Source organism: Gemmiger sp. An50, assembly GCF_002161595.1.
Lineage (GTDB): Bacteria > Bacillota > Clostridia > Oscillospirales > Ruminococcaceae > Allofournierella.
This window is the reverse complement of record NZ_NFID01000006.1, coordinates 1-55,430: the sequence shown is the minus strand read 5'-3', so window position 1 is coordinate 55,430 and position 55,430 is coordinate 1. Positions and strand designations below refer to the sequence as shown.

The following is a 55,430-nucleotide window of genomic DNA, read 5'->3' as shown; positions in this document are numbered from 1 at the left end:
GGTGGGAGCGCCGCAAAATGGGCAGTGTCTTGCATTCCCAGGCAGATGGACTTTTTTGCTTTCAGAACAGGGACCGGATCTCTGGGGGGAATACGTGTCATCATATTCACCCAAACAGGTGTTTTCGGTCGGAGCATTGCAGATGACGCAATGCCCGCCGGCAGGGAACGGTTCCTCGTTACCACAGCGAGGGCATACAATAACACGTCCGTTTTCGTCCATTTCGATTTTTGAATATTTCATGTAACCAGCTCCATATTTTGGGGAATTAAAAGCGGTCGAGGGGTGACGCATCGTTTTGCCACATACATGGCAAAACGCCTGCGAAGGAGAAATAACGGCAGTACAATGAACGCAGTAATGTTTTTTGTGCAGTACCTTGATTTGCCGTTTCTTCTGTTCAGTTGCAGAAAGCAGGGGAAGCTGTTCGCAAGGAGTACCTGCCAGATAGCAGGCGATTTCATAGTTCAAATTGTCGATACGGAATGCGATCACGCCAGGCAGTACACCAAATTCATCGGCCAGTTCGTCTACTACTTTGGATTCGCGATCGAACCGGTGTTTGCGGCATAATTCCACATAGCGCGGAATGAAAAACCTGTATGGAACGAGCAGTTCCGCAGCACCTTCATTGGCCTGCCATTCTTCAAAACTGTTTTGAGTATTCCGGACACTTTCGTAGCATTGAAAGGTTTTTTTCGGATTGTTGCGATGCAGGGTAAGATGAATCAGTTCATGGGCGCAGTTGAAATTATTTTCTTTGGCACTGCTTGACTCTTTCAAGAGGATAATGTCCTGTTCAGAGGAATTGTGTCCCATAAAGGCCATGCCACGTAAACCAGGAGTTTTCATGGGCATGGGACCAACCCAAATTCCGTTGGTACGGCAAAGGCGGATAGATTCTATCGGATAATGTCGGATATGCAAGCGGTTGCGCAATAAACTGATTTGATGATACAATTCAGCCTTTGTCATTTACTCGCCTCGATTCCGCTTTTTTTCCTGTTCACGGATACGCCTGACCAGGTTAAGCGCATATTCTATATCAGCGGGATCGAGTCCCTCATCCTGAGCTGTTTTTGCAAAACTGAGATATACACCACTCAGCTCGCTGCCCTGTGGGGCAGCGGGCTTTTTTTTGTATCCATCCAAACTGTTGATCTCATCGGCGATCCGCTGATTGTCCAAATGAAAGTAAGGATCGTTCACGTTGCCCAGAAGATAATCGATTGACACTCCAAAATAACCAGATAGCTTTGAAAGTGTCTCGGTCGAAAGTGTTTGCTTCCGGCCCATTTTTAAGTCACTCATTAAGCTTCGTCTGATTCCGATTTCTCCGCATAATTTGCCGACCGTTATGTTTCTTTCCTGACAAAGCGATTCAATTCGTTCGTACAAAATGTTCATTTTGACGTACTCCTTTTTGTGCATTCAAACAAAGTACGCTAAAAAGTGCATTTTCTATTGACTTGTACGTCAAAAAGAACTAAAATGCAGTCATGAGCTGTACGTTGTCAAGTGCTTTTTATTGCTTCAACTATATATTAGTACTTGAATGCGTACCTGTCAATAGATATTGGAGGTGAAAAGGTGAAATGGCGAAACTTTGCGACTTTGGCAAAGAAATTAAGAAGCGCCTTGTGGATCTTGACCAATCTCAGGAGTGGCTGATCGAAGAGGTGCGCCGGGATACTGGTTTGTATTTCGACAACGGATATTTGTATAAGATCCTGACTGGTACACGATCGGCCCCCAGAATCGTACAAAGCATTCGGACCATTTTGAAAATGGAAAATTGATCTTGAACAGCAAAAAAGCCCGCACAGGGCAGGAAGGAACAAATATGAAACTCAACATCAACATTGAAGGCGAGGCAAAAGAAATTGCCGCCCTCGCACTGGAACTGCAGGGGCGGCAAGGAAAGGCTGTGAATCAGTTAGTACTGGACGCCGTTCACAATACAACCGCTGTGGAGAACGGCATTGCTGGGAATGCCACTTGAACATGTTACGATTCCGTAAATATTGAGAACCCCAGCAGAGAGAATTGACTTGGCATTTAAAACGCCACGGATTTCGGCAAACGCGCCTTCGTCAACTACGAGATCTCCATTCATTATCCCTTGTACATGCAAAATGGCCGGCGCTTTTACAACTATTGAGCCATTTAATATTCCAGTGATAAGGAGATTTCCGGAACTTCCTGATAAAACAATATTTTGGGTTTTCACATCTGCAATTTGGTGGTTATAGTTTATATTCATCTTCATTTCACCTCCCTTCCCGCTCATTGTAGCACGAAAGGGGTGAGCAAGAAAGAACCAGTTTGTTGGAATCGACAGAATGGCCAAAGAAAGGAAAATACATGAACAATTTACAGATTATCAGCGGCGTAAGCTGCTACGAAGAGAACGGCACTGCATACCTGCGGCTGGAGGATGTGGCCCGCGGGCTAGGGTTTACGGAAACTGCCGCAAGCGGTAACGAGTGCATTAAATGGAGCCGAGTAAAAAAGTACCTCTCGACGCTCGGCGTCGACACAAGTGTCGACGGTACCATTCCTGACTACATCCCCGAGAACATCTTCTATCGTCTGGCCATGAAGGCCAAGAACGAGACCGCTGAGAAGTTCCAGGCACTGGTGGCCGATGAGATCATCCCCAGCATCCGTCGCACTGGCGGCTACATCGCAGGCCAGAAAGAGCTTTCCCCGGATGAGCTGATGGCGAAGGCGCTGATGGTGGCCCAAAAAACCCTGGCTGATCGAGAGGCGCAGATTTCCAGTTTGACCGTTCAGAATCAGATCATGGCCCCCAAGGCCGATTATTTCGATGAAATTGTAGACCGAAATCTGCTGACCAACTTCCGGGAGACCGCAAAACAGCTCGGCATTGGTGAGAAATCGTTTATCGCATTTCTTCTGGAAAAGAAGTACATCTACCGGGATAAGCGCGGAAAACTGATGCCTTATGCGGAAAAAAACACCGGCCTTTTCGAGATGAAGGAGTGTTTTAACGAAAAGACCCAGTGGGCAGGCACTCAGACACTCATCACCCCCAAGGGGCGGGAAACCTTCCGGCTGCTTGTGAAATAAAAGGGCGGTGATCCCAATGACAGACTGGCCGACCATGACGCTGCACGACTGCTGCGAAGCATTTCGTGCCAACCAGATCCCGATCAGCGAACGAGTTCTCGGGCAGATGATCCAGGAAGGGAAGATGCCCTTCGCGATCGGGACGCAGCTGGACGCGTCGGAGCGCTCCAAGTTTCTGATCTTCCGGCCGGCGTTTTACCGCTGGCTGGATGGGATGCTGGACGCGGACGCAATCCGAATCTGAAGGAGAAACAAATGGAATGCAAAAAAGAAAGCGCCCGGCTGTTGCAGCAGCCGGACGCCGGAACCCCATTGTGGGGTGCCCCTATGAGAAGCACCCCCATTGTAACATTTTTCCGCCAGGGTTTAAAGACCCTGATGGGCTGCATCCAGGTGGCCGCCTTTTTCGCGGCGGTGTGGCTTGGATGCGGCGGCATGGAATGGCTCTACCACAAAGCCCCCGCGCTGACGGTCTTTGCGCTGTTTGCAGCGCTGGCGGCACTGGTGAGCCGTGAACTGATTCATCGGTGGAGGGACAGGGAATGGGATTGACAAACGAGCAGAAGGGCGAGATCCGCGCGGCCTACCGTGACGCGGCGAACAACCGTGAACATACAGGGAGGAATACAAGATGAATGTGATCAAGATCGAACCCGGCTGCACCCCGCAGCTGGCCAGCGTGGAGGAGATCAGTGTCCGGGCGCTGAGCGAGGCGCTGGGCGGCGGCATCGAGGTCTGGAACATGGACTCCTGCGGCCGTTTCATGGCGGTCTGCCGGGCAAACGGAGCGGAGCAGGGCCTGCCGGTGAACTGCCGCATCCCCTATCTGGGGTGCGTTCTGTACGGAACGATCTGTGTGCTCCGCCGGGATTATAACCAGCTGGGCGCAGGTGTGCAGGAAAGCGATCTGTCCCGCATCGAAGGGCTGTACCAGCCCCTGAAGGAGGAGATGAGCGCATGACGCAAGAAAGGATTTTTGAGGAGCTGAACCGGATCGGCATCCCCACGAACGTGCGGGGCCGGGATTACATCGAGACGGCACTGGACCAGCTGCTGCAGCATCCGGGCCGCCGGTATGCCATCACCAGGGAGCTGTACCCCATGGTGGCAGAGGTTCACGGCGCCACCGCCGCCCGGGTGGAGCGGGCCATCCGGCACGCGATCGCGAGTGCCTTCACCCGGGGCAATGTGGAATATCTGAACCGCTACTTCGGCTATACGGTGGATTCCCGGAAGGATAAGCCCACCAATTCGGAATTTCTCACCATGGTGGCGCGCCGCCTGCAGATGAAAGGAGAGAATCAGCATGATCCGGATCAACAGTCTTGAGGCAGAGAACGTCAAGCGCATCCGCGCCGTGAAGATCGAGCCCACCGCCACCGGCCTCACCGTGGTGGGCGGGCGGAACAACCAGGGCAAGACCAGTGTGCTGGATGCCATCGCCTGGGCACTGGGCGGCGAGCGATACCGCCCCAGCGCGGCCCAGCGAGAGGGCAGCGCCATCCCGCCCCGGCTGAAGGTCACCCTCTCCAACGGCATCGTGGTGGAGCGCAGCGGCAAGAATTCCAGCCTGAAGGTAACCGACCCCATGGGCAACAAGGCGGGCCAGAAGCTGCTGGACGCCTTTGTGGAGGAGCTTGCCCTGGACCTGCCCAAGTTCATGGAAGCTAGCGGCAAGGAGAAGGCCCGTACTCTGCTGCAGATCATCGGGGTGGGCGACCAGCTCATGGCGCTGGAGCGCAAGGAGACTGAGATGTACAACCGGCGCCATGCCATCGGGCAGATCGCCGACCAGAAGAAGAAATACGCCCAGGAGCTGCCCAACTATGAGGGGGTGCCCGCCGAGCCGGTCAGCGCCTCCGAGCTGATCGCCCAGCAGCAGGAGATCCTTGCCCGGAACGGGGAAAACCAGCGCAAGCGCCAGAAGGCTGCGGAGCTGGAACGCCAGGCCGAAGCGCAGGCCGAGCGGGTGAGAGACCTGATGCGCACGCTGGAAGCCGAGGAGCACCGGCTCGCAAAACTCCAGGATGACCTGCAGATCGCGCAGCAGTCCGCGCAGGATCTGCAGGACGAATCCACCGCCGAGCTGGAGGAGAACATCCGCAGCATCGAGCTGGTGAACATGAAGGTGCGGGCGAATCTGGACCGGGAGCGGGCGGAGGAGGAATCCGCGGAATATGCCCGCCAGTATGCGGCGCTCACCGCCCAGATCGACGAGACCCGGGCCGAGAAGCTGGCCCTGCTGGAAGGGGCGGACCTGCCGCTGCCGGGCCTTTCGGTGCAGGACGGCGAGCTGACCTACAAGGGCCAGCAGTGGGACAATATGTCCGGCTCCGAGCAGCTGATGGTGGCCACGGCGATCGTGCGGCGGCTGAATCCGGAGTGCGGCTTCGTGCTGTTGGACAAGCTGGAGCAGATGGATCTGGACACCATGCGCAGCTTCGGCGCCTGGCTGGAGCAGGAGGGCCTGCAGGCCATCGCCACCCGGGTCTCCACCGGCAGCGAATGCCAGATCATCATTGAGGACGGGTATGCGAGCGCGGGCCCCACAGCGGCGCAAGACGCTGAGGGAAGCGAGCATTTTGGCTGCCAGCGGCAGGCAAAACCGTCTGTCCGGTCTGCGCAGCAGACGCCGGGCCGAATCCTGCCCGGCGAGGACGGGTATGCGAGCGCGGGAAGCGCAGCGGCCCAGGCAGACCCCCAACCCGCAAGCACTCCCACACAGGAATCCCCCAAACAATGGAAAGCAGGTGAATTTTAATGGCATTTCCCATCACGAGCGGTGTGCAGAAAAAGGCCCAGAAGGCGGTCATCTACGGCCCTGAGGGCATCGGCAAAAGCACCATGGCAGCCCGGTTCCCCGGCGCGCTCTTCATCGATACCGAGGGCAGCACCGCCGGCATGAACGTGGATCGTCTCCCGGCCCCGGCCAGCTGGTCCATGCTCATGGACGAGGTCCGGTATGTGCGGGATACCCCCTCACTCTGCCGCACTCTGGTGCTGGACACCGCCGACTGGGCGGCCCAGCTCTGCACCCGGCATATCTGCGAAAAGGCGGATAAAAAGGGCATCGAGGACTTCGGCTACGGCAAGGGCTATGTGTATGTGGCCGAGGAGTTCGGCCGCCTGTTGAATCTGCTGCAGGAGGTGGCGGACCGGGGCGTTCATGTGGTGCTCACCGCCCACGCCAAGATCCGCAAGTTCGAGCAGCCGGACGAGATGGGCGCCTACGACCGCTGGGAGCTGAAGCTGGCAGGCAAGGAGGAAAAAAGCCTCTCCGCCCTGGTCAAGGAATGGGCGGATCTGGTCCTCTTCGCCAATTATAAGACCTACTCGGTGGCGGTGGACGACAAGGGCCAGAAGCGCAAAGCCCAGGGCGGCGCCCGGGTGATGTATACCACCCACCACCCCTGCTGGGATGCCAAGAACCGGCACGGCCTGGCCGATGAGCTGCCCTTTGACTATTCCGCCATCGCCCATATCTTCGATGGGGCGGTGCCCTTTGCCACCGCAGCCGCCGCAGGGGTCACTCCGGCAGTGCAGCCGGCCGGGGCAGCGAATACACAGCCCGCCCCGCAGCCGGACTCCGCCCCCAGCCAGCTGGAATTGACTCCGCCCGCCGCCCAGCCGCCGGTCATGGTGGAGGACGACTTGCCCCGGCATACCCCGCCCCAGAGCCAGGCCGACGGCCTGCGCAAGGACGCAGACTGGCAGCAGCAGCGGCAGGCCCAGCTGGAAGGGGAGGGCATCCCCAAGGCGCTGGCCCAGCTGATGGCCCAGAACCAGGTGGACCCGGACGAGATCCAGGCAGTGGTGGGTGCCAAGGGCTATTATCCGGCGGATACCCCCATCCATGTGTATGATCCGGGTTTTATCCAGGGGGTGCTGGTGGGCGCCTGGTCCAGCGTGTTCGACGCGGTGGTGAAGAACCGGGATGTGCCGTTTTAAGCAAGGCGCTTGCTTAAAGTCAATCCTCAAGTCAATCCAAAAGTCAACCGTTATAACAACTGTTATAACAACCAAAAGCATCGCGGCACCCGTTGCAACAAGCGATCAAACAAGCGATAAGCGATAAAACAAGCGATAAAACAAGCAATCAAGGAGGAAACCACAATGGCAAATGAACGTGAATTCGGCTGGGAAGATGTTATCGAGAACGACGGCGGCGCGTGGGAGCTGCTGCCCGAGGGGGACTATTCCTTCACGGTGGTCAATTTTACCCGGGGCCGCCACCCCGGCTCGGCCAAGCTGCCGCCCTGCAATAAGGCGGTGGTCACACTGGCGGTGCAGGGCCCCAGCGGCGTGGTCAACATGGACCACAACCTCTTTCTCCACTCCAAGTGCGAGGGCCTGCTGTGTGCCTTTTTCACGGCGCTGGGCATGCGCAAGCACGGCGAGCAGCTGCGCATGAACTGGCCCGGCATCCTGGGCAAGACCGGCCGCTGCCACATCGCGGTGCGCACCTATAAGAAGGACGACGGCACCGAGGGCCAGTCCAACGACATCAAAAAGTTCCTGGAGCCGGAGCAGCCGGTGAGCGCCGCCACCGCAGGCCAGGGTTGGACCGCGGGAGCGTTCTGAGATGGAACTGCGGCCATACCAGAGCGAAGCGAGGCAGGCCGTGCAGAGAGAGTGGGCCGAGGGCCGGCAGCGCACGCTGCTGGTCCTGCCCACCGGCTGCGGCAAGACCATCGTGTTCGCCAAGATCACAGAGGACCGGGTCAAGCTGGGGGAGCGGGTGCTGATCCTGGCCCACCGGGGGGAGCTGCTGGACCAGGCCGCCGATAAGATCAAGTCGGCCACCGGCCTGGGCTGCTCGGTGGAAAAGGCGGAGCAGTCCAGTCTGGGCAGCTGGTTCCGGGTCACCGTGGGCAGCGTCCAGACCCTCATGCGGCAAAAGCGCCTGTCCCGCTTTGCGCCCGATCATTTCGATACCATCATCATCGACGAGGCCCACCACGCGGTGTCCGGCAGCTATACCGCCATCCTGGACTATTTCAGCGCTGCCCGGGTGCTGGGGGTCACCGCCACACCGGACCGGGGCGATATGCGCAACCTGGGCCAGATCTTCGATTCGCTGGCCTATGAATACACCCTGCCCCAGGCCATCCGGGAGGGCTATCTCTGCCCCATCAAGGCGCTCACCGTGCCCCTGCGGCTGGATCTGTCCGGCGTGGGCATGAGCGGCGGCGACTTCAAGGCCGCGGATGTGGACAGTGCCCTGGACCCCTATCTGGAGCAGATCGCCGCCGAGATGGAGACCCAGTGCTCCCACCGCAAAACCGTGGTCTTTTTGCCGCTGGTCAAAACCAGCCAGAAATTCCGCGATATCCTCACCGCCCACGGCTTTTCGGCCGCCGAGGTGAACGGGGAAAGCGCCGACCGGGCCCAGATCCTGGAGGACTTTTCCGCCGGGAAATACAACGTGCTGTGCAACTCCATGCTGCTCACCGAAGGCTGGGACTGCCCCGCCGTGGACTGCGTGATCGTGCTGCGTCCCACCCGGGTGCGCAGCCTGTACTGCCAGATGGTGGGGCGCGGCACCCGCCTTGCCCCGGGCAAGGAGCATCTTCTGCTGCTGGATTTCCTCTGGCACACCGAGCGGCAGGAGCTCTGCCGCCCCGCGGACCTGATCTGCGAGAGCCGAGAGGTGGCTCAGAAGATGACCGAAAACCTGGAAGAGGAGGCGGGCGGCGCGCCGGTGGACATCCAGCAGGCGGAGGAAAAGGCCGCCAGTGACGTGGTGGCCCAGCGGGAAGAGGCGCTGGCCAAGCAGCTGGAGGAGATGCGCCGGCGCAAGCGCAAGCTGGTGGACCCGCTGCAGTACGAAATGAGCATCCAGGCCGAGGACCTGACCGGCTATGTGCCCAGCTTCGGCTGGGAGATGGCCCCGCCCAGCGCCGGGCAGGTGAAAACGCTGGAAAAGCTGGGTATCCTGCCGGACGCAGTGGAAAACGCCGGCAAGGCAAGCCTTCTGCTGGACCGGCTGGAAAAGCGCCGGGAGCTGGGTCTCACCACCCCGAAGCAGATCCGTTTTCTGGAAGGCCGGGGCTTTGCCCATGTGGGCACCTGGCAGTTTGAGCAGGCCAAAAAGCTCATCGACCGCATCGCCGCCAGCGGCTGGCGGCTTCCGCCCAACATCGACCCGGCCACCTATCAGCCGGAATAAGGAGAGAAACACATGGAACAGCAGCGAAGCCTTACCCCGATCCTGGATTTTCTGGACCCCGCCGCGCTGGATTATACCCAGTGGCTGCAGGTGGGCATGGGCCTCAAGGAATCCGGCTATCCGCTGAGCCTCTGGGAGCAGTGGAGCCAGCGGGATGCCGGCCGCTATCATCCGGGGGAATGTGCCCGCAAATGGGAGGGCTTCGGCCGCTGCGGGGCAGCCCCGGTCACCGCAGGCGCCATCGTGCAGATGGCGCTGGACCGGGGCTATTCTCCCGCCGGGGAGGACTATGCCCTGGATTGGGACGACCTGATCGGCCCCGCCTCCGGCAGGCAGGCGTCCGAGCGCCCGCTGGTGGATAAAAACTGGGTGGAGGGCAGGGAGCTCTCCATCCCGGAGACGTGGGACCCGGCCAGCCAGCTGATCGATTACCTGCAGGCCCTCTTCGAGCCGGACGAGCTGGTGGGCTATGTGACCGAAAGCTGGCAGAAGGACGGCCGGTATGTGCCCACCAAGGGCTGTACCGACCGCACCGCCGGCCAGCTTATCGATGCGCTGCGTGCCTGTAAGGGGGACGTGGGCAGCGTTCTGGGCGACTATGACCCGAAGGTGGGCGCCTGGATTCGCTTCAACCCGCTGGACGGCAAGGGCGTGCGCAACGAGAATGTCACCGAATACCGGTTCGCGCTGGTGGAATCGGACTCCATGGAGCTGGAACGGCAGAACGCCATCATCCGGGAGCTGGAGCTGCCGGTGGCAGCGCTGGTCTACTCGGGCAAAAAGAGCCTGCACGCCATCGTTCACATCGACGCCGACAGCTACGAGGAATACCGCCGCCGGGTGGATTACCTCTACGCGGTCTGCAAGAAAAACGGCCTGACGCTGGACCAGCAGAACCGCAACCCCTCCCGCCTGTCCCGGATGCCGGGCGTGCAGCGGGGCGAAAACAAGCAGTATCTGCTGGATACCGGCATCGGCAAGCAAAATTTCGAGGAATGGAAGGAGTGGGTGGAAGCCTCCACCGACGACCTGCCGGACACCGAGGCCCTGGCGGATGTGTGGAACGACCTGCCGCCCCTTGCCCCGCCTCTGATCCGGGACGTGCTGCGCCAGGGCCATAAGCTGCTGCTGGCCGGCCCCTCCAAGGCGGGCAAGAGCTTTGCCCTCATCGAGCTGTGCATCGCCATCGCCGAGGGCCGCCCCTGGCTGGGCTTTGACTGTGCCCAGGGCCGGGTGCTGTATGTGAATCTGGAGCTGGACCGGGCCTCCTGCCTGCACCGCTTCCGGGATGTGTACAACGCCCTGGGCTGGCGGCCGGAGCATCTTGCCAATCTGGATATCTGGAACCTGCGCGGCCGCAGCGTCCCCATGGATCAGCTGGCCCCGCGCCTGATCCGCCGGGCGGCGAAGAAAGGCTACCTCGCCATCGTCATCGACCCGATCTATAAGGTGATCACCGGCGACGAGAATTCCGCCGACCAGATGGCCGCCTTCTGCAATCAGTTCGATAAGGTCTGTACCGAGCTGGGCTGCGCCGTGATCTATTGCCACCACCATTCCAAGGGCGCCCAGGGCGGCAAGCGCAGCATGGACCGGGCCTCCGGCTCCGGCGTGTTCGCCCGCGACCCGGATGCCCTTCTGGATTTGATCGAGCTGGAGATCTCTCCGGAGCTGCGCACCCAGCAGGAGAATGCCGCCGTGTGCGCGGTGTGTATGCAGGCGCTGCGCCGGGCAGGGAAGGAGAGCTCTGCCAGCCAGGACGACGCCTGCAGCGCATTGCAGATGCAGCTGGTCTGCGGCGAGCAGCTGGACGGCATGGAGCGGGCCAAGCTGGCGCTGGACATCGAACAGGCCCGCCGGGCCGCCGCCGGGCTTACTGCCTGGCGCATCGAGGGCACGCTGCGGGAATTTGCCCGCTTCCCGGCCATGAATCTCTGGTTCGACTTCCCGGTCCACCGGCAGGATACCACCGGCGTGCTGGGCGATCTGCAGCCGGATATGGAGACCAAGGGCGGCCGCACCAGCTGGAAGACCAATTTTAACAAACGCAAGACCGAGGGCCAGCGCAGGGAGGAGCGGAAAAGCTCGCTGGATACCGCCTTCGATGCCTGCAATATGGAGGGCAGACCGGTGGCCGTGTCGGAGCTGGCCCAGTACCTGGGCGTCACCGAAAAGACCGTCCGCAACCGGCTCAAGGAGCACGGCGGCTTCTGGGTGGACGGCGGCCAGGTCGGCCGGAAGTGATCCGCATACAAAAGAAACAAGCGAAAGGAGGTGAACCCAGCGATGGAGCTGGAATTTTTCCTTCCCATGATCCCGCCCACCGTCACCCATCAGGACAAGGGCCTGCGCGCCTGGCAAAAGGAGGGCAAAGCCCATGCGGTGCTGTACGATTCGCCTCAGCTGACCCAGGCAAGAGCCAAGCTGCATGCCCACCTTGCTCCCCACCGGCCCCAGAAGCCGATGCAGGGGGCGGTTCGGCTGGTGGTAAAGTGGTGTTTCCCCACCGGAAAGAGCCACAAAAACGGGAGCTATAAAACCACCAGGCCGGATACCGATAACCTGCAAAAGGCCCTCAAGGACGTGATGACCCAGCTGCACTACTGGAAGGATGACGCACAGGTGGCCAGCGAGATCTGCGAAAAGTTCTGGGCCGATGTGCCGGGCATCTACATCCATGCCCAGGAGCTGGAGCAGGGATGAACCGGCACGATGTGCGGCTGGCCCGCCTGTTGTACCGGCTGCTGTGTGCCGGGCTGCTCACAGGGGCCGTCGCCACCCTCATCCTGTCCGCCGCAGCCCTGCTGGGCGCTCTGCGCCTGCTGGCCTGGCTGCTTTAAACGAAAGGAGAAACGAAATGAGTAAACCTGTGAACATGAATGAACTGGCGAAAGAGATTCACGAAAACGCGGTCGAGCACGGCTGGTGGGAAGAGGAGCGCAGCTTCGGCGAGATCGTGGCCCTGTGCCACTCTGAGCTGTCCGAGGCGCTTGAAGAATACCGCGCCGGGCGGCCTATGGAGTATAAGCAGGTTAATATTGACTGCCAAATGTGTGATAATCGTCCTGTTATGCACAACGAAATTTGCTATGGATACGAATGCAAAGAAAGCCACAAGCCTGAGGGCATCGCCGTGGAGATGGCAGACTGCCTGATCCGAATCCTGGACTGGTTCGGAAAGGAAAATCTGGACGTTGACCGCATCGTACAGGAGAAGATGGAATATAACAAAAGCCGCCCCTACCGGCACGGGGGCAAGAAATTATGAACCGAATGCAGTGGGAGGCAGTTGTCCACAGGCTCCGGCAAATGGAAGAACGGCTGCCGGAGGGCAGCTTCGACCGGCTGGCTCTGGAACAGGCCCGAAAAGCGGCCCAAAGCAAAATCCCGGCCAAAGTCCGCTACGGCGGCGGTGCCTGGCGCTGCCCACGATGCAACGCTGTGGTTCGGCCTATGGCGAAGCACTGTGAGAATTGTGGGAAGCGATTGACTACTGTAAATGAAAGGAGAAGGAACGCATGAGGCTTGGTGATCTGGATCAGCTCATGGATCAGGTGGTCCGCAAGAAGGCTGATTGGAATAATCGAAAATATATGGAGGGATTTAACGACTGCATCCTGCGGGTGAGGTCGATGATCCATTCCGCCAAAACGATCGATCCCGAAAGCTTGCCGATTGTGCAGGAGCTTCGGGCAGAACTTGAGCGAACGGCAGTGGAACCGCTGTCTCACTTTGACAGAAGCAAATGGAAGCCGTGCAAGAGGTGCGGGGATGAAGATATGCTTCGAATGTGGGAACAGTGGGAAAGGCAGTACTGCACCCACTGCGGCCGCCCGCTCACCGATGCCGCATGGGAGATGCTGGAGAAGAGATTGGAGGAAAACAGGGATGACCAACCTTGAGCGCCGCGCCTTGATGGGAGAGAAGCAGGCACAGGAAGAATGCACCCTCCATGGCGTTGTGCTGGCGTGTCCGAAGTGCTTTAAGCCGGTAACGGTACGCGGCCCGGAGGATTGGCAGCCGACTTTTCACGACCCGGACAGCGGCGGCGACCCGTACTCCTTTGAGTGCAAATGTGGACTTGCTTTCAGCACATACAAATACGATTTCAAAGAGGCCCTTTCGGACTGGAACACCCGCCCGGCCCCACCGATTGGCCGCTGCGGGGAGTGCGATTCCATCTCGTTTTCCAGCATCGATCTGGGCCTGAAAACGAAGCCGCCGGCAGAACCGGCCGCCAAAGCCGGCCCGCCACAGAACAGGGGGCGGGCGCAGTGAAAGCCAGATACCTGACCACAAAGGAAAAGGCAGCCGCCCGCATTGCCGCCGAGTCGGTGCTGGACGCCCAGGTGGAGGACATCACCAACCGGGTCCAGTGCATGGTCTTTGCGGCCATGCTGAACGCGGGCCTGTCCGCAAGAACCGTCAACCGGGTAATCGACCAGCTGCCGGATGTGATCGACAGCTACGGCCGCCTGCGCAAGGAGAAGCTGGCCGATTACGATATGATCCAGAGCCTGATCGCCCGCGGCGTGAAGGTCCGCATGACCAAGGAGGAGCTATGAACCTGTGGGAATACCGCGACGCATTGAAAACCGTCCAGGCGGCCCGTGAGCGGCTGCTGGAGCTCAAATCCGAGCGCATCACCCAAAGCCTGTCCGGCATGCCGGCAGCCCGCAGCCGGGAGGAGGACCGGCTGGCCAGCCAGGCCGAGCGGATCGACGAGGCCCGCTGCCGGCTGGATGCCGCCAAGGTGGAAATGTACGCCGCCTATGCCAGGGTGGCAGCCGCCATCGCACCGGTGCAGGGCCGGGCGCACGAAATTCTGAACCTGCGCTACATCACCGGCCTGTCCATGGGCCAGATCGCCCGGGCGCTGCACCTGCCCCGGTCCACCGTCTACCGCCTGCACGACCGTGCGGTGCGGCAGCTTAAATAAAAAACTGCGTCGTTCTCGTAGGTAGATAGGGAACGGCGCAGTTCTTTTTATAAACTAATCCATTTGAATAGAGCAGCTATGATCGACTTTACAGCTTTTTAAAATCAAATTGAATGATAAATGTGGCAGATGGGCTGTTGAGTGTTTTTTTTCCATCCTCATAAACGGTCACTTCAAGGCTTCTTGAAAAATCTGAATCTAAATCTTTCTCAAGTATCGTAATAGTGTTCTCGTCAAATCCCACATCAGGGATACTGTCATCTTGCTCTGTACACGAGGCTGAAAGGGTCAAGCGGCTTCCGGCTTCGATATAGACAACGAGGCCGTCTTCTCCGATGGGATTTCTGTTTATCGCATAGTGATGTTCCCAATCCCCTCCAACGCCGGTATTAGTGAGCTTATATAGAGTAGTTGTTACAAGGTATTCTGCACCATTTCCAGATGCCTCCTCAGGAGACAAATCTATTACAATGGGGGAATCAGTTGGGTAGGAATTCGCAGGGGCCCAAAAGGTAAGAAGTGTTCCCAAAAAAGCGATGACGATGCCGCAAAACCATTCGAGCCTTCTTTTTCGGGAAGAACCTCTGGGCCTTTTCGCTGTATCAGTGGGCGGTGGTGCATCCGCAGAAGCGTCAGACTGCGGATTCTCTTTGCTTGGATCGGAGTGGTTTTCACCACGACATTCTCGCTCTGCATTGCCCTGATCGCGAGCGTTTAGCAAGAAATCATAGTCTCTTCTTCGCTGCTCATCGCGAAGAACGTTATATGCCTCAACTATTTTTTGGGTTTGTCTTTCCGCAAAGGCTTTATCTCCGGTATAGTAATCAGGATGAAATGCCTTTAACATGTTCCGGTATGCAGCTTTGATCTCATCCTGGGAGGCAGTTGGGCTAACACCCAGCACATCATAATGTGTCATAATTATGCCTCCTTTTCATAGTGATATAGCGATATGATCGCACAAACAATACTGCACAATTCAGCAAGGAACGATGCATTGACAATGCCTGCATACGCACAAGTCAAGATAACATAAATGCAAAACGCCTTGTTTGCAAAGCGATAGGATGCGTGTTTGGTTATTTTGTTCGCCGCGAAAGACGCCAGAAAAATCGGAATTCCGTTCAGGAGCAGTGCTCCTGTTATTATCGTACCTCGAGGGTATTCCAAAATGTTTCCAATCACGGGAACAGATAAAAGATAGTTCAATACCGGGGTTAGAACTAGAAAAAGTACTAACCACAAAATATACGCTGCAAGAATTCCAAACAGGTTCAGAAAAAATGCTTTTATGCTTGTTTTTAGACCGGATTCCATACAATACACCACTTTACGATTTTTGATAATTATGACACATCCGAATAACAATAGCAAGAATGCAGACGAAAAAAGTGTTGACTTTTTGGAGTTCAATAAATATAATTGAATTATCGGAGTTCAGAAAGTGGGGTGAAAAGATGTCTCCGAGAACCGGGAGGCCAAAGTCTGAAAGCCCGAGAACAAACCAGATAAGCACGAGAATGACGGATGAGGAGCTCAAACGCCTCGATGATTATTGCGCGAAGCATGAGAAAGAACGTGCAAGTACCGTGCGAGCTGCCGTTATCGAGTTTTTGGATAGGCACGAAAAAAAATAAAGAACAACCCGCCCACGCCGTAGGAAGCAAAGCGAGTTGTTCTCCACATCCAGAAGTTACCTTCCGGTAAATCTATTCTACCACAGAGGGTGACTTCTTACAAGCAACGAAAGGAAGTCACTATACATTATGGATTTAAAAAATTTGTTGATGCATCAGCCATGCTCAACTCTCCAGTACAAAGAAGCCAGACAAGCAGCAGAAATCTGCTATTCCCACATCAAACAGGGGAATCCTTTTTTTGCATTAGATTTGGCTATCGGTTACGGAATCATGTTGGGAAAGCACTTAGCCCGTGGCGGGGAAGGTGGGGTGTGCAATGAATGATAAGCGTTGTAGTAAACTTGACCAAGATAAGAACGGAATGCTTGAGCAGAGGATTCAGTTACTGCAAGAAAAGGCAACCAGGGCCGCATTTGACGCAGGTTTTGCGATGGGCCAGCAGCACGCAGTTGCACATGAAGCCGGCATCCAAACCTTCTCACATGCTTCGTTTGGAACTGTGCGAACAGTGGAGCAGGATGGTAAGGTACTGTTCTGCGGCAGGGATGTTGCAACGGCGCTTGGGTACACGAATACTAATAAAGCGTTGGCTGATCATTGCAAAAGCGATGGGGTAACGAATCGTTACCCCATCTGCGACAGTCTGGGACGCACGCAGGAAGCACGCTTCATCACGGAAGGCGATGTTTATCGGCTCATTACCCACAGCCGCCTGCCTGCTGCCGAACAGTTCGAACGCTGGGTGTTCGACGAGGTGTTGCCGGAAATCAGAAAAACCGGTGGTTATGGCCGGCAAAATACCGTGGAGAACGAGCTTTTGAATCAGATTCTGGAAAATCAGAAGCATATCCTTGCTCTGCTCAAGGCGGGAAACACCGCCCCAAAACAGCTCGTTTCCCATTCCATGCGGGGAAGGGAAATGCTGGTCGCAAGCAGATACTCCGCCTATCAAAGCGGACTGGAACAAAATCCGGAACTGAGAAAGCTGATTCTTAGCCACTGTAAAAACTATTCCGAGTTTGCGCTTCGAATGGGCTGGTGGCAGGCGAAAGTCCATAAATTGCTTTGTGGGCAAAAACCTTTGTATCTGGACGAAGCCCAGAAGATTGCAGGCGTGTTGAATGTGTCTGTTGATGCCGTGGTGGATGCGGCCCAATTTGAACAGATCTGAATAAGAAATACCCCCGGCCGCTGGAAGAAATTCCTCAGCAGCCGGGGGTATTTTCATCCGATTACTTCGTAGAGCCGCTCAGCCTGGGCACGGGAATACCCGGCCTCCATCAGCGCCTCCAGGGTGTTCTGCTTTTTACTGCCGGGAATGGTCTTCCCGGCACTGTTTTTGTCGCCGGTCACATCCCCGGCAATCTCCTTCGCCACAAGGTAGGGGATCACCGCGTCGGCGCCGCCGTCCAGGTAAGCCTGCATCATGGCTTCGGTGGCGGTCAGATCCCCGCTGTTCACCGCCGTCTGGAAGTCCTCCTCCAGCTGGGGGATCACCTGGGTCTTGGCCATGGTGTTCGCCAGCGAGTAAACGCCTTCCAGCACCGCGGCCTGTCCGGCAGGCTCCAGCGCCTCAAAGGGCGCATAGCCCTCCAGCGCCTCCACCATGTCAGCGGAGGTCTGGCCCTTCACCTGCTTGCCCAGGGTGAACTGCTGCGCATCCAGCACCACCTTCTCGCCGTTCACGGTGAAGGAGCTGTTCAAAAGCGCCGGCAGCGCGGCCGCGTCGCCGGTGGTCCCGTAGATCTGCTCCACCAGCCGGTCCGCGTCGGTGGTCCGGTCCGGGCTGTAATACCCGGGCGAAAGCATCCCGTAGGCAAGGCGGCCGAGTGTGCTGCCGCCCGGGTTCTCCTGGGTGCGGCCCCACACATCCACATAGGGCGGGTTCTGCTCCGAAAGACCGGGAATCCGGTTCGTGATCCGCTGGGCAGCCTCCCAAAGCCCGCCCTCCGCTCCCTGCCGGTCGGAGTAGGGGGTGCGCCGCACCGGGTCCATGGCTCGGGCAAGCTGTCCGCTCAGGGTGGGAATGCCCTGGGTGGCAAAGTTGCTGACCGCCTGTCCGGCCGCTGCCGTCACCGGGTTAGACCCGGCATAGGTGGCCGACTGAATGGCACTGTTGATGCCGCTGAGCATGGTGGTGTCGAACAGCGGCTCAGTGATGTTGCCCATGGCGGTCAGGAATTCGTTGAAGCCGAAGCCTTCCTGCTCACTGGCGTGGAAGGCCTCCACACCGGCCAGAAGTGCCATCACCGCGGGGCCTGCCCAGTCAATGGTGTAGGTGCCGCCGGGCAGGTTGATAGAGTAATCCTGCCAGCCGCCCGCTGCCTTAAAGTCCCGCTCCTTTTTGTTCTCCGGGGCAACGCCGTTCACCAGTCCCTGGCTTGCCAGGAAGGCGCCCAGCGCCATGATGCCGGTGCCGGTCAAGCCCTGGGCCAGGTTGTCGATCATCTCTGCTGCACTCATCCGGCCCATCCGCATCAGGGCGGTGTCCAGAGTCATCGCCTTCACCAGCCCCGCCGGGCTGTAGGCAAGGCCCCGCTTGATGATGTTCAGCGGCGTGGTCTTGAAGGGGACCAGTCCGCCCACAAACAGCTTGGTGCCCAGGTTGGTGCGTTCCAGTCGGCTCAGTGCCTGCGCCAGGCTGTTCGCCTCGGTGTAGGTGGCCCGCTTGGCCTCCTCAATGGCGTAGGCCCTGGCCTTGTCCAGCACCGCACCCTCCGCGGTTTTCGGGTCAATGCGGTTGGCCTTCAGGTATTGGGCCAGGCTGTCCGTGTATGCGGTTTTCTTGAACAGGGTATCCTCGGCACTCAGCGCCCCGCTGTTGGCCTTGTAAAGACGGCTGGCCGCCCCTGCGGCGGTGTCCGCCGCCTTGCGGGCGATCCGCTGGGGCAGTGGACTGGAAGCAGCGGTGCCCCAGCTGCCGTTCACCTTGAAGGGGTCCTTCAGCTGTTCAATGATCTGCCGGTCGTTGTATTTCTGGCTGCCGTCCAGAATGGCGGCCACGTTGTCCAGATCCTGCCGGGCGAATTCCTTCAGGGCCCGGTCTGCGCTGTCCAGCGGGTTCAGAACGCTCTTGGTTCGCTGTCCGGCAGGCACAAAGGTGGGCTCCAGCGCCGCGCCGATCATGTTTTTCAGCCTGCGCACCGGGATGTTGATGGCGTTGGAGGCCACGTTCCGAATGTGGGTGGCGGGGTTTGCCAGCATGGCAAGGTAGCGCCAGGCGTTCCACCGGTCGGCCCAGGTGGCAGGCAGCTGATCCGCAATGTTCCGGTAGATGGCCAGCAGCGCCTCGTCCTGCTCCTTCTGGCTGCCCGCCTTCATCAAAGCGTCCGCCAGCTCGCCGGGAATCGAGATGTTACCGAACTGGCTGCCGTACTGATCCACCAGCTCCTTCTTGAAGCTCTCCAGTGTCTGCTGGGCATAGTAGAGCTTGCCCTCCGGGGTCATCCGCTTCAGCAGCCGCTGGGCCTGCAGGTTCTGGCCCGCCTCGGTGGCGATCCGGGCAAGGTCGCCGGCCAGCTTCATGGCGGTCTCGGTGTCGCCGTTCTCCGTCGCCAGGGTATACAGCACCTGTCCCTTGGCAATGCCTGCCTTGGAGGGGGCGCTGCCGTCATTCATAAGGCTTTTCCAGGCATCCAGCTCCTTTTGGTAGCCGTTTTGCTGAATGGCCTGCACCGCCTCGTTCACGACCTGCCGGTCTCTGGCCACATCGTGGGAGAACAGCCCATCCGCCACCGCCTTTTCATACAGAGGAATCATCTCATCCGGTGTCTGGGGTGCCTCCATCAGGGTGCGCACGCCCACGCTTACCCGGTCGGTTCCGTTCGTGCTCACCGGCACATCCACCACCCGGGCAGCGTTTTCGCCGGGGGCGATGGTGCCGTATTCCGCCTGCATGCCCGCGTAGCTGGCAGGGTCGTGCTTTTTGGCGCCGATGCTGGCCGGCGGCAGGTTCAGGCTTTCCTTGAAGGCACGGCGGGAGTTTTCCAGCATCCCGTCAAAATCATCCACCCAAGCAAAATCATTAAATCCGGTCAGTGTCGGGTTTTCCTTGAATTCGTGAAAATAGGCTGCCAGTTCCCGGTTTACCTTGTCCAGATCGTCCAGGTTGGTCAGATCAAGCGCCCCATCAAAATATTTGTCATTGATGATTCTGGCTGCGTCCTGATAATCCTCATCCAGAAAATCGAGGCTGGAAAGGAATGTGTCATAATACTCCTGCGCACTTTTTTCGCCACGGTTCAGAGCAACGTGAAAATCTTCGTGCGCCATAGTATCCCCAGGGTCAAAATCAGTACCTTTCCAGATGTACACAGTACCGTCCGGTGCTGTAGCCGCATCGCTCAGCTGTCGGGTCATTCCGTCCTTGTTGACCAGAAGCGGCTGATCGGTCAAAACGAATGCCTGCCCGCGAGCAGTATATTCTTCTGCAATCCTTCGGGCGTTATCACCGGCCTGATCCATTTCCACTGGGGTATATGCAAACGAGGTCTGTTTCAGCCTGCCCAGCTTCATGCCGGAGGCCTCTGCCTGCTTTACGAATTCTTCTGCCGTTTGCTGGAAGGGCGCTCGATCCCGTTTTCCTTCAAATATTGTTCGAAGTCCCGGAGCATCTCCATCTGCTGCTGCACGGTGATCCGTCTGCCCAGCCCGCGCTGTGCTCTCCACTGAGCTGCGAAGGGGTGGCTGTACTTCTCGTCGAACTCCCTCGCCTCCAGGCATTCCTTCTGGTACTCCGCCCACTCCTCGTCGCTCATCCGCGGACGCCCTATATGGTCTGCGATCATATCCGGCAGTCCCCGATAAGGCTGCTTCGCCATCGTTCATCGCCCTTTCTGTCGATTCTATGGCTTTATCATACCGTTCGGGGAGATTCGTGTCAATTCCGCGGCCCAGTGCCCTGCGGGTGGCGCTGCTGGTCTCGGGCAGCCTGATGCCGGTCGCCTGTTCAAAGGCAGCCCGGTGAACGCCGCCTGGCTTCAGAGCGTCCATCTGGCGGCTGGTCATGGTCCCGTTCCGGAAGGCCTCCACCAGCTGGTCCACTTCGCTTTTTTGGCCCACCGGGGCCGAACCGGCGGCTGTGGCGGGGGAGGGCAGCGCCTTCGCCGTGTCCAGCGCATCCGTAGTATTTTTTGCAGCGCGCGCCGCTGCTTCGGCGGCGTTTTGGGTGCCGCTGCGCATCCCGCGCAGGGCATGTCTTCCCGCGCTCCATAAGTAAGGAATCTCTTCGCCCACCACGTTCAGGGCGGCGTTCACGCCCAGATTTTTCATTGTGGAGGCGGCGATCTGTCCGGCGCTCTTTCCATCCCGCACATCCCGGGCAAGGCTGGGCGCAGTGTCCATCACCAGGTCCGCCGCCTGTCCCGCCAGCATGGAGGCGATGCCCTCTGCGCCAAAGGCCTGCCCCAGCACCGGGATCTGCTGCAGTGCCTTTGCGCCCCGGGTCCCGGCCAGCGCCGTGCCCGCTTTTTGCAAGGCAGGGATCTGTGCCGCCGCCGGGGCCACCAGCGCGTAACCGGCCAGGCTGCCGCCGATCTGGCCGCCCAGAGTCCCGATGGGGTTCTGGGTCCGGGCATCCTGCACTGCATCGTCCCCGGTGCTGCCGCCGCTCATAAGGTCCGCCAGCGCCGGAATGCCAAAGGCCTCCGCCGCGCCGGTCATCACGTTGGCAATGGGGCTGATCTTGTTGGCCAGCCGCTGCATCTGGCGGCTGTATTCCTGCTGCTGGGCGTCGGGCTGCTGGCCGCTCTTTTCCAGCTCCCACATGGCCGCGCTGTTTTCCCCGATCAGCCTGCGGGCGTCGGCCTTCTCCTCCCGGCTCAGCCGGTACCCGTCCGAGAGCCAGGTGTCCAGCTGCCGGGCCTGCTCTTCGTCCGGCCGGCTGCCAGTCAGGGAGGAGGTTTCCACCTTTGCGGGAGTGGCCGCCGGTTCGCTCGTTTTCTGTTTCGTCTGCTGCAAAAAGTCCGCCCCCGCCGCGGGCCGCGTTTTGGGCGAAGCGGTCGGGGAATGAGAGGAAGCGGAACTTCGGCGGGAAAAGGAAACGGAGGAGGAAGCAGACGAGAAAGCGGGGGCGCTGGGCTTATCCGGGATCTGTTCCAGCCGTTCCACCGTTTCGCTGCGCCGCTTTTCCAGTGCGTTCAGGTCATATCGTGCCATGTCGCTCCCCCTCACATTGTCAGTTGATGCCCATCTGATTCAGAATGTCCAGAATGTCCTGGTTGGAAACGCCGCTCAGCATCAGCGCGTCCACCACGTCGTCCGGGTTCTGGTAGCTGGAATATACCTGCTGGGCCAGCCGGTACGCGTTACTGCCGGAGCCGGCCGCGTCCGCCTGCCGGGTCGAAACGCTGCGGGTCGAATTTCCGGCCGAATAGCTCTGGGCTGCCGCCTTCTGGGCCGCCGCGGCCTGCGCCTTTTGAATGTCACTCAGTTGGCTCAGGTAATCCTGGCTCAGGGCAAACTGCTGGTCGTAGTTTACGCTGGCCGCGTCCGCAATGGCGTTCGCCAGATTCTGCTCCAGCTGCATCTCGTAGGCCAGCTTTGCCGCCTCGGCGTCGCTCAGCTGGCCGTTGTAGCTCTGCAGGGCACTGGCCTTGCTGGAATCGTAGCTGTTTTTCAGGCTGGCCAGGTTGTCGTTCCGGCCGCTGTCGATGGTATTCCGGCTGTTGCCGTACTCGTTGTACAGCCCGGCCATGGTACTTTCAGCGGCGCCGCCGGAAAGTCCCTGGGCGCTCATCTGCTGGCCCAGGTCCCGCTTGCTCATCATGTAGTTGATGTAGGCCTGCTGCTGGGCGTTGTCCGCCTGCTTGTTCACACCGTCCACGCCCAGGTTGTAGTCGTTTTCCAGTGTGCCCAGGGTGGATTCATAGTTCTGCTTCAGCCCGCTCAGCTGGTTCTGGTAGGCGCTGCCCAAAGCTGCCATGTTCCGGTCATAGGCAGCCTGTGCGGCCTCCCGCTTGCGGCGCTCTGCCTCCTCCGCCGCCCGGCGCTGCTCCTCATAGATGGCCTGCAGCTGCGCCTGATACGCGGCGTAGGGGTCATAGGCGGGGGTCGATGCGCCGCCACCGCCGGAAGAGCCACTGGAAGAGCCTTTAGAAGAACTCCCACCGCTGCTGGAGGAGCTGTTCGGCTTTCTTCCCAGGCCGCTGTAGGTGCTGTGCCCGTAGCTGCCCGGCTTGTAGCTCTCGTTGATCTGCTTTTTCTGTTCGCTGGTCAGGCCGCCCCGGCTTCCGCCCAGAACCCAGTCCGCCAATGCCATACCGATCTCTCCTTTCCTGATGCCAGCCCCCGCCATAAGGGCAGGGGCCGGCTCTGCGTTACTGCTTCAGCTGCTTGGCGATCTGATCGGCACCGGTTGCCGCCAGACCGCTCACAATGCCCACCGCCACGGCGGTAATGGGGTCAGCCGCCGGGAACTCGGGCATAACATACATGCCCGCCACACCCAGCACCGCACCGGCCATGCCGCACACGATGGGAATGATTTTGTTGTTGTTCCAGGGGGTGGCCTTGACCACCAAACCCACCAGATAGCAGATCACCACGATACCGGCCACGCCGGTGATGCCCATAAATTCCATTGTTAATCCTTCCTTTCCAGAATCGTGATGCGGGTCTCATGATCGTTGAGCGTCGCATCCTGTTCATCGTTGTGTTTCCACAGGCGGCGGTGGCCTTCGGTGTTGTTCTGTTCCTGCTGGGTCTGCCGGTCCCGCAGCCCTTCCACCAGGGTGGAGAGCTTGGTGAGGGTGCTGTTCAGCCGAATCACCGGCGCCCCCACCGAAAGAAACAGCCCGGCCACCACCACCAGCACCCCAACTACGCCCCATTCATCCATCGGCTTCACCTCACTGAGCCAGCGCCGCGCCGGCCTTTTCCAGCTTGTCCAGCACCTGCTGGGCGGCGGGGTCCTCCAGAGCCTGCTGCACCAGGTCCAGCTTTTCCAGCACCCGGTCCAGCTTGCCGTCCAGCTTTGCCAGCATAAACATGACCTCGTCAAACTCCATATCCGGCACGTCCGGGTTTTCGGGAGTCTCCGGCTCCTCGGGTTCCTCAGGGGGCAGATAGTCCTCCACACCTAGGCCCAGCGCCTGGGCTTTGGCCGCCACCTGCTTCCGGTCACCCTTACTGGCCGGGCCAATGACGATGTAGTCGCCTGCATCAAAGTGGGGCAGATTCAGGCTCTCAGCCAGTGCCGCCATAGTCTTGCGGTCGCCGCCGCTCACGGGGCCAATTTTCAGAGTATCGCTGTACATGGTATTTTCCTCCTTTTCAAAACCATTCTTTCCTGCTGCCCGGATGAGAGCAGGAAAGTCCACATAGGCCCGGTTGCAGTCCACCCGGCCGCCGATCCCGGCCACGGTGCCGCTGCTGGTGTACTGGTGCATGTCCCGCTGGATGGTCTGATCCGGATTTGCCCGGTAATCCGCCAGCCACACGGTGTCGCAGTGCTGCCGGATGCTGCCAAGATCCACACTGGGCATCCATGCGGTATAAGAGTAATAACCCTTGTACCACGCTGCGCCCATAGCATCGAAGAAGGCCAGCGCGCAGGCGGTGCGCTGCGCCGCCGGGATGCTGCCGTCTTCATGGTCGAAGTACACCGGATACTCGAACTGTTTGCCCGCCAGCACCTTGGCAAACAATCGGCCTTCAGTGGCCGCGTCCGCCTGGGTGGTCGCGTAGCTGTACCAGTACGCACCAACCGGAATGCCCAGCCGCTTGCACTCGGCATAGTTGCGGGCCCACTGGGCATCCACCTGGCTTTCGTAGCGGCCGTACCCGGCCCGCAGAATGGCAAACTGCACACTGGGGTCCGCTGCCACTGCATCCCAGTTGATGGTGCCCTGGTGCTTGCTCACATCGATGCCGTGGGCAAGGGCAGGGGAGGCGCGCACCAGCAGCACCGGCGCAGGCTTTTCCTCCAGCGTCCAGCCCATCTGCTCCAGATACGCCTGGATTTCACAGCATTCTTTGGCATGGTCCGCCAGCAGCAGTTCTACGGCCGCATCGCTCAGGCCTTCCACCGCTGCGATCTGCTCCGCATTCATACCAGATACGAAGCTTTTGCAGATTTCTCTGATTCGTTCCTGTGTGATGTTCATGCAATCCCCTCAATCTGATAAATGTTGAACTCAGTGTTGTTTTTGGTCACGCCGCTGGTGCTCAGCCGCAAGCTCAGCAAGTTCGATAATGTAATGCTGCCGCCGGTGGAATTGCGGGAGATCGTGGCAGAGGTTGCGTTGATATAGCTGTCCGAGTTGTTCGCAAAAAACGCAATTGCACTGCCATCTTTCGGTACGTTTTTGATGATGGCCTTGCCAAAGTTGGAGCTGAGCTGGATCAGCGTGTAATCATCCCATCCGGCAGGAGTGTTGATCGACCCCGTTTTCCAGGCCAGACCGCTCGCCAGAGTTTTCGTGTGCCCCTTGGGAATCGCGCCCACATCCTCTGCACTGGGGGTCCAGCTGTCCGGGCGTGCGCCAACGTCCGAGGCAGTCAGCTTTTTGCCGCCCACCTTTCCGTTGTTGTTGACCAGCACATGACCATTCTCAAACCCGCTGGTGGACGTTTCGGAGCTCACCTCATTGGGCCCTGCCGGACCCTGGGGGCCGCGCACGTTGCCCAGCAGCAGTTTCTGTTCCGCCATCTTTTATCCTCCTTTACGAATAACTCACATACAGGTTTCCCTCTTCGTCCAGCTCGAAGGAGGGGGCTTTCCCATCCGCTCCGGCCGGTCCGGTGGGACCCTGCGGGCCCTGGGCGCCGGTATCGCCCTTTGCGCCCTGGGCGCCGGTGTCCCCCTTGGGTCCCTTCAGGGTGGCCACATAGGCCCATTTTGCCACCGATGCAGCGCCGCCCAGGGTACACTTGTACACATAGTTGGTGCTGCTGTTCATGTACATGTCTCCCACAATGGCGCTGCTTACGCCGCTGCCGGAAAACACGGTGCCCGTGGTGCTGGTTCCGGTGATGCCGGTGCCGGTGTACCAGGTGCTGCCCCGGGTGCCGGCCGGTCCCTGTGCGCCGGTGGAGCCGGTCGCACCCCGTTCACCCTGCGGGCCTTGGGGTCCTGTGTCTCCCTTGGGCCCCTGCGCACCGGTATCGCCTTTCGGGCCCTGCGGGCCGGTATCGCCCTTGGGGCCTTTGATGTTGCCCAAAAGCTGCCGTTCTGCCATCTTTCATCCTCCTTTACTCGTACCGCACATACAGGTCTCCATTTTCCTCCAGCTCCAGCGCCGGGGTGGGCCCGCGCAGGCCGGTCACATTGCCCAGATCCAGCTTCTGGCCGTCCTGTAAGGTATAAACCAGATGTCCGTCCTCGATGGAAAGGGGAGGGGGCTCTCCCGCGCCGTAGTAGACCGAAAGATTACCGCTTTCGTCCACGTCCATCTTGAAAAAGCCCGGGTCTCCCTTGGGGCCGGTCTCACCCGGGTCGCCCTTTTCGCCCTGTGGGCCGGGGCTGCCCTGGGGGCCTGTTTCGCCCTGTGGGCCGGCAGGCCCCTGGGGGCCCTGCACACCGGTATCACCCTTTTCGCCTTTCGGGCCCTGTGGTCCTGTCTGCCCCTGCGGTCCGGTGGGCCCCTGCGGTCCCCGCTCGCCGGTGTCTCCTTTTACACCCTGTACACCCTGCACACCCTGCGGCCCTCGAATATTGCCCAGATTGATCTGCACCTCGTCCGATACGGTGTAGATCAGGTTCTTGTCCCCGTCGATGGAGAAGGGCGGCGTGGGTTCGCCGTCGTTGTGCTGCAAAAACACGTTGCCTTCCTCGTCCACGGTCAGGGCAAACAGGCCGGGGTCCAGGTCGGTCACTACGCCGCCGGGGCCGGGAGGACCTTCCGGTCCGGGCAGGCCGTATACCACGGTTGCGTCGCTGTCCGGGTCATCCTCCACCTGAGTGAACTTGAAGCGCAGCTTGCGCCGCTGGGTGTAGGTGTTGTCCAGACCGTCCTCGATCACATGGCCCCGGCTGGACGCCACCGTGAACTTGCTGCCGTCGGTGCTTACCTCCAGCTCGCCGAAGGAATTGAGCCGGATCTTCTTCACGTCGTCGCTGATCACCCGCTTGAGCAGCTCCGCGCCCAGCGCAGCCAGTACCGCGTTCAAATTGCTGGCGGTCCCTTCCGGCACACCATCCGGCACAGTTACGGTGATCCCGTCCGCACCACCGCCCTCGTTCAGAGCGTCTACCAGCGCGTTGAAGGCAGGCACAATGATCTCCCGGGGGATCTCGTCCAGAATCCGCTGCATCTCAGCGGTATCCACGCCTGGGGTATCCGGGCGGCCCACGTTGCCCTTACCCTTCAGGTCACTGTCCTCGATCCGTTTGAATGCCATTTTCTCACCCCTTGTAGTTTCCGTTTTCCACATATTCCAGCGCGTAGGCCATCAGGCCGAAGGGCTCGTTCCGCTGATCGTTTTCAAAGCGGAACCGGGCCTTGTCCACCCGCTTGATGCGCAGTTTTGTGTGCAGCGTCTTGGTGGTCTGGTCGTTGGAATAGGTGAATTTTGAATAGATCAGGCTCGCATAGCTGAAGTAGCGGGCCTTGCGAGTCTCCTCCCGTAAAAATCCCCAGATGCCCCGCTTCTGGGCATAGAGCTTCACGCTGGTGGCAACAGCCGGGGTCAGCTGCAAAGCAAGATAGCGAAAGGTCTTGTTCTTGTAAAACAGCTTGCCGGAAAAATCCGGCGTCTCCCAAACCGCGTGGATGGGCTGCCCATCATCGTTGTAGCTCTCCTGCGCCTGGGGGTCATCATAAAAGCGGTATACGGCTCCGGTGCTGTCCCCGAAGAAAAGCCGGTCGTTCTCCACCCAGATCGCGCTGGCGGGAAGGTTCGTGCGGTAAAAGCAGGCGTACTGCCGGGTGGAATAGGGTTCGCTCCGCTCCTGTCCCAGGCTCTGCAGCCCGTCCAGAATGTAGGCGTGTCCGTTCACACACAGCCAGTAAAGGTCCCGGAACACCGCAGCCACTGCCCCTGCCAGTCCGCTCTCCCGGGTCAGCGCGCCGTTCACATAGTAGCTCCGGTCCTGGCTGTAGCGCTCACCGCTGATGTCGCTGGGGGTAATGGCGTAAATGCCAAGCGCGGTCAGAAACACCGGCTCGGTGCAAAGGTAGCAGAAGCTGCCCTTCGCCACCGCGCCTGGCCCCTGCAGCGTGTTGGTGATGGGGAAGGCGGGCTGGTTATCCACCAGGTCCCCGCGGCGGATCACCACGTTCCGGTCGGTGTCCCGCTCATCCTTATGGGCGGCCAGATAGTTGTTGATGATGCTGTATCCCATCACCGCGCTGCCGCCGCTGCCCAGGGTGCTGTACCCGGTGTCCGGCCAGTAGGTGGGGTCGTTCTGCCCGGAATACCAGTCATAGCTGGGGTAGTCCGGGTTGCCGGAAAGGAACAGACGGTCCGCCGCGCCGTTTACCCCGAACAGAATGCCGATGTCGCACTTGTTGATCCGGTCGGCGTATCCGGCCACGGTCCGCGCCGCAGTGATCCGCACATTGTCCTGTCCGCTCACCGGGCTCGGCCCTGGGGCGGTGGTGAAGGTCACCACACCGGTCTGCCGGTTTACCGAAAAATCATTTCCCTCACTTTTCTTTACCCAGTCGCCTTGGGCACTCAGCACCTCCACGACCACAGCGGTGGAATCCAGCCCGGAAAAACTCAGGTGGTATTCCTTTGCATCCTCTGTCCCCAGAAACATCTCCTGAAATTTTGGCTGCAGCAGGTTCAGCTGTTCATATTGCTTGCCGCCTCCGGCGGGAGCCTTCGCAATGGTGAACAGAGGAATTTTCGCAACTTCGGATGCCTTTTTTACCGTTTTCCCGTCATAGACCAGCAGAGCTTTGCCATCCGCAAGAAACAGCCGCTCCGCCAGCTGCCAGCTGCGGCTGGGCCGGTCGGCAGCGTCGCTGTATACCAGCTCCGGCTCATCCTCACCGGCAAGGTCCACCCGATACAGCTTTGTTCCGGCATGCAGCAGGCCGGGCTTTTCTCCGTACCCATGGTAGCCGTGAATCGCACCCTCCAGCGTAAACAGCTTTTCATACCCCATGCACTTGCGCACCTTGCCGGGCACGTCCCGGATCAGGTTCTGTCCGTTCGGGCTCTGACTCTTGTCCACGTTGCTGGGGTCGTTGGTCATGTCCACGCCCAGCAGGGTGTCCACCGTCAGCACGCTGCGGCTCACCTGGCTGGGCACCTTAAAGGTCGCCAATCGTCACACCTCCCGTCAGATCCACCCGCTCACGCTGGTGAATTCGTCCGAGGTCACGCCGGAGCAGGGCTGCTTCAGCAGCCCGAAGGCTACCTCGAATTCGTTTCGGTACACCGTGGCAATGGCAATGTCATCGTCCTTGTACAGCTGGCTGGCAATGTACAGCGGCAAAATCACCGCGGCATCCGGGTCAAGGGGGATCTCCTCATCGTCCGGTGTGGTCAGGGTAATGGCAGGGGGCCATGCGTCGTAATAAAACAGCATCCGGCCCTGCACCCCGTCCGGAAGAACTAAAAACCGTCCGCCCACAAGCTGAGCACCGGTCACGGGGCAGGGGGTGCCCGATTCATCAAAGCCGTATACCTCCAGCCGGTCCGCCCGGTAAAAATCCGTCAGCTCCCGGGTCAGGTCAACGGTCAGAACGCCAGCTGCCTTGTCCGGGATCTCGTAGCATTTTCGCAGCGCCTTGCCTGCGGTGCAGAGCAGCTGAAGCCCTTCATTTGCCGCCTGCGGCATGGCGTTCATGTACTCCCGCACGCTCTCATCGTTCTCGTTGATGGTGGTCCCGTCCGCCGAAAACATCTTCTGCAAAACCGCCAGCTTCACGTCTTTCCAGGTCATAAGCCGCCCTCCAGATGTCCGGTGTCCGCCGCGGCAGCCTGGCCGGTCAGTCCGGGCTGTACCCCCGCAGCCTGCAAAGCGGCGGCCTTCTGTTCGTCGATCTCCTGCTTGATGCTCGCCTTCATGGCCTCCGCGTGGGGGTAGCCGGTCTCGGCCAGCAGAGTCCACAGCCGATACTGGCTCTGCAGCTCGTTGATCGGGCCAAAGGCACCCGCCTGATACTTCACGTCGATCATGCTCCACAGGGTCTCCCGGTTGCTGGCCAGGTTGGAGGCCGGGTCCACCTCAAAGATGAACTCATCGCACCAGTAAAATTCGCCGGCCGCGTCCTGCTTCAAAAAGTCGTACCGGTCAAAATGGGTGAACTGCTGCTGTCCGTCCGGCTGCTGATAGGTCAGGGGATAGGGCTCATCCGCGTAGGCCAGCATGAACTGGAACATCAGCTTATACAGCTTCGCGTAGGCCTGGTTTTTCATCTCCCGTTTGGATTGCAGGCGCCCCGCCGACTGGTTGGCCGAGAATTGTTTGGCGGTTCCGCTGGTGGCCGAGGCATCGTACTTGCCCTGGAAGGCATCGGTGATGCCCAGGGTGCTCTTGGCCCAGGCATAGTTTGTTTCCAGCATGTTCTGGTCACGGCTGGTGTCCACCTGCACGTTGACCACGCCAATCATGCTCTTGTCCGCGGGGTTGCGCATCCGCAGCACCTTCAGCTCTCGGTCGGTGGTTTCCACGTTCACCCCTTCGGGCAGGGTCACATAGCTGCCGCCCTTCAGCAGCTTTTCCTCGATCTTGGTGCCGAACTTGGAAACGGCGATCTGCTGGTCCTCGATCACGTCCACATCGCTGGAGCCCAGAAGCTGTCCGAACAGGCGCACGTTGCGCCGCAGCACAAGGGGAAACGCATTCGGTTTGTAGTAGGGGATGGTAGTGCGCACCGGGGGCCCCTCCTGCCAGATGGGTTCGCCGGTCAGAAGATCGGTCTGAATGCTGCCGTCCGGGTTTTTCACCGGCTCCGGCTCTCCCGGTTCAAGGGCGGGGACAAGGGTGCCGTCCGCCAGGGTAATGTCCCGCTCCAGCTCCTGGGCCTCCAGTGGGGCCTGCCGGAATTTTTTCGAGCCGCACACCGGGCATGCGGCGGCGGTGCGCCGAGTCCCGCATTCGCAGCACACCTCACCCCGCCGGGCCTGGTAGTCCTCCAGATCCTCTAGGGTCTGGTCGCCCACCCAGCTGAACAGGCCGATCCCGCCCTCCCGGTTGCGGAAGTAAACAATGTTCTGGGTCACAAGCCCTTCCACATATTCACCATCGGCGGTGCGGGCGCTCACATCGCTCTCGCTTTCCTCTTCGATCTTCACCCCGTACCGCCGTTCCAGATATTCCCGGCTCTGGCTCACCAGCACGAAAATGTACTCCATCTTCTCCACGTCGTACACGCCCGGCTGGGGGATCACCTGCTTAGGATGGCGCTCGCACACGCTCAGATCGCCCAGCGTGCAGTGGAAGCCCGCGTTCGGGTCCCACTCCACCTGCCAGTAGTCGCCGCCCTGAATGGGCACCGTGCGCTCCTGCAGATCGTTCAGCTCCTTGAAATTCAGCAGCCGGATCTGGTTGAGCAGCAGTGCCTCGATCTTGCGGGCCAGCTCCTTGTCCTCCGGGTGGATGGCGGTCACCCGAGGCTGGGGCACGGTGCTGTCCACCTGGCTCTCGATCAGCTCATACACGATGTTGCGCACGTTGGTGGCGTCCTTGGCCTTGCTTGCACCGGAGGCCGCGGGGATGGAATGGTCGCCGGTGTAGTAGGCCTGCCGCCGGTCCATCTTTTGGCGCAGCGGGTCGTAGCTGCGCTTTGCGTAGTCCAGCCGGGCCTGCCATTTCGCGCGCTTTGCCGCAGAGCCCTGGGGCTGCATAAGCTTTGCGCGCCTCAAAAATCCTTCCTTCATAGGCCCTCCTGTCTTTGCATGAAGGCCGCACCGCCGGCACAAAACCGGCGGTGCGGTCCGGTCCGCTTACTCGCCCAGCTGGGTGCCGCTGCTCATCTGCGCGCCGCACAGTGCAATGCAGCGCCAGTTGTTGAAGCCCGCGCCAAAGCGGGCGCGGCCCTTGAACACGTTGGCGTCGGTGTTGGGGTCAATGTCGCTGCGCACGGTCAGGGGCAGGCGATCCAGCCAGGGCAGGCACTCGTAGCTGTCCTTGAATTTCGAGTCCAGCAAATAAAAATACTCGCCGCCGGCCAGCTTCTGGGGCAGGTAAGGCCAGACGATCACGTTCCACAGCCCCACCTGGAAGTTCACCGCGTTGTTGTTGCTGTCCGGGTCCAGGTCACTGCCGATGGCGGCGAACACCTTCCGCTTCAGGCTGCCCACGTTGGGAATCACGATGGTGTCCGGGGCCACGTTCAGCAGGTTGCCGTTGTCATCGGTGAACATCTGCATCTTCTCCTGCACTTCGTCCAGGATCTCCGCCGAAAAGGCGGCTTTGAACAGGTTGGACTGGTTGCCGGTGTTCTTGGTGATGCTGGGGTGGTCCTTGGAAAACAGGGCCACGTTATCTGCGCTGGCGGTGCTGTAGGTCTTCTGGTTGAACTTCACCGTCTTGCCGGTGCCGCCCGCCAGCAGGGCCGCGGCGAACTTCTCCCGGGTGCGGTTGTAGCTCTGGGTGAAGATGTTGGCCCGGCTGCGGATCTTGCCGATCTTGGCGTCCTCCATCATCTCCTGGGTCACCTCAAAGCTGGATTTCCAGGTGGTGGGCTCCACCACCTTGGAATAGCCCTCCTGGATGCTGGTCTTGGGGTAGGCACCGTTCTCGCCCACGTCGGCAAAGTCGCCCATGCTGGTCTCGCTGGTGTACTTCTCGGCGTAGTTCTTGGTGGTGTCCATGCTGAAGATCTTGTCCACGGCGCTGAATTCCTGGAAGGCCTCCACGCCGCTCTCGATCAGGGCCTTAATGGGTTCCTGGCTTTTGCCGAAGATGCTGTTCGCCACGCCGGAGCCCTCGGAAAAAATAATGCTCATATCCTGCTGTCCTCCTTTTCGTCACTGTCTGCGGGTTCAGCCGCCCGCACCGGCCGCCGCCCGGAAGTAGCCGCGCACGATGCCGCCGCTGGCCGCTTCGTCGGTCTCGGTCACAACAAAGCTGCCGCCGCCGGTGGCGGTCACGCCGTCCGCGGTGGTGTTCAGCTGCACGTCGGTGCCCACCTTGGCCGCGTCGATCTGGGCCTCGGCCCGGGTCTCAAAAATGGTGGCGGGCAGCACCCGGATCACCGGATAGCAGCCGTCCTCCCGCTTCGGCCCCTGCACAATGTATTCCGCCGTATCGGCGGCGTCGCACTTGGCCAGCTGGCCGCTGGCCAGCTTGGCGGCGCTGCCCAGGGCAAGGCCTTCCGCGCCGGGCAGAAATTCAAAGGGCTCCACGTCGCCGATGGCCCGCTTGTAAACAGAAAACATACGCTTACTCTCCTTTGCTGTAATTTTTGTGGAAGCGGGAAATATCCTCCCGGGTCCATTTGGGATTGAATCTGCGGTATTCCGCAATGATCTCCTCGGTCAGTCCATCCTCCGCACCGGCCTTACCGCCCACCGGGGCCAGATGCTGCTTGCCCCGGGCCGCGTTGATGGCTGCCTGCTTGGCGCCGCTGGCCTGCCGGTCCTGCAGACGCTGGAAAAACGCCAGCTTGTATGCGTCCACCAGGTCGTAGCCGCCGCGCACCAGCCGGTCGAATTCAGCAAATTCCGGTTGGCGGCGAATGTCCTCCAGGCTCTTCATCTCCGGGTCCAGCCGGCTGATCTGTGCCATGCGCTCGGCAAGCAGCTGCTCGCCCCGCACAAGATCCTGCTGGCGCTGCATCTGGTGCACCCGGGTCTGCAGCTGCTGGTTCTCTTCCTCCAGCCGACGGCGGGCCGGGTCGTTCTGCAAGGCGTCCATCAGCTGCCGGGCCTGTTCGGGCTCCATGCCGCTGGCTGCCTGGCGAACGGCCTGCTCCCGGCGCAGCTGCTCCTGCGCGTCCAGCGCGGCAAAGTAATCCTCCGCCGTCTGAATGGGCTTGCCGGTCACGGGGTTGGTCAGGTGGCCGAACCGCTGGGCAAACATCCGGTCGGTTCGTTCTCTGGCCTGTGCCTCCGCCTTCCGCCGGGAGATCGCCCAGATCTGATCCTGGGTCAGGCCGCTCTGGCTGCTTTGGCTGCTTTGGCCGTCCGGCCTGCTGTCGGTCTCCTCACTGCGGTCCTCCTGTTCCTGTTCGGGGTCGTTCTCCGTCCGGGTCGCTGCACCGGAAGTCTCGCTCTCGGAAAACACCTCTTCCAGGGTCCTTGCGGCAGGGGCGGCTCCTTCCTGCCCGGGCTGCTGGCCCATTGCGCCGCCATTGTGTTCCAGTTCCATAAAAACCTCCTGGCAGCTACCACGCCGCTGCCCGGCTAAACATTCGGGGAAAAACATTCAAAGAGTGAAAAACGCGGCTTAAAGCAGAGCGGCCGGTCCGGCAAGATGCCCGCTTATCCGGCCGCTCTGCCGGGCCTCACTTGCTGCCTTTGGCCCGCAGGTCGCCGCCCTTGCTCACCACGGGCTTTTTGCCGGGCGAGGTCTTGCCGGCCTTCACCATCTGGCCGCTCTTGCCGTTCACATTCAGCTTCATCTGTTTCACCTCCCTTGCTGCTGGGGTTCGTGGGCAGCTTCGGTCGTTACCCGAAGCTCCGCCACCACCCGCCGGGCCTCTCCCGGCGCGGTGCAATTGGAGCACTGCGGATTCCGGCAGGCCAGCTTCAGGCTGGTGCCGGTGCGCTGTGTCACCATCATCTCAATGCCGCACTGGGGGCAGCGCATCGTTTCTTCACCTCCCGCAGAACGGATCGCCGTATTTCTGGATCAGATACGCCTTTCCGGCACTGTCCGCATTGTCGTAATCCTCGTAAAGGTCCGCCTCCCAGATGGCCCGCCGGGGTTTGTCCGTCTGCTTTGCGGGCAGCGGCCACCATACGCAGAAATACCGCAGGCTGTCCGGGGCATGGGTCAGGTTGTGGGGGGTCTTGGCGTACACATCCGGGTTTTTCTCGTCCTTCTGGATCTTCTGCAGATGCTGCATCAGGGTGGGGCAGTCCATGAACTGCATCCAGGGGGTCCCGGTGGCCGGGTCGGCTGCCAGCCATTGCTTCATGGCAGCGCACCCGGCCGCAAAATCCCGGCTGCTTTTGGTCAGGCTCAGCCCGTTTTCCCGGAACAGATCCGCCCGGCTGCGCCCGCTTTCCTGGCTGCGGCTCCAAAGGTCGGGCGGCGCAAGGAACAGTTCAATGTCCTCGCCCTCGCTCATCCGAAGAATTGCCGCCGCTGCCTGGCCGATGGTCTGGTTCGGCTCGTCGTATTCCCGGTACACCACCGCGTGGCCGCTCTGATCCACGTCGATCCAGTGCACGCTCAGCATGTCCAGCCCATAGTCCAGCGAAACATACCGCCGCCCCGCCTGCAAAAGCGGCTGGGTGCGCCGGTGGGTCTTGGCCTTCACTTCGGGGAAGTAGGCGCCGCCGGGAACGGTCAGGGCCTCCTCCACCGTGGCGGGGTATTCCTCCAGGGTCTTGTCCTCACCCAGCGCGCCCAGCGTGTTCCGATACCACTGCTGGTCCCGGCGCGGGTCCGCGCTCCAGGGCAGAAAGATCTTGTGGAAGCCGTTGTCGGGGTTGGTGAAGATCTCCTCGAACAGGGTCCCCCGCTTGATGGTGGAAAGCCCGATCACCCGGCCGCCGGTGGGCCGGTTCACAACCGGGAAAGCAGACTGCCAGATCTCCTGTGCAAACTGCTGGAAGGCCCATTCGTCAATGATGATCAGGTCGGCGGTGAAGGAGCGGCCCACCGCCGGGCTGGAAGGGAAAGCCTTGAACACGCTCTCCGGCCGGTCCGGAAAATGCACGGTCAGGCTCAGCGCTGTCACGGCAAACACCGGCCCGTCCCAGCCGGGGGGCACATGGCCCTCCTCGGCCACGAACTCAGGCATGTAGCGCAGGATCACGCCCAGCCGGCGCACCAGCTCCTTGGCCTCGTCCTCCGAGCGGGAAAGACCCACCACCGTGCGCCCCGCGCTCAGAACCACCAGCCGGGCACCCTCGCAGAGTGCCAGCCAGGTAAAGCCCAGCTGGCGGGCCTTCAGCACCACATTCAGCCGGTAGCGGCTGAATTCTTCCAGGGCGCGGCGCTGGCCGTCCCAAAGGCGGAAGGGAACGATCAGCTCCGCCGCGTCCTTGTCCTCAATGTGGCAGTAGGTCTCCACAAAATATACCGGGTTTTCCCGGCAAAACTCCGCCTCCGCCTGCCGGATCGCGGCTGGGCTCAGCTCCATCCCGTCTCCTCCTTCCAATCAAACATAAGCCGCCCCAATATCCCATAGCGGCAAACAGGGTGCGGCGCTCCGGTGCGTGGTGTATCACACATGGCCCGCGCCCCAAACCGCTGCGTCGTGTGTCCGGTGCCCGCCGTCCCGCTGTGCAAAGCAGGCAAGCGTCCGGGCGAATCAGCACACGGAAAAATTCATTGTCACGGCCAGGGGAAGGGCAGGAGGGAGGGCGTGAGCATTCGCCCTCCTCCCTTACCCCGTGACCGGCAGGGAAGCGGAACGCAGTTACCCCCGTAGGGGGTACCGTTTTCTTCCCAAGGGAAAATATCGGGCATTCACCGACTTTTTCCCTCAAAGGGAAATTTTCGGTTCGCCACCGTGTTTTTCCTTTCCCGCCAAAGCGGCTGAGAAAGGCACAAAAGACCGGTTTTTTTTAGCGGGGTTCTTTTGCGGGCCGCATATTTTTTACGCTCCGGCCATAATCGCAGCCGGGGGTCGCCCGCATGGGGGGAGGGGGGTCATCGCCCCATCCGCCCGCATCCGTCCGGCACACCATCCGCAAAAAAAGAAGGGAAGCAGGGCCGCCCTCCTGTCAGCCAGCCACCGAACCGGCCTCCGTGTATCCGCACCAGCGCCCGGCAGCCTCCCGATGAAAAGGGAAGGCCGGAGAACAAACCAATCCGTCTGCCCTCCGGCCATCACCCCCTTTCCGCCCGTCATCCCAGGCACCAGTCCCCCCAGCAGGAACCAATCCAGCCGGGCATCCATGCAGCTCAGTCCGCCCCGCAGCCATCCCGGCCACAAAGCAGGGCCCAGCCACAGGCGCAGCCAGTCAACCTCTTGGAAGCTGGCAAAAGCCAGCTCGCAAAGTCCCATACCCCGCCGCATCCCCGGCCATCCTCATCCCCGGTGAAGAACTCACATGCCGGGGTTGCAGTGCAACCGGAGCGGCCGGTCACGATTCCGCGGGAGCGAACCGGCGCGCTTCGTCCACTGCAAGGCGTTCTGCCGTGCCTGGTTGGATTTGTAGCACCGAACGCGTTGCAGTTTCGCTAAATAGCTGTTTGACGAAACAGAAAATCACGATTTTATGCGGAAAATTCAGAATAACAGGAAAGCGTCCTGTTTATTCCTGCCGGGTTTTATCCTTTTGTTGCAATCTGGCGGCTACATTGGCCATCAGCTGGCGGTCCGCGTCGGTCATCCCGGTGGACACCTGCACATCATCGGCAGGCTTGTCACCGGCGGAATCCCGCACAAAAACAGCGGCTTTGGTGTTTCCGGCCATGGCCTGTGCCACCTGTGCCAGCGTCATCGCCTCGTAAAGGTCCAGCGGCTGCCCCCGTTCCTCGGCCAGCTTCTGAGCCACCTGCGTCAGCTCTCCCAGCTCGGCAGCCCCCTGCGGAGCCTCCATCGCAAGCAGGTCCGCACAGATCTCCCGGATCGCCCGCTTTCTCCGGCGGTTTTCGGCACTTTTCTGCCCACCCTTGCGCCCAATCTCCCGAGCTTCCTCCGAACTCGGCACCCGCAAATTCTCCATCCCAGACGCCACACATCACACCCCCTTTGCAACAAAAAAGGCCCGCTCCCGAAAAGGAAGCAGGCCGCCGCGAATGCAGCAAAAAAGCCGCCCCGGAATCTTTTCCAGTGACGGCTCTTTTTTATACTTATCACTATACCAAGTTTATCATTTCGCTGTCTCACTGTCAAGCGCAGAAGACGCATTGCAAAGCGAATTATCGGGATTCGGAGAAAATGTGTAACCATCGCGCTCCATGCGTTCCCGCACGGCTTGCAATATATATGCCTGCAGGCTTTGCCCTTTGGCTGCTGCTGCTTCTCGAATAGCAGCGCCCTCAGCTTTGTAAGGCTTAATCAGAATTTGCATATACTTTTGGTCGCTTTTTTTGTTGCTGGCTTTCTTTGCCTCGCTCAGAGCCATATCAACACCTCCCGAAGATATTGTATCACAAATCTAAACGGCACGATATAGTGAAAGATGCACAAAATCAGAAGGCACGATATAGTGCTAACTGCCAATTATGAAGAATGTTCACGATATCGTGTTGACAATGGCACGATATCGTGCTAGCATAGAGGCACAGCAAGGGAGGCAGAAAGGAGGCTGCCAATGAAGTTTGCGGAATGGCAAAATCTCAATGCCGCCCAAAAACGAGCTGCCTTTGAGGCATACAAAAAAGAGTGGTTAGCTACTCGCAATATGTGTGCTTGCGTCTTAGCCGTCGGCTGCCTCGTTCCAGCCGGAATAATACCAGGCAGCAGAAGACGAACAGCACCAGCGCGGCGTCCGGCGCGGTGTGGGTGCGGCAGATCACCCGGGGCGCAAGGGTACTGATCACATCAGCTGTACCGGGAAGCCAACGAAGAAACAACCGGAAAAAGCAAAGGGAAAGCCCCAGATGCAGCGGGCGCGCCGCGGCCAGCGGCCAGAGTGGAAGCTCCGGGCAGAGCAGCGCCCGCACCTGCAAAAACACCGAGAGACTCTGCACGCTCAGCGCGGCGCAGCAGGCCAGAGCAGCATAGCCGGGCAGCGCCGCCCCCGCCGCACAGCCGCTGGTCACCTCCAGCCCGGCACAGAGGGCGTAAAATCTCGCAGCGTCCAGCGAAAGAGCCTGCGCGGCGGTCTCGCACAGAAAACGAAAAAACACCACGAAGCCGCATACGATCAGCATGGAATGCACCGCGCTTTGAATCGCCCCTACCAGACCGGCGGGCTGGTTTGCGGTTGCAGGTGCGCTCGATCTGAAGGAGCAGGGGGCGACACTTTCGGGGCGCAGCGCCAAAAGAAACCGGAACGCCAGCGCGGTGCATACATTGGCCGCCAGCATCGCTCCCAGCAGGCAGACGCCCAGCGGCGCGCTGCCCAGCATCAGAAGGCCTACGGTGTTCACCACGAAAGCCGGGCCGGAGCCGACCCCGCATACCAATAACAGAATCGCCTGTCTGCGGTCAAGCTCGCCTTGGTGGTAAGATCGAGAAATAGCCGATGCAGCCACCGCAAAGCCGCCCAGCCAGCACAGCAGCAAAACCGTGGCGGCCCGCCGCTGCCGGATGCCCAGACCCAGCCGGGTCACCGGGTAAAGCGCAAGACCCAGCCATTCGGCCAGCGGGCTTTCCAGAATCAGTCCGGTGACCACAAAAAATGGGAACAGTGCAGGAATTACCTGAAAGGCGCAGCTTTTCAGCCCGGCCAGCACCCCCCGAGCGCTCGGTCCCGGCAGGCAGGCCAGCAGGCAAAGAATTCCCAGTGCCGCTGCACCCAGGCAAAAACCCTTGCCGTCAAATTTCTTCATAACATGTTCCTCCCTCGTCGTATATATGCGTGTAACGGGCTGAAAAAGGGGGCGGGCTGCGGTGAAGCGCAAACCAAAACGAATCAAGGAACCGGCGGGCCGGATTCTGCGGGATCTGTTCTGCCAACCGGCGGCGGATTTTTACGCGCAGCCAATGCTGCACATCAATTGCTACGGGCAGGTGCAGGTGGAGAACTGCCGGGAGATCCTGCTGTACGACAGCAGCCAGATCCAGCTGGACATGGGCCGCTGGGAGGTGACCCTGTATGGCGACGGGCTGGAGCTCTGCGCGGCCAGTCGGGGCCAGCTGCTTTTGCGGGGCCGAGTGCTGCGCACGGAATTTTCCTACAAGGAGGGGAATTGAGATGGCAAAGCTGTGGAGCGGGCTGTTTGCCCGGGTGCGGTTCGTGGCACTGGGCGGGCGATACGAGCGATTTGTGAGCCGGTGCGCGCAGGCGGGCATTCCGCTGGCCCGGCTGCGGCCGATGCCGGGCGGGGTGTGCGGTGTGATGCCTGCCCGCTATTACAAACGGGCGGCGGCACAGGCGCGCCCCTGCCGCACCCGGCTGCGGGTTAAGCGGCGCCAGGGGCTCTGGTTCCGGCTGCGGAACTATCAGGGGCGCTGGGGGCTTTTGCTGGGGCCGCTGGCCTTCGCGGCGGTGTTTGTGCTGATGCAGCAGATGGTCTGGTCCATCCGTTACGACGCCGCCCTCACCCCGGCGGAGCGTTCCGGCATCCGGCAGGCGCTCTACTCCATGGATATTTACGAGGGCGCTTTTTTAAACCAGACCCGGCTGCGCCAGGCAGAAAAACAGCTGCTGAACCAGAACGACGGCCTGGCCTGGGTTTCGCTGAACTTTTCCGGCGGGCGATTGGTGGTGGAGGCCGCTTCCGCACAGCCCCAGCCCGCGGTGGAGGACAACGACTTTACCGATTTGACCGCTCTCACCGATGGGCTGATCCTGGAAATGAACGTGCAGGAAGGGTTCGCAGCAAAGCAGCCGGGCCAGACGGTGGCGGCGGGGGAGGTGCTGGTCACCGCAGGAAAGCTGGACCGGGACGGCGCTTTGATCCCAGTGCATGCCAAGGGTACGGTGCAGGCCCGGTTCACCCGCAGTTACCAGTGTACCCAGCCACTGGAATACCAAAGCCAGCTGCCCACCGGCCGGGTGTGGAGCTGCCTCAGCCTGCGGGCGGCAGGACGCAGACTCGCGCTGCCCGCCCGGCAGCCCGGTGAGCTGGACTGCTGCACCACTACCCACCGGCCGCTTACCCTGTTCGGCTTTGCGCTGCCGGTCACGGTGGAGGAGCAGCTGGTGATGGAGTGGCAGAGCGAGACGGTACATCTGACCGAAGACCAGGCCCGGGACAAGGCCCGTCTTGCCTGCCTGCGCCAGCTGTTCCGGGACTTCCCGGACGCACGCATCCTGCGCCAGACCGAGGAGGTTTCGGCCGGGGAAAACAGCGTTACCGTCACGGTGGTCCTGCAGGTGGAGGCCAACATCGCGTCGGCAGAGCGGATGTGAAAGGGTGGACGAAAAATTTTGTTGATTTTTAACAGTTCCATTGCAAAAATTTTGTGATATAATTATTGCTGAAATATTATATGCATTTTTGTTAAAACACAAAATTTGGGCAAAAATACAGCAAAAACAAACAAAAAAGCAGGTGTACAATGGCCGAAAAACTGATTGAACTGAACAGTGTGGACACAGCGCTTGCCATCTTTGGCAGCTGCGACGAAAACATCCGTTTGCTGGAGGGCGAATTCGGGATCACCGCGGTGTGCCGCGGCACCCAGATCAAGTTCACCGGCGAGCCGGAGGGCGTGGCCGCCGCAAGCCGTGCGGTGGACGCGATGCTCACGCTGCTGGAAAATCATACCCCCCTGGAGGAGCAGACGGTGCGCTACTGCATCAGCCTGGCCAGTGCAGGAGAGGATAGCCGGGTGCAGGAGCTGACCGAGGACTTCGTGGCCATCACAGCCAAGGGCCGGCCGGTGCGCCCCAAGACCCTGGGCCAGAAGGAATACCTGAATTCCATCCGTAAAAACGCCATTACCTTCGGCGTGGGGCCCGCCGGTACCGGCAAGACCTATCTGGCGGTGGCCATGGCGGTGAAGGCCTTCAAGAGCAAGGAGGTCACCCGCATCATCCTGACCCGCCCGGCGGTGGAAGCGGGCGAGAAGCTGGGCTTTTTGCCCGGCGATCTGCAGAACAAGGTGGACCCCTATCTGCGCCCTCTGTACGATGGCCTGTATGACATGCTGGGTCCCGAAACCTTCCAGAAGCTGCAGGAAAAGCAGAGCATTGAGGTGGCGCCGCTGGCCTACATGCGCGGCCGCACGCTGGACGATGCGTTCATCATTCTGGACGAGGCCCAGAACACCAGCCCCGAGCAGATGAAGATGTTCCTCACCCGTATGGGCGTGGGCAGCAAGGTGGTGGTCACCGGCGACGTGACCCAGATCGACCTGCCGGACAAGGCCCGCAGCGGCCTGGTGGACGCGTTGAGCGTGTTGAAAAACGTGGAAGGCATCGGACGGGTGTATTTCAGCGAGAAGGATGTGGTCCGCCACCGTCTGGTGCAGCAGATCGTAAAAGCATATGACCGGGCCGCCGCCGCGCGGTCCCGCAGGAACGGGTAAGTTTACCCCATAGAACAGCGAGGAGAGAAGCTATGTCGAACAAAGTTTACATCACCAATCATCAAAAAGCCGTAAAGATCCCTTCCGGGCTGCGTATCCTGATTCGCCGCAGCTGCAATGCGGTGCTGGAATACGAGAAGTTCGAAGGCCCCGCTGAGATCAGCGTCACCTTTGTGGACAATGCAGCCATCAAGGAGCTGAACGCCCAGTACCGTGGCAAGGATATGCCCACCGACGTGCTCAGCTTCCCCTTGGGCGAGAACGGCGTGTACGACAAAAACGAGGATACCGGCGCCAGCCTGCTGGGCGACATTGTGATTTCGATGGAAAAGGCCATGGAGCAGGCGGAGCTCTACGGCCACGCGCTGCAGCGTGAGGTGGCCTTTCTGACTGTTCATTCCATGCTGCACCTGCTGGGCTATGACCACGAGGCCGGTGGCCTGGAGGCGGTGCGCATGCGGGAAAAGGAGGAGGCCGTGCTGATTCAGCTGGGCCTGCCCCGCACCGTTTCCTACACCACCGATGAAATCTGAGCTGCGCCGCTTTCTGCGGGGCTTTCGCTACGCAGCCAGCGGGGTATGGGCGGCCCTTCGCGCCGAGCGCAACCTGCGCTTTCATCTGTGCGCGGCGGTGTATGTGCTGCTGTTCAGCCGCTTTTATTCCTTCAGCCGGGCGGAATATGCGCTTTTATTCCTCTGCATCGGCGGCGTGATGAGTCTGGAATTGATGAACAGCGCGGTGGAACGGGCCGTGGACCGGCCGGACGCCGCCCATTGGGCCGCCGCCGGCCTTGCCAAGGACATGGCGGCGGGGGCGGTGCTGGTGTTCAGTATTGCTGCCGCCGCAGTGGGCCTTGTGCTGTTCTGGCAACCTGCCGTGCTGGCGGGCATTCCGGGCTGGCTGGCGAGTCATCCGCTGGCGCTGGCGCTGTTGGCGGTATCGCTGCCCTGCGCTGTGTGCTTTGTGCTGCAACCAAAAAAGAAAGGGTAACTGAACCGTGCAAACTTCTTCTGTATTCGTGGCCCTGGTGGGCCGTCCCAACGTGGGCAAATCCAGCCTGACCAACCGGCTGGTGGGCGAGAAGGTGGCCATCGTCACCTCCAAGCCCCAGACCACCCGTACCCGCATCACCGGCATCGTGACCCGCGGTCCGGTGCAGTATGTGCTGCTGGATACCCCCGGCGTGCATATTCCCCGCACCAAGTTGGGCGAGCGGATGAGCAAGGCCGCCAGCGATTCGGTGGCGGATGTGGACGTGAGCATGATGCTTTTTGAGCCTTACGGCGACTTCACCGAGGCCGAGCAGGCCATGCTCAAGGCGCTGAAGTCCAACGGCGGCCCCGCGCTGGCCGTCATCAACAAAACCGACACTCTGAAGAACGAGGCGGACCTGGAGGTCCGCCGCCGCCAGCTGAGCGAGCTGGGCGTGTTCGACCAGGTGCTGGCCACCAGTGTGCGGGAGGACAAGGGCTGCGAGGAGCTGTTCGATGTGCTGGCCCGCTACGCGGTGGAGGGACCCCATTTCTTCCCGGACGACGCCTACACCGACATGCCGGAAAAGGCGCTGGTGAGCGAGATTCTGCGGGAGAAGATGCTGCTGAACCTGCGGGATGAAATCCCCCACGGCATCGCCGTCACGGTGGAGCGCTTCAAGGAGCGACCGGACAAAAACATCATCGACATCGACGTGAACATCTACTGCGAGCGCAAGAGCCATAAGGGCATGGTCATCGGCAAGGGCGGCCAGATGCTGAAGAAGATCGCCACCCAGGCCCGTCTGGACTGCGAAGATTTCCTGGGAGCCAAGGTGAACCTGCAGTGCTGGGTCAAGGTGAAGGACGACTGGCGCGATTCCGACTTCCTGCTCAACGACTTCGGCTTCAAGCAGACCAACTGACCGGCCATGGCAGCGGGAATGCAGCTGGTGACCCCGGGCCTTGTGCTGCGGGAGGTAAAAATCGGCGAGGCGGACCGAATCCTCACGGTGCTCACACCGGAGCTGGGGGTCATTTCGGTGTCCGCCAAGGGCAGCCTGCGGCTGAAAAGCAAGCTCTTCAGCGCCTGCGGGCTTTTTTGTTATTCGGAATTCACTCTGTTTGCGGGCAAGAACATGTATCTGGCCAACGACGCCCAGGTGAAAAAGGTGTTCTTCGGCCTGCACGAAAGCGTGGAGGCCATGGCGCTGGCCATGTATCTGGCCGAGCTGGCGCTTACCCTCTCGCCGGTGGGCGGGGAGGCCGAGGCGCTGCTGCGCCTTACCTTGAACAGCCTGTATCTGATCAGCGAGGGCAAAAAGCCCCTGCTTCAGATCAAGGCTGTGTTCGAGCTGCGCGCGGTGTGCGAGGCCGGCTTTATGCCGGACCTGCTGTGCTGCCGCAGCTGCCAGAAATACGACGGCGGCGACTTTTATTTTGACGGGTCAGCCGGGCTGCTGCTGTGCGCTGACTGCGCGGCCAGGCAGAACAAAACGCCCAACCTGGACCCCGCCGCCCTGCTGGCGCTGCGCCACATCGCTCTGGTGGAGGATAAAAAGATTTTCAGCTTTTCCATCCCGCCCAAGAGCATGGAGGCGTTGGGCCGTGTCACCGAGCGGTATGCCCTGCAGGTGCTGGACAAGCCCCTGAAAACCTTAGATTTTGTGCATACCATGCTCAGCTGACCGGAGCGCTGTCTTTTTTGAAATAGTTATGAGGAGCAATCCATGGAAAAAAGTTATTTGAAAACGCTGGAGCTGGAAAAGATTTTGAATCGGGCAGCCCAGCTTGCGGTCTGCCCGGAGGCGCGCACTCTGCTGTTGGAGCAGGACGCCTTCGAGACCGTGGAAGAGGTGCGCTACGCCCTCTCCCAGACCGATGCCATCAATACTCTGCTGCTGAAAAACGGCAGCCCTCGCTTTGGCGGGGTGCAGGGTGTGGACAAGGTGGTGAACCGGGCGCTGAAAGGCGGTATCCTCTCGATGGCGGAGCTGCTGGAGGTGGCCGGTGCGCTGCGCAACTTCCAGAACCTGGTCAGCTGGTATCACATCACCGAGCACGACATGCTGCCGGTGGATGATCTGTTCTATGCCCTGACCCCCCAGCCCACTCTGGAAAAGAACATCTCCAGCGCGATTCTGTCGCCGGAGGAAATGGCGGACACCGCCAGCAACACCCTGTTTGATATCCGGCGCAAGATCCGGGCAATGGAAAATTCCATCCGGGACAAGCTGGATGCCATCATCAAAAACAGCACCACCAATAAGTTTCTGCAGGACGCGGTGGTCTCGCTGCGTAACGGCCGCTTCGTGGTGCCGGTCAAGGCCGAGTACCGGGGCGAAGTGGGCGGCGTCATCCACGACGTGTCCTCCAGCGGTTCCACCGTGTTCGTGGAGCCCACGGCGGTGGTGGAGGCCAACGCCAAGATCATGCAGCTGCGCAGCCAGGAGAAAAGCGAGATCGAGCGCATTCTGGCCGCCTTCACCGACCAGGTGGCCTCCATCGAGCCGGTGTTCAATTTCAGCTACCAGGCCATGCTGAACATCGACGTGCTGCTGGCCAAGGCCCGTCTGGCGCTGGAACAGCAGGCCTACATGCCACAGGTGGCGGACAGCATGTGGTTTGACCTGAAAAAGGCCCGCCACCCCCTGATCGACAAGGACAAGGTGGTTCCGGTGGATGTGGCTCTGGGCAAAGAGTACGACACCCTGGTCATCACCGGCCCCAACACCGGCGGTAAAACCGTTACCCTGAAAACCGCGGGCCTTTTGTGCGCTATGGCCCAGCACGGCCTGCTGATCCCGGCTCATGAGCAGAGCACCGTCTGCGTGTTCAGCGAGTATCTGGTGGACATCGGCGACGAGCAGAGCATCGAGCAGAGCCTGTCCACCTTCTCGGGCCACATGAAGAAGATCACCGGCATTCTGGACAACGCCTACAAAAACACCCTGGTCCTGCTGGACGAGCTGGGCGCGGGCACCGACCCCGCCGAGGGCGCGGCGCTGGCGGTGAGCATCATCGAGCAGCTGCGTATCCAGGGCGCCCTGATCATGGCCACTACCCACTATTCCGAGATGAAGGTCTTCGCGTTGGAGACTCCCGGCGTGATGAACGCCAGTTGTGAGTTCGATGTGGAGAGCCTGCGCCCCACCTACAAGCTGAGCGTGGGCGTACCGGGCAAATCCAACGCCTTCCTGATCAGCGAGAAGCTGGGCGTACCGCCCCGGGTGATTCAGCGGGCGCAGACCCACCTGACCAACGACGACAAGCGGCTGGACAGCGTGCTGGCCCAGTTGGACGACCTGAAGCTGCAATTGAAGGCCAGCCAGGACGAGGCGGAAAAGGCGAAAGCCGAAGCCGAACACAAGCTGGAATCCGCCCGCAAGAAATACGACGCACTGGTCAAGCAGGGCGAGACCGAGCTGGAGGCCGCACGATTGAAGGCCCGCCAGATGGCCCAGCAGGTGCAGGACGAGGCCTACCGTCTCACCGATGAGCTGCGCAAACTGCAAAAGGACGAAAAGACCAGCGCTGCCCAGCGCGCCGCCCGGGCCCGGGAGATCGCCCGCAAGGAGACCGAGAGCCTGTACGGTAAGACCGACGTGGTGCATAATGTGGTCAAGGAGTTCGTGCCCCTCAAGCAGGTGAAGGTGGGCCAGGAGGTGGTCATTGCCGATATCGAGCAGACCGCCACCGTGATGAGCCTGCCGGACCGCAACGGCCTGGTGGAGGTGCGGGCAGGCATCCTGAAAACCAAGGTGCCGCTGAGCAACCTGAAAGCGCCGGACAAGCTGAAAAAACCGGCAAACAACGGCAAACCCAAGCCCCAGCCCCGCAGCACAACCGTGCAGCGGGTGCAGCGCAAGGCCAGCATGGAGATCAACCTGCTGGGTATGACTGTGGAAGAGGCCCTGATGGAGACCGACCAGTTCATCGATCATGCGGTGATGAACGGCCAGACCATGGTGTACCTGATTCACGGCAAGGGCACCGGCGCACTGCGCAAGGCCATCCACGCCCACCTGCGGGGTCACCGCAACGTGAAGAGCTTCCGCCTGGGTCAGTACGGCGAAGGCGAGGCCGGCGTGACTGTGGTAGAGCTGAAATAAGCTAAATTAAAACAATGCATAAAAGCGCCGGGCGCTGCCTCCCTTTTGGGAAGGCTGCGCCCGGCGCTTTTGTTTGAAAAGACTCGGGACTAAAGGATAAGCGGGTGCGTAGCTTTAAGAAAATTATGAAGCTCGTTTTTGGGCATGGGTCTGGCCAGAAAAAAGCCCTGCATATAGTCGCAGCCCAAACGTTCCAGCATACTGTATTGCGCCATGCTTTCCACGCCTTCGCCTATCACGGTAAAACCGAGCTCATGGAGCGTAGGAATCAGATTCTTTACCAGTGACGTATAGGAGGGAGAATGGGGCAGTGGATGGATAAACGCTTTGTCCAGCTTGATCGTGGAAAAGGGAAGAACGGCCAGATAGCGCAGGCTGGAATAACCGGAGCCGAAATCATCCAGACTGAAGCTGACGCCCAGTGCACGGATCTGCTCCATGCGGCAGGCCAGCTGTTCCACGGAAGCAGCCGCCACGCTTTCGGTCAATTCCAGCTCCAGACGCTCAGGCCGCACACCGGTATGGTGCAGAATCTGCTCCAGCATGCGAAGAAACTTCGGTCGATCCAGCTGAAGCGGTGAAAGGTTAACGTGCAGGGTGAGTGGAATTGCCTGCTCCTCCAGTTTGGTAAGCAAACAGCAGCCCTCCTCCAGCGCAAACTGCCCCAGCGCTGCAATGCGGTCAGTTTGTTCCGCCAAGGGGATAAAGTGTTCCGGTGGGACTGTTCCCAGAAGGGGATCATGCAGCCGGAGCAGTGCCTCGCAGCGGGAAAAACACCGGGCAGAAGCCTGCCAGATGGGCTGATAACAGAGGGAAAAACCGGCCTGAGCCGGTGGAAGCTGCAGCAGCCGCAACAAGCGGTCTCGTTTGCCAGTGGGAAGGGAATTGCCGCAGGGAGAAAGATTCATAGCGCTCAAATCCTCTTTTGCAGAATTAAACAGGTCTTTCAAAATTCACGGGAAAGGAAATCTGTTGTTTCGATTGTATCATATAACACATATAAAAATCAATGATTATCATGTATTTCTATCACTGTATTGGCCGGGCGTTTTCCGTTAGAATATACAAAAGAAGATTCAAAATGAGCTAAAGAAGGACGAACAATTGAACAAGAACATCGACCCGAGGGTACGGGATGCGGCTGCGAGGTTACGTAAGATTCGGGAAATGAAGGGCCTTACACGGGAAAAATTCTGTGAGCCGTTGGGAGAAAACAGTGAATATTGGGGCCTGATTGAACGTGGGGAACAGGCCATCAGCCTTGTGAAGCTGCTTCAGGTATGCGAGGTTTATGGTATCCCCATCGAAAGCGTGGTCCATCTGAACTACGCGGAGGAAAACGACGAACAGTTGCGCATGAGGATCAGTGAACTGCTGCAGCAGTGTCATGGTCGCCAACTGGAGGTCGTGAAAAAATTCATTCAGGACATTGCTTTAGGCCTGTGAGCAAACAGGGCAAATATAAAATCAAACGAAAAACCGGAGGAACCGCCTGTTTTGCAGGGGTTCCTCCGGTTTTGTTGGTTTTGAGCAAAATGCCAGGTCAATCCTTATCCGATTCCCGAATCAGCAGCACCGATTCATAGGGGCGCAGCGCCCAGTCGGCGGCGGGCGTGCTGTCGCTGTAGTTGGACAGCAACACCTGGTAGCCCTCGAGCGACACCGGGCAGTGCCAGTTGCAGGCGGCCCGGTAGAAGTTGTTCACGCACAACAGGCTCTGGCCCTTGTATTCCCGCTGGTAGGCCAGCACCGAGGGATGCTTCTGGTCCACCGGGGCAAAATCGCCGTAAGCGAATACATCGTATTCCTTGCGCAGGCGAATCAGCGCCTTGTAATAAGCGAAGATGGAATCCGGGTCATCCACCTGGCTGGCGGCATTGATGCGGCTGGTGTTGGGATTTACGCTGATCCAGGGGGTGCCGGTGGTGAAACCGCCGTTTTCTCCGGCGGTCCACTGCATGGGGGTACGGCTGTTATCCCGTGAGTGGATTTTCAGAATGTTGTAAACGCTCTCCTCGGAGAGGCCCTTGTCCCGCAGAATCTGGAAATGATTCAGGCTTTCCACATCCCGGTACTGGTCCAGCCGGGTGAAGCCCGCGTTGGTCATTCCCAGCTCCTCGCCCTGGTACACATAGGGCGTGCCCCGCAGGCCGTGAATCACACCCGCCAGCATCTTGGCGGATTCCTTCCAGTATTCGCCCTCGTCGCCGAAGCGGGAGACCACACGGGGCTGGTCATGGTTGCACCAGAATACCGCGTTCCAGGCGTTGTGAGCGGCCATGCCCTCCTGCCAGGAGAAAAGCAGCTCCTTCAAGCGGCCGAAGTCCGCGGGAACGATCACCCATTTCTCGTTGCCCATGAAGTCCACCTTTAGATGGTGGAAAGAGAACACCATGGAAAGTTCGCCGCAGTCTACACCGGCGTACCGGAAGCAGTTCTCCATGGAGGTGGAGGACATCTCGCCCACGGTCACGATCTCCGGGTCCTGCCCGAAGCTCTCCCGATTCAGCTCCTGCAAAAATTCGTGGATGCGGGGGCCGTCGGTGTAAAAGCGGCGACCGTCGCCCTGATCATCGTCGGCGTATTCGCCCTTGCTGATCAGGTTCACTACGTCGAAACGGAAGCCCTTCACGCCCTTGTCCATCCAGAAGCGGACGATCTGCTGTACCTCACGGCGCACCGCGGGGTTTTCCCAGTTCAGGTCCGCCTGGGTCTTGTCGAACAGGTGCAGGTAATACTTGCCCACCTGGGGCGCATACTCCCAGGCACTGCCGCCGAACTTGCTCTGCCAGTTGGTGGGGGCGCTGCCGTCCGGCCGGGCGGGGCGGAAGATGTAGTAGTCCTGATACACCGGGTCTCCGGCCAGAGCCTTCTGGAACCAGATATGCTCGGTGGAGGTGTGGTTGAACACCATATCCAGCATCAGGCGGATGCCCCGCCGGTCGGCCTGCTTAGCCAGCTCTTCAAAATCCTCCATGGTGCCGTAGCGGGGGTCGATGGTCCGGTAGTCCGCCACATCATAGCCGTTGTCGTTCTGAGGGGAAACGAAGAAGGGGGTCAGCCAGATGTAATCCACGCCCAGCTCCTTCAGGTAATCCAGCTTCTGGGTTACGCCCCGCAGCTCGCCCAGACCGTCGCCGTTGGTGTCCAGGAAGGACTTAGGGTAAATTTGATACACAACACTTTTCTTGAAATCCTGCATAGAAAACGCCTCACTCAAAGCGGATGATGGGGGTGGTGCCGGCCTGTGCGTCCATGCCGGTCTCGAAGGAGAGGGTACGCCCGGCGGTTTCCGGTACCACCACGGCGGTGATGGTGGGATGCCCCGCGGCGCGAATCTTGTCCAGATCGAAGGAGATGAGTTTGTCGCCGGTTTTCACCCGGTCGCCCACCTTCACGTGCAGCTCGAAGCCGTCGCCCTTCATGGCCACGGTGTCCATGCCCACATGGATCAGCATCTCCATGCCGTTGTCCAGGGTCAGGCCGCAGGCGTGCTTGCTGTCCTCGATCACAGAGGATACAGTGGCATTCGCGGGAGCCACCACGAAATTGCCAATGGGGTCAATGCCCACGCCCTCGCCCAAAATGCCCTGGGAAAAGACCTGGTCGGGAATCTCGCTCAGGGGAATTACCTTGCCGGAGAGGGGAGCCACCAGCAGGTCCTCCTGAGGCGCGGTTTCCGGCTCGGTTGTGGAAGTAGCTTCTGCGGCGGGGGCAGCGGTAAGACCCCGGTCAGCGGGGGAGAGACGGCGGCTGCCCACGGCGATGGTCAGACCGAAGGGAATCACAATGGCAGCGGCCATCGCAATCAGGAAGCCCAGCCAGTACTGAGGTTTAATGGAGAGAATGCCCGGCAGACCGCCCACGCCGATGGAGTAAGCCTCCACCTGGAAGCTGGTGGCGATCACCGCAGCCACCGAGGAGCCGATCATGCCACAGACCAGCGGGAAGCCGTTTTTCAGGTTGACGCCGAACAGGGCGGGCTCGGTCACGCCCAGGTAGCAGGAGATGCAGGCGGGAATGTTCACCTGCTGGGCCCGCTCGTTCTTCTTCTGCAGCACGGACATGGCCAGCACGGCGGAGCCCTGCGCGATGTTGGAAAGAGCGATCATGGGCCACAGAATGGTGCCCTGATACAGGTTTACCAGCTGGGAGTCGATGGCGTTGGTCATGTGGTGCAGGCCGGTCATAACCACCGGGGCGTAGATCAGGCCGAACACCGCAGCGAACAGCCATTTCACCTGAGAGGTCAGGCCCATGTAGACCACGGCGGCGATGGCGTCACCGATCTTCCAGCCGATGGGTCCCACGATGGTGTGGGCGATGATTACGGCGGGAACCAGAGAGCAGAAGGGAACCACGATCATGCGAACCACTTCCGGGCAATGCTTCTGCCAGAACCGCTCCAGATACACCAGCACGAAGCCCGCCAGCATGGCCGAGATCACCTGGCCCTGGTAGCCGATCATGGAGACCTGAGCAAAACCGAAGTCCCAGACCGGAATTTCCGTGGCAGTGGCTACCGAGAAGCCGTTCAGCAATTGGGGGGATACCAGCGTAAGGCCCAGCACGATGCCCAGAATCTGAGTGGTGCCCATCTTCTTGGTGATGGACCAGACGATGCCCACCGGCAGCATGTGGAACACCGCTTCGCCGATGAGCCACAGGAAATTGTACACGCCGGACCAGAACTGAGAGATGTCCGCCAGGCTCTGGGTTCCGTCCGCGAAGAAATTGATCTCACCGATGATGTTGCGGAAGCCCAGGATCAAGCCGCCGCAGATCAGCGCCGGAATGATGGGGGCGAAAATTTCGCCCAGGGTGCCCACGATGCGCTGAGCCAGCGACTGGTTGCTGGCGGCAGCCGCCTTCACCGCGTCCTTGCTCACGCCCTCGATCCCGGCAAAGGCGGTGAACTGGTTGTAAAAATCCGCCACATCGTTGCCGATGATCACCTGGAACTGGCCCGCCTGAGTGAAGGTGCCTTTCACCGAGGGCAGCGCCTCGATCTTGTCGGTTTCGGCCTTGGCCGGGTCCACCAGAACAAAGCGCATCCGGGTCATGCAGTGGGACACCGCCCGAATGTTTTCCTTGCCGCCGATGTGCTGAAGCAGAGCTTTCACGTCGGCCTGATAATTCGCCATGGTGCGTTCCTCCTCAAAGTCTTTGTGTTGTCGGGCATTTGTGTGCCCGTTTCTTTCTGCATCTTCAGAATAACACACTTGTTTAAACAAGTAAATAAGGCAAAAGGCCGAAGCTTTGGCCAGGTTTTTGGGCAGATACACGATTTGTCCGGTGATGAGCAGCAGCGGCTTGACGGAGCCGAAAATGGGCGATATAATATTATGATTCAAATTGTTCAAACAAGTGAGGAAGACTATGCCGCGCCAGAAATTTTTGCAGATTTATTCACAGCTCAAGCAGCGAATCGAATCGGGGGAATATCCGGTGGGCCAGCTGCTTCCCTCAGAAAATACTCTGATCGGGGAGTTTGACTGTTCCCGCAACACGGTGCGCCGGGCAATCTCGGAGCTGGTGCGGGACGGTTATGTTCAAACCCGGCAGGGCTGGGGCGTGTGCAATATCTTTCAGCCCATTGAACATTCTTCTTATACAATGGGCATGATCGAGTCCTTCCGGGAAACGGCTCGCCGTACCGGCCAGACCAGCACCACCCGGGTGGTGGCCTTTGACACCTGCACGGCGGACGAAGCCATCGCTGCCCAAACCGGTTTTCCGGTGGGGGAGGAGCTGTTTGCTTTGCAGCGTATCCACGATCTGGACGGCGTAGCCCGCATATTGAACATCAGCTACCTGCGGCGCAGCTGCATGCCCGGGCTCACTCGCGAGATTGCGGGCGGCTCACTGTACCGTTATCTGGAGGAGGAGCTGGGCATGTCCATCATCACCAGCAAACGAACCTTCACGGTGGAGCTGGCTACTCCGCAGGACCGGCAGTGGCTGGACCTGGGCGAATATAACTGTTTGGCAGTGGTGGCAAACCAGGTGTACAACAGCGAGGGTGTTATGTTTGAGTACACCCAGTCCCGGCATTATCCTGGCAGCTTCCGTTTCCAGGACAACGCGGTGCGCCGCCCGGAGGAATCCTGATTATAACAAAATACCCCGGCGTCCAGAAAAAATGCGGACGCCGGGGTGTTTTTTGTATGAAAAAGGCGGTGCCAAAAACGGCACCGCCTTTTATGAAGCATTGCTTACTTGTTCTTGCTCTTGATGTACTCGTCGATGGCTTTTGCCGCATGTTTGCCAGCACCCATGGCCAGGATAACGGTGGCAGCACCGGTCACGGCGTCACCACCGGCGTACACGCCCTCGCGGCTGGTCAGACCGTCGTCGCCGTTGGTCACAATGCAGCCGTGGCGGTTGGTCTCCAGGCCGGGAGTGGTGGAGCGGATCAGCGGGTTCGGGCTGGTGCCGATGGACATGATCATGGCGTCCACATCCAGCACGAAGTTGCTGTCCTTCTTCTCCACGGGACGGCGGCGGCCGCTGTCATCGGGCTCGCCCAGCTCCATCTCCACGCATTCCATACCGGCTACACAGCCGTTCTCGTCGCCCAGAACCCGCACAGGGTTGGTGAGCAGCTTGAAGATGATGCCCTCTTCCTCGGCATGCTCCACCTCTTCCTTACGGGCGGGCAGCTCTTCCATGCCGCGGCGGTACACGATGTAAACGTTCTCGGCGCCCAGACGCTTGGCGCTGCGGGCAGCGTCCATGGCCACGTTGCCGCCGCCTACAACGGCCACGTTCTTGCTCTTCTTGATGGGGGTCTTGCTGCCCTCCTGGTAAGCCTTCATCAGGTTTACGCGGGTCAGGTACTCGTTGGCGGAGTAAACGCCCTTCAGGCTCTCGCCGGGGATGCCCATGAAGCGGGGCAGACCGGCACCGGAAGCCACGTACACGGCCTCGTAGCCGTAGTCGCCCATCAGCTCGTCGATGGTCAGCACCTTACCAATCACCATGTTGGTCTCGATGTCCACGCCCATGGCCTGCAGGCCCTCGATCTCCTTCTGTACGATGGCCTTGGGCAGACGGAACTCAGGGATGCCGTACACCAGCACGCCGCCCGCCAGATGCAGAGCCTCGTACACGGTGACCTTGTAGCCCAGCTTGGCCAGGTCGCCGGCAGCGGTCAGGCCGCTGGGGCCGGCACCGATGATGGCCACCTTGTGGCCGTTGGGTTCGGGAACGGTGGGAGCGGTGTTATTGTGCTCACGGTGCCAGTCGGCAACGAAGCGCTCCAGACGGCCGATGCCCACGCTCTCGCCCTTGATGCCGCGAACGCACTTGCCTTCGCACTGAGTCTCCTGGGGGCAGACGCGGCCGCACACGGCGGGCAGCGCGCTGGAGGCGCTCAGCACCTGATATGCGCCCTCAAAATCCTCTTCCGCCACCTTGGCGATGAAGCTGGGGATATCAATGCCCACCGGGCAGCCGGTCTGGCAGGGCTTGTTTTTGCAGCCCAGGCAGCGCTTGGCCTCGTTCACTGCCATCTCGGGAGTGTAGCCCAGGGCTACCTCCTTGAAGTTTTTGTTCCGAACGTTGGGGTCCTGGCTGGGCATGGGGCAGCGCTTCGGATCCATATTATGCAATGCCATTTTCGGGTTCCTCCCAATTGTTTTAAATTCTCACGAAAAGTGCTGATTGGTACAAGTGATTACTGCACGTCCTTCTTGAACAGGTTGCAGTGCTCCTCACGGGCGTGAGTCTCGAATTCCTTGTACATGTTGCCGCGCTGCATGGCCTCGTCAAAGTCCACCAGATGGCCGTCAAAGTCGGGGCCGTCCACACAGGCGAACTTGGTCTCGCCGCCCACGGTCAGGCGGCAGCCGCCGCACATGCCGGTGCCGTCGATCATGATGGGGTTCATGGACACAACGGTCTTCACGTCGTACTTCTTGGTGGTCAGGCAGACGAACTTCATCATGACCAGAGGTCCGATGGCGATGACTTCGTCGTAGTTCTCGCCGCTCTTGATCAGCTCTTCCAGGGGAGCGGTGACAACGCCCTTCTGGCCGTGGCTGCCGTCGTCGGTCATCATGACCAGCTTGTCGCTGCAGGCGGCAAACTCATCCTCCAGAATGACCAGGTCCTTGTTGCGGAAGCCCACGATGCTGTGGACCTCGCAGCCCAGCTCATGCAGCTTTTTGGCGATGGGGTAGGCAATGGCGCAGCCCACGCCGCCGCCCACAACGGCTACCTTCTTCAAGCCGTCCAGATGGCTGGCAACGCCCAGGGGGCCCACGAAGTCGTGTACGCTCTCGCCCTCACGCAGCTCGTTCAGCTCCATGGTGGAGCCGCCCACGATCTGGAAGATGATGGTCACGGTGCCCGCCTCGCGGTCGTAGTCCGCTACGGTCAGGGGGATTCGCTC

General features: G+C 60.0%; 59 protein-coding genes (1 of these 59 running past the window's edge). 32 read left to right on the top strand and 27 right to left on the bottom strand.

Annotated elements, in window-relative coordinates:
• Both B5G03_RS07205 and B5G03_RS07200 read right to left on the bottom strand, forming a co-directional pair.
• Positions 1 to 975, bottom strand: the 5' portion of a protein-coding gene (locus tag B5G03_RS07205; protein ID WP_087181063.1) for an ImmA/IrrE family metallo-endopeptidase. It extends 165 nt beyond the left edge of the window; only the first 975 of its 1,140 coding nucleotides appear in the window; its start codon is at positions 973 to 975; its stop codon lies beyond the left edge, outside the window.
• Positions 976 to 1,407, bottom strand: a complete 432-nt coding sequence (locus B5G03_RS07200) for a helix-turn-helix domain-containing protein (RefSeq protein ID WP_162613365.1) — start codon at positions 1,405 to 1,407, stop codon at positions 976 to 978.
• Between the two features lie 188 nt (positions 1,408 to 1,595).
• On the opposite strand from B5G03_RS07200, the gene B5G03_RS07195 reads away from it, so the two are divergent.
• From B5G03_RS07195 to B5G03_RS07110, 19 genes are all read left to right on the top strand, one after another.
• Positions 1,596 to 1,799: an XRE family transcriptional regulator gene (locus B5G03_RS07195; RefSeq protein ID WP_087181061.1), complete on the top strand. Its 204-nt coding sequence runs from the start codon at positions 1,596 to 1,598 to the stop codon at positions 1,797 to 1,799.
• Positions 1,800 to 1,843: 44 nt separating this feature from the next.
• A complete protein-coding gene (locus B5G03_RS17390) occupies positions 1,844 to 2,002 on the top strand; it encodes a hypothetical protein (RefSeq protein ID WP_162613364.1) in 159 nt (52 codons plus the stop codon).
• Positions 2,003 to 2,364: 362 nt separating this feature from the next.
• Positions 2,365 to 3,093 (top strand): phage antirepressor KilAC domain-containing protein, encoded by a 729-nt coding sequence (locus tag B5G03_RS07190; protein WP_087181060.1) that lies wholly within the window; start codon positions 2,365 to 2,367, stop codon positions 3,091 to 3,093.
• Positions 3,094 to 3,109: 16 nt separating this feature from the next.
• The gene (locus tag B5G03_RS07185; protein ID WP_087181059.1) at positions 3,110 to 3,337 is read left to right on the top strand and encodes a hypothetical protein; all 228 of its coding nucleotides are present in this window, start codon (positions 3,110 to 3,112) and stop codon (positions 3,335 to 3,337) included.
• Positions 3,338 to 3,348: 11 nt separating this feature from the next.
• Positions 3,349 to 3,645, top strand: a complete 297-nt coding sequence (locus B5G03_RS07180; RefSeq protein ID WP_087181058.1) for a hypothetical protein — start codon at positions 3,349 to 3,351, stop codon at positions 3,643 to 3,645.
• A 79-nt stretch (positions 3,646 to 3,724) separates the two neighbouring features.
• On the top strand, positions 3,725 to 4,054 hold the full coding sequence (locus tag B5G03_RS07175; RefSeq protein WP_087181057.1) for a DUF3846 domain-containing protein: 330 nt from the start codon (positions 3,725 to 3,727) through the stop codon (positions 4,052 to 4,054).
• On the top strand, positions 4,051 to 4,422 hold the full coding sequence (locus B5G03_RS07170; protein ID WP_087181056.1) for a sporulation initiation factor Spo0A C-terminal domain-containing protein: 372 nt from the start codon (positions 4,051 to 4,053) through the stop codon (positions 4,420 to 4,422). Before B5G03_RS07175 ends, B5G03_RS07170 begins: the two co-directional genes overlap by 4 nt.
• Complete coding sequence (locus tag B5G03_RS07165; RefSeq protein WP_087181055.1) at positions 4,400 to 5,854, top strand: AAA family ATPase; 1,455 nt, start codon at positions 4,400 to 4,402, stop codon at positions 5,852 to 5,854. The genes B5G03_RS07170 and B5G03_RS07165 overlap by 23 nt, the downstream gene beginning before the upstream one ends.
• On the top strand, positions 5,854 to 7,041 hold the full coding sequence (locus tag B5G03_RS07160; protein ID WP_087181054.1) for an ATP-binding protein: 1,188 nt from the start codon (positions 5,854 to 5,856) through the stop codon (positions 7,039 to 7,041). The genes B5G03_RS07165 and B5G03_RS07160 overlap by 1 nt, the downstream gene beginning before the upstream one ends.
• Positions 7,042 to 7,206: 165 nt before the next feature.
• Positions 7,207 to 7,674: a DUF669 domain-containing protein gene (locus B5G03_RS07155; RefSeq protein ID WP_087181053.1), complete on the top strand. Its 468-nt coding sequence runs from the start codon at positions 7,207 to 7,209 to the stop codon at positions 7,672 to 7,674.
• A gap of 1 nt (position 7,675) precedes the next feature.
• On the top strand, positions 7,676 to 9,262 hold the full coding sequence (locus B5G03_RS07150; protein WP_087181052.1) for a DEAD/DEAH box helicase: 1,587 nt from the start codon (positions 7,676 to 7,678) through the stop codon (positions 9,260 to 9,262).
• Positions 9,263 to 9,274: 12 nt separating this feature from the next.
• Positions 9,275 to 11,506 carry an AAA family ATPase gene (locus B5G03_RS07145; protein WP_087181051.1) on the top strand — a complete coding sequence of 744 codons (2,232 nt, stop codon included), beginning with the start codon at positions 9,275 to 9,277 and terminating at the stop codon, positions 11,504 to 11,506.
• Between the two features lie 42 nt (positions 11,507 to 11,548).
• Positions 11,549 to 11,965, top strand: a complete 417-nt coding sequence (locus B5G03_RS07140; protein WP_087181050.1) for a RusA family crossover junction endodeoxyribonuclease — start codon at positions 11,549 to 11,551, stop codon at positions 11,963 to 11,965.
• Positions 11,962 to 12,102, top strand: a complete 141-nt coding sequence (locus tag B5G03_RS17385; protein WP_162613363.1) for a hypothetical protein — start codon at positions 11,962 to 11,964, stop codon at positions 12,100 to 12,102. The genes B5G03_RS07140 and B5G03_RS17385 overlap by 4 nt, the downstream gene beginning before the upstream one ends.
• A 17-nt stretch (positions 12,103 to 12,119) precedes the next feature.
• On the top strand, positions 12,120 to 12,530 hold the full coding sequence (locus tag B5G03_RS07135) for a nucleoside triphosphate pyrophosphohydrolase family protein (RefSeq protein ID WP_087181049.1): 411 nt from the start codon (positions 12,120 to 12,122) through the stop codon (positions 12,528 to 12,530).
• A gap of 250 nt (positions 12,531 to 12,780) precedes the next feature.
• Complete coding sequence (locus B5G03_RS07125; RefSeq protein WP_087181047.1) at positions 12,781 to 13,164, top strand: hypothetical protein; 384 nt, start codon at positions 12,781 to 12,783, stop codon at positions 13,162 to 13,164.
• Positions 13,151 to 13,540: a hypothetical protein gene (locus B5G03_RS07120; protein ID WP_087181046.1), complete on the top strand. Its 390-nt coding sequence runs from the start codon at positions 13,151 to 13,153 to the stop codon at positions 13,538 to 13,540. Before B5G03_RS07125 ends, B5G03_RS07120 begins: the two co-directional genes overlap by 14 nt.
• A complete protein-coding gene (locus tag B5G03_RS07115) occupies positions 13,537 to 13,827 on the top strand; it encodes a hypothetical protein (protein WP_087181045.1) in 291 nt (96 codons plus the stop codon). Before B5G03_RS07120 ends, B5G03_RS07115 begins: the two co-directional genes overlap by 4 nt.
• Positions 13,824 to 14,201: a sigma factor-like helix-turn-helix DNA-binding protein gene (locus B5G03_RS07110; protein WP_087181044.1), complete on the top strand. Its 378-nt coding sequence runs from the start codon at positions 13,824 to 13,826 to the stop codon at positions 14,199 to 14,201. The genes B5G03_RS07115 and B5G03_RS07110 overlap by 4 nt, the downstream gene beginning before the upstream one ends.
• Before the next feature lie 88 nt (positions 14,202 to 14,289).
• On the opposite strand, the gene B5G03_RS07105 is transcribed toward B5G03_RS07110, so the two are convergent.
• The gene (locus tag B5G03_RS07105) at positions 14,290 to 15,120 is read right to left on the bottom strand and encodes a J domain-containing protein (RefSeq protein ID WP_087181043.1); all 831 of its coding nucleotides are present in this window, start codon (positions 15,118 to 15,120) and stop codon (positions 14,290 to 14,292) included.
• Between the two features lie 847 nt (positions 15,121 to 15,967).
• On the opposite strand from B5G03_RS07105, the gene B5G03_RS07095 reads away from it, so the two are divergent.
• Entirely contained in the window at positions 15,968 to 16,165 is a 198-nt protein-coding gene (locus B5G03_RS07095; RefSeq protein WP_087181041.1) for a hypothetical protein, read from the top strand.
• A 106-nt stretch (positions 16,166 to 16,271) separates the two neighbouring features.
• Entirely contained in the window at positions 16,272 to 17,012 is a 741-nt protein-coding gene (locus B5G03_RS07090) for a BRO-N domain-containing protein (protein WP_087181149.1), read from the top strand.
• 53 nt (positions 17,013 to 17,065) lie between these two features.
• Here B5G03_RS07090 and B5G03_RS07085 read toward each other — a convergent pair whose 3' ends face one another.
• The 19 genes from B5G03_RS07085 to B5G03_RS06990 form a co-directional block, all read right to left on the bottom strand.
• Complete coding sequence (locus B5G03_RS07085; protein WP_087181040.1) at positions 17,066 to 21,997, bottom strand: hypothetical protein; 4,932 nt, start codon at positions 21,995 to 21,997, stop codon at positions 17,066 to 17,068.
• Positions 21,998 to 22,016: 19 nt separating this feature from the next.
• Positions 22,017 to 23,099, bottom strand: coding sequence for a hypothetical protein (locus B5G03_RS07080; protein WP_087181039.1), 1,083 nt, complete (start codon positions 23,097 to 23,099; stop codon positions 22,017 to 22,019).
• Between the two features lie 58 nt (positions 23,100 to 23,157).
• Positions 23,158 to 23,421 carry a phage holin family protein gene (locus tag B5G03_RS07075; protein ID WP_087181038.1) on the bottom strand — a complete coding sequence of 88 codons (264 nt, stop codon included), beginning with the start codon at positions 23,419 to 23,421 and terminating at the stop codon, positions 23,158 to 23,160.
• A 2-nt stretch (positions 23,422 to 23,423) separates the two neighbouring features.
• On the bottom strand, positions 23,424 to 23,678 hold the full coding sequence (locus tag B5G03_RS07070; protein ID WP_087181037.1) for a hypothetical protein: 255 nt from the start codon (positions 23,676 to 23,678) through the stop codon (positions 23,424 to 23,426).
• A 10-nt stretch (positions 23,679 to 23,688) separates the two neighbouring features.
• Entirely contained in the window at positions 23,689 to 24,945 is a 1,257-nt protein-coding gene (locus B5G03_RS07065) for a glycoside hydrolase family 25 protein (protein ID WP_087181036.1), read from the bottom strand.
• A complete protein-coding gene (locus B5G03_RS07060; protein WP_087181035.1) occupies positions 24,942 to 25,490 on the bottom strand; it encodes a hypothetical protein in 549 nt (182 codons plus the stop codon). Before B5G03_RS07060 ends, B5G03_RS07065 begins: the two co-directional genes overlap by 4 nt.
• Before the next feature lie 13 nt (positions 25,491 to 25,503).
• The gene (locus tag B5G03_RS07055; RefSeq protein ID WP_087181034.1) at positions 25,504 to 26,019 is read right to left on the bottom strand and encodes a collagen-like domain-containing protein; all 516 of its coding nucleotides are present in this window, start codon (positions 26,017 to 26,019) and stop codon (positions 25,504 to 25,506) included.
• 13 nt (positions 26,020 to 26,032) lie between these two features.
• Positions 26,033 to 27,181: a hypothetical protein gene (locus tag B5G03_RS18000; RefSeq protein ID WP_275539299.1), complete on the bottom strand. Its 1,149-nt coding sequence runs from the start codon at positions 27,179 to 27,181 to the stop codon at positions 26,033 to 26,035.
• Between the two features lie 4 nt (positions 27,182 to 27,185).
• Positions 27,186 to 29,057 carry a hypothetical protein gene (locus B5G03_RS07045; protein ID WP_087181033.1) on the bottom strand — a complete coding sequence of 624 codons (1,872 nt, stop codon included), beginning with the start codon at positions 29,055 to 29,057 and terminating at the stop codon, positions 27,186 to 27,188.
• A 15-nt stretch (positions 29,058 to 29,072) separates the two neighbouring features.
• Complete coding sequence (locus tag B5G03_RS07040) at positions 29,073 to 29,678, bottom strand: hypothetical protein (protein WP_087181032.1); 606 nt, start codon at positions 29,676 to 29,678, stop codon at positions 29,073 to 29,075.
• Positions 29,675 to 31,585 (bottom strand): hypothetical protein, encoded by a 1,911-nt coding sequence (locus B5G03_RS07035; RefSeq protein ID WP_087181031.1) that lies wholly within the window; start codon positions 31,583 to 31,585, stop codon positions 29,675 to 29,677. Before B5G03_RS07035 ends, B5G03_RS07040 begins: the two co-directional genes overlap by 4 nt.
• 99 nt (positions 31,586 to 31,684) lie before the next feature.
• Positions 31,685 to 32,689, bottom strand: coding sequence for a phage major capsid protein (locus B5G03_RS07030; RefSeq protein ID WP_087181030.1), 1,005 nt, complete (start codon positions 32,687 to 32,689; stop codon positions 31,685 to 31,687).
• A gap of 36 nt (positions 32,690 to 32,725) precedes the next feature.
• A complete protein-coding gene (locus B5G03_RS07025; RefSeq protein ID WP_087181029.1) occupies positions 32,726 to 33,121 on the bottom strand; it encodes a hypothetical protein in 396 nt (131 codons plus the stop codon).
• A 4-nt stretch (positions 33,122 to 33,125) separates the two neighbouring features.
• A complete protein-coding gene (locus tag B5G03_RS07020) occupies positions 33,126 to 34,052 on the bottom strand; it encodes a hypothetical protein (protein ID WP_087181028.1) in 927 nt (308 codons plus the stop codon).
• Positions 34,053 to 34,310: 258 nt separating this feature from the next.
• Positions 34,311 to 34,493 (bottom strand): hypothetical protein, encoded by a 183-nt coding sequence (locus B5G03_RS07015; RefSeq protein ID WP_087181027.1) that lies wholly within the window; start codon positions 34,491 to 34,493, stop codon positions 34,311 to 34,313.
• Positions 34,494 to 34,500: 7 nt separating this feature from the next.
• Complete coding sequence (locus tag B5G03_RS07010) at positions 34,501 to 35,997, bottom strand: terminase large subunit (RefSeq protein WP_087181026.1); 1,497 nt, start codon at positions 35,995 to 35,997, stop codon at positions 34,501 to 34,503.
• 1,120 nt (positions 35,998 to 37,117) lie between these two features.
• Positions 37,118 to 37,516: a KGG domain-containing protein gene (locus B5G03_RS07000; protein WP_162613362.1), complete on the bottom strand. Its 399-nt coding sequence runs from the start codon at positions 37,514 to 37,516 to the stop codon at positions 37,118 to 37,120.
• A 162-nt stretch (positions 37,517 to 37,678) separates the two neighbouring features.
• Positions 37,679 to 37,933, bottom strand: a complete 255-nt coding sequence (locus B5G03_RS06995) for a hypothetical protein (protein ID WP_206423611.1) — start codon at positions 37,931 to 37,933, stop codon at positions 37,679 to 37,681.
• A gap of 268 nt (positions 37,934 to 38,201) precedes the next feature.
• Positions 38,202 to 39,305, bottom strand: a complete 1,104-nt coding sequence (locus tag B5G03_RS06990) for a nucleoside recognition domain-containing protein (protein ID WP_087181023.1) — start codon at positions 39,303 to 39,305, stop codon at positions 38,202 to 38,204.
• A gap of 61 nt (positions 39,306 to 39,366) precedes the next feature.
• On the opposite strand from B5G03_RS06990, the gene B5G03_RS06985 reads away from it, so the two are divergent.
• From B5G03_RS06985 to B5G03_RS06950, 8 genes are all read left to right on the top strand, one after another.
• The gene (locus tag B5G03_RS06985) at positions 39,367 to 39,669 is read left to right on the top strand and encodes a YabP/YqfC family sporulation protein (RefSeq protein ID WP_087181022.1); all 303 of its coding nucleotides are present in this window, start codon (positions 39,367 to 39,369) and stop codon (positions 39,667 to 39,669) included.
• A 1-nt stretch (position 39,670) separates the two neighbouring features.
• Positions 39,671 to 40,831, top strand: a complete 1,161-nt coding sequence (locus B5G03_RS06980) for a sporulation protein YqfD (protein WP_162613361.1) — start codon at positions 39,671 to 39,673, stop codon at positions 40,829 to 40,831.
• 149 nt (positions 40,832 to 40,980) lie between these two features.
• Positions 40,981 to 41,952: a PhoH family protein gene (locus B5G03_RS06975; protein ID WP_087181020.1), complete on the top strand. Its 972-nt coding sequence runs from the start codon at positions 40,981 to 40,983 to the stop codon at positions 41,950 to 41,952.
• A 32-nt stretch (positions 41,953 to 41,984) separates the two neighbouring features.
• The gene (ybeY, locus tag B5G03_RS06970) at positions 41,985 to 42,485 is read left to right on the top strand and encodes an rRNA maturation RNase YbeY (protein WP_087181019.1); all 501 of its coding nucleotides are present in this window, start codon (positions 41,985 to 41,987) and stop codon (positions 42,483 to 42,485) included.
• The gene (locus B5G03_RS06965; RefSeq protein ID WP_087181018.1) at positions 42,475 to 42,942 is read left to right on the top strand and encodes a diacylglycerol kinase family protein; all 468 of its coding nucleotides are present in this window, start codon (positions 42,475 to 42,477) and stop codon (positions 42,940 to 42,942) included. Before ybeY ends, B5G03_RS06965 begins: the two co-directional genes overlap by 11 nt.
• 7 nt (positions 42,943 to 42,949) lie before the next feature.
• Complete coding sequence (gene era, locus B5G03_RS06960) at positions 42,950 to 43,849, top strand: GTPase Era (RefSeq protein ID WP_242962335.1); 900 nt, start codon at positions 42,950 to 42,952, stop codon at positions 43,847 to 43,849.
• 6 nt (positions 43,850 to 43,855) lie between these two features.
• The gene (gene recO / locus B5G03_RS06955; RefSeq protein WP_242962334.1) at positions 43,856 to 44,611 is read left to right on the top strand and encodes a DNA repair protein RecO; all 756 of its coding nucleotides are present in this window, start codon (positions 43,856 to 43,858) and stop codon (positions 44,609 to 44,611) included.
• Between the two features lie 42 nt (positions 44,612 to 44,653).
• Positions 44,654 to 47,035, top strand: coding sequence for an endonuclease MutS2 (locus B5G03_RS06950; protein WP_087181016.1), 2,382 nt, complete (start codon positions 44,654 to 44,656; stop codon positions 47,033 to 47,035).
• 89 nt (positions 47,036 to 47,124) lie between these two features.
• Here the strand turns inward: B5G03_RS06950 and B5G03_RS06945 are convergent, their stop codons facing one another.
• Positions 47,125 to 47,889, bottom strand: coding sequence for an EAL domain-containing protein (locus tag B5G03_RS06945; RefSeq protein WP_242962342.1), 765 nt, complete (start codon positions 47,887 to 47,889; stop codon positions 47,125 to 47,127).
• Between B5G03_RS06945 and B5G03_RS17825 the strand changes: the two genes are divergently transcribed.
• Positions 47,776 to 48,048: a hypothetical protein gene (locus B5G03_RS17825; RefSeq protein ID WP_242962346.1), complete on the top strand. Its 273-nt coding sequence runs from the start codon at positions 47,776 to 47,778 to the stop codon at positions 48,046 to 48,048. The two genes, B5G03_RS06945 and B5G03_RS17825, sit on opposite strands and share 114 nt — an antisense overlap.
• A gap of 91 nt (positions 48,049 to 48,139) precedes the next feature.
• Positions 48,140 to 48,481, top strand: coding sequence for a helix-turn-helix domain-containing protein (locus B5G03_RS06940; RefSeq protein ID WP_206423610.1), 342 nt, complete (start codon positions 48,140 to 48,142; stop codon positions 48,479 to 48,481).
• 97 nt (positions 48,482 to 48,578) lie between these two features.
• Here B5G03_RS06940 and treC read toward each other — a convergent pair whose 3' ends face one another.
• Both treC and treP read right to left on the bottom strand, forming a co-directional pair.
• Complete coding sequence (gene treC / locus B5G03_RS06935) at positions 48,579 to 50,237, bottom strand: alpha,alpha-phosphotrehalase (protein WP_087181014.1); 1,659 nt, start codon at positions 50,235 to 50,237, stop codon at positions 48,579 to 48,581.
• 10 nt (positions 50,238 to 50,247) lie between these two features.
• Positions 50,248 to 52,179 carry a PTS system trehalose-specific EIIBC component gene (treP, locus tag B5G03_RS06930; protein ID WP_087181013.1) on the bottom strand — a complete coding sequence of 644 codons (1,932 nt, stop codon included), beginning with the start codon at positions 52,177 to 52,179 and terminating at the stop codon, positions 50,248 to 50,250.
• A 235-nt stretch (positions 52,180 to 52,414) separates the two neighbouring features.
• Here treP and B5G03_RS06925 point away from each other — a divergent pair, with 235 nt between their 5' ends.
• Positions 52,415 to 53,146 (top strand): GntR family transcriptional regulator, encoded by a 732-nt coding sequence (locus tag B5G03_RS06925; RefSeq protein ID WP_087181012.1) that lies wholly within the window; start codon positions 52,415 to 52,417, stop codon positions 53,144 to 53,146.
• A gap of 104 nt (positions 53,147 to 53,250) precedes the next feature.
• Here the strand turns inward: B5G03_RS06925 and gltA are convergent, their stop codons facing one another.
• Positions 53,251 to 54,654 carry an NADPH-dependent glutamate synthase gene (gene gltA / locus B5G03_RS06920; protein ID WP_087181011.1) on the bottom strand — a complete coding sequence of 468 codons (1,404 nt, stop codon included), beginning with the start codon at positions 54,652 to 54,654 and terminating at the stop codon, positions 53,251 to 53,253.
• Positions 54,655 to 54,713: 59 nt separating this feature from the next.
• Positions 54,714 to 55,430: sulfide/dihydroorotate dehydrogenase-like FAD/NAD-binding protein (locus B5G03_RS06915; protein WP_140401649.1), on the bottom strand; the 717-nt coding region annotated here is incomplete at its 5' end.

Excerpts from the sequence above, each read along its gene's own strand:
- B5G03_RS07110 (WP_087181044.1), top strand. The coding sequence starts at position 13,824 with ATGAACCTGTGGGAATACCGCGACGCATTGAAAACCGTCCAGGCGGCC.
- B5G03_RS07150 (WP_087181052.1), top strand. The coding sequence starts at position 7,676 with ATGGAACTGCGGCCATACCAGAGCGAAGCGAGGCAGGCCGTGCAGAGA.
- B5G03_RS07200 (WP_162613365.1), bottom strand. The coding sequence starts at position 1,407 with ATGAACATTTTGTACGAACGAATTGAATCGCTTTGTCAGGAAAGAAAC.
- B5G03_RS07105 (WP_087181043.1), bottom strand. The coding sequence starts at position 15,120 with ATGACACATTATGATGTGCTGGGTGTTAGCCCAACTGCCTCCCAGGAT.
- gltA (WP_087181011.1), bottom strand. The coding sequence starts at position 54,654 with ATGGCATTGCATAATATGGATCCGAAGCGCTGCCCCATGCCCAGCCAG.
- B5G03_RS07070 (WP_087181037.1), bottom strand. The coding sequence starts at position 23,678 with ATGGATGAATGGGGCGTAGTTGGGGTGCTGGTGGTGGTGGCCGGGCTG.
- B5G03_RS07170 (WP_087181056.1), top strand. The coding sequence starts at position 4,051 with ATGACGCAAGAAAGGATTTTTGAGGAGCTGAACCGGATCGGCATCCCC.
- B5G03_RS17390 (WP_162613364.1), top strand. The coding sequence starts at position 1,844 with ATGAAACTCAACATCAACATTGAAGGCGAGGCAAAAGAAATTGCCGCC.
- B5G03_RS07075 (WP_087181038.1), bottom strand. The coding sequence starts at position 23,421 with ATGGAATTTATGGGCATCACCGGCGTGGCCGGTATCGTGGTGATCTGC.
- B5G03_RS07090 (WP_087181149.1), top strand. The coding sequence starts at position 16,272 with ATGGGCCAGCAGCACGCAGTTGCACATGAAGCCGGCATCCAAACCTTC.
- recO (WP_242962334.1), top strand. The coding sequence starts at position 43,856 with ATGGCAGCGGGAATGCAGCTGGTGACCCCGGGCCTTGTGCTGCGGGAG.
- B5G03_RS07025 (WP_087181029.1), bottom strand. The coding sequence starts at position 33,121 with ATGTTTTCTGTTTACAAGCGGGCCATCGGCGACGTGGAGCCCTTTGAA.
- B5G03_RS07015 (WP_087181027.1), bottom strand. The coding sequence starts at position 34,493 with ATGCGCTGCCCCCAGTGCGGCATTGAGATGATGGTGACACAGCGCACC.
- B5G03_RS07145 (WP_087181051.1), top strand. The coding sequence starts at position 9,275 with ATGGAACAGCAGCGAAGCCTTACCCCGATCCTGGATTTTCTGGACCCC.
- B5G03_RS07195 (WP_087181061.1), top strand. The coding sequence starts at position 1,596 with ATGGCGAAACTTTGCGACTTTGGCAAAGAAATTAAGAAGCGCCTTGTG.
- B5G03_RS07060 (WP_087181035.1), bottom strand. The coding sequence starts at position 25,490 with ATGGCGGAACAGAAACTGCTGCTGGGCAACGTGCGCGGCCCCCAGGGT.
- B5G03_RS07055 (WP_087181034.1), bottom strand. The coding sequence starts at position 26,019 with ATGGCAGAACGGCAGCTTTTGGGCAACATCAAAGGCCCCAAGGGCGAT.
- B5G03_RS07080 (WP_087181039.1), bottom strand. The coding sequence starts at position 23,099 with ATGGCATTGGCGGACTGGGTTCTGGGCGGAAGCCGGGGCGGCCTGACC.
- B5G03_RS07085 (WP_087181040.1), bottom strand. The coding sequence starts at position 21,997 with ATGGCACGATATGACCTGAACGCACTGGAAAAGCGGCGCAGCGAAACG.
- B5G03_RS07135 (WP_087181049.1), top strand. The coding sequence starts at position 12,120 with ATGAGTAAACCTGTGAACATGAATGAACTGGCGAAAGAGATTCACGAA.
- B5G03_RS06965 (WP_087181018.1), top strand. The coding sequence starts at position 42,475 with ATGAAATCTGAGCTGCGCCGCTTTCTGCGGGGCTTTCGCTACGCAGCC.
- B5G03_RS07140 (WP_087181050.1), top strand. The coding sequence starts at position 11,549 with ATGGAGCTGGAATTTTTCCTTCCCATGATCCCGCCCACCGTCACCCAT.
- B5G03_RS07165 (WP_087181055.1), top strand. The coding sequence starts at position 4,400 with ATGATCCGGATCAACAGTCTTGAGGCAGAGAACGTCAAGCGCATCCGC.
- B5G03_RS07010 (WP_087181026.1), bottom strand. The coding sequence starts at position 35,997 with ATGGAGCTGAGCCCAGCCGCGATCCGGCAGGCGGAGGCGGAGTTTTGC.
- B5G03_RS17825 (WP_242962346.1), top strand. The coding sequence starts at position 47,776 with ATGCAGCCGGAGCAGTGCCTCGCAGCGGGAAAAACACCGGGCAGAAGC.
- B5G03_RS06975 (WP_087181020.1), top strand. The coding sequence starts at position 40,981 with ATGGCCGAAAAACTGATTGAACTGAACAGTGTGGACACAGCGCTTGCC.
- treC (WP_087181014.1), bottom strand. The coding sequence starts at position 50,237 with ATGCAGGATTTCAAGAAAAGTGTTGTGTATCAAATTTACCCTAAGTCC.
- B5G03_RS06995 (WP_206423611.1), bottom strand. The coding sequence starts at position 37,933 with ATGGCTCTGAGCGAGGCAAAGAAAGCCAGCAACAAAAAAAGCGACCAA.
- B5G03_RS07185 (WP_087181059.1), top strand. The coding sequence starts at position 3,110 with ATGACAGACTGGCCGACCATGACGCTGCACGACTGCTGCGAAGCATTT.
- B5G03_RS07125 (WP_087181047.1), top strand. The coding sequence starts at position 12,781 with ATGAGGCTTGGTGATCTGGATCAGCTCATGGATCAGGTGGTCCGCAAG.
- B5G03_RS06925 (WP_087181012.1), top strand. The coding sequence starts at position 52,415 with ATGCCGCGCCAGAAATTTTTGCAGATTTATTCACAGCTCAAGCAGCGA.
- ybeY (WP_087181019.1), top strand. The coding sequence starts at position 41,985 with ATGTCGAACAAAGTTTACATCACCAATCATCAAAAAGCCGTAAAGATC.
- B5G03_RS07160 (WP_087181054.1), top strand. The coding sequence starts at position 5,854 with ATGGCATTTCCCATCACGAGCGGTGTGCAGAAAAAGGCCCAGAAGGCG.
- B5G03_RS07155 (WP_087181053.1), top strand. The coding sequence starts at position 7,207 with ATGGCAAATGAACGTGAATTCGGCTGGGAAGATGTTATCGAGAACGAC.
- B5G03_RS07180 (WP_087181058.1), top strand. The coding sequence starts at position 3,349 with ATGGAATGCAAAAAAGAAAGCGCCCGGCTGTTGCAGCAGCCGGACGCC.
- B5G03_RS07095 (WP_087181041.1), top strand. The coding sequence starts at position 15,968 with ATGGATTTAAAAAATTTGTTGATGCATCAGCCATGCTCAACTCTCCAG.
- B5G03_RS07175 (WP_087181057.1), top strand. The coding sequence starts at position 3,725 with ATGAATGTGATCAAGATCGAACCCGGCTGCACCCCGCAGCTGGCCAGC.
- B5G03_RS07035 (WP_087181031.1), bottom strand. The coding sequence starts at position 31,585 with ATGCAGCCCCAGGGCTCTGCGGCAAAGCGCGCGAAATGGCAGGCCCGG.
- B5G03_RS07040 (WP_087181032.1), bottom strand. The coding sequence starts at position 29,678 with ATGACCTGGAAAGACGTGAAGCTGGCGGTTTTGCAGAAGATGTTTTCG.
- B5G03_RS06980 (WP_162613361.1), top strand. The coding sequence starts at position 39,671 with ATGGCAAAGCTGTGGAGCGGGCTGTTTGCCCGGGTGCGGTTCGTGGCA.
- B5G03_RS18000 (WP_275539299.1), bottom strand. The coding sequence starts at position 27,181 with ATGGCATTCAAACGGATCGAGGACAGTGACCTGAAGGGTAAGGGCAAC.
- treP (WP_087181013.1), bottom strand. The coding sequence starts at position 52,179 with ATGGCGAATTATCAGGCCGACGTGAAAGCTCTGCTTCAGCACATCGGC.
- B5G03_RS07030 (WP_087181030.1), bottom strand. The coding sequence starts at position 32,689 with ATGAGCATTATTTTTTCCGAGGGCTCCGGCGTGGCGAACAGCATCTTC.
- B5G03_RS07065 (WP_087181036.1), bottom strand. The coding sequence starts at position 24,945 with ATGAACATCACACAGGAACGAATCAGAGAAATCTGCAAAAGCTTCGTA.
- B5G03_RS07190 (WP_087181060.1), top strand. The coding sequence starts at position 2,365 with ATGAACAATTTACAGATTATCAGCGGCGTAAGCTGCTACGAAGAGAAC.
- B5G03_RS07020 (WP_087181028.1), bottom strand. The coding sequence starts at position 34,052 with ATGGAACTGGAACACAATGGCGGCGCAATGGGCCAGCAGCCCGGGCAG.
- B5G03_RS06990 (WP_087181023.1), bottom strand. The coding sequence starts at position 39,305 with ATGAAGAAATTTGACGGCAAGGGTTTTTGCCTGGGTGCAGCGGCACTG.
- B5G03_RS06950 (WP_087181016.1), top strand. The coding sequence starts at position 44,654 with ATGGAAAAAAGTTATTTGAAAACGCTGGAGCTGGAAAAGATTTTGAAT.
- B5G03_RS07120 (WP_087181046.1), top strand. The coding sequence starts at position 13,151 with ATGACCAACCTTGAGCGCCGCGCCTTGATGGGAGAGAAGCAGGCACAG.
- B5G03_RS17385 (WP_162613363.1), top strand. The coding sequence starts at position 11,962 with ATGAACCGGCACGATGTGCGGCTGGCCCGCCTGTTGTACCGGCTGCTG.